General features: G+C 69.5%; 33 protein-coding genes. 25 read left to right on the top strand and 8 right to left on the bottom strand.

Translation table 11 applies throughout. The features are described from left to right. Nucleotides 1-199: 199 nt before the first annotated feature. From ACFXI3_RS16640 to ACFXI3_RS16605, 8 genes are all read left to right on the top strand, one after another. Nucleotides 200-997 carry a TIGR02569 family protein gene (locus ACFXI3_RS16640; RefSeq protein ID WP_378400204.1) on the top strand — a complete coding sequence of 266 codons (798 nt, stop codon included), beginning with the start codon at nt 200-202 and terminating at the stop codon, nt 995-997. A 115-nt stretch (nt 998-1,112) separates the two neighbouring features. Next, nucleotides 1,113-3,149 (top strand): molybdopterin oxidoreductase family protein, encoded by a 2,037-nt coding sequence (locus ACFXI3_RS16635; protein ID WP_378400203.1) that lies wholly within the window; start codon nt 1,113-1,115, stop codon nt 3,147-3,149. Further along, complete coding sequence (locus ACFXI3_RS16630; protein ID WP_378400202.1) at nt 3,146-4,570, top strand: FAD-dependent oxidoreductase; 1,425 nt, start codon at nt 3,146-3,148, stop codon at nt 4,568-4,570. Before ACFXI3_RS16635 ends, ACFXI3_RS16630 begins: the two co-directional genes overlap by 4 nt. Nucleotides 4,571-4,596: 26 nt before the next feature. Continuing rightward, complete coding sequence (locus ACFXI3_RS16625) at nt 4,597-5,934, top strand: nitrate/nitrite transporter (protein WP_378400201.1); 1,338 nt, start codon at nt 4,597-4,599, stop codon at nt 5,932-5,934. A 1-nt stretch (nt 5,935) separates the two neighbouring features. Beyond that, on the top strand, nt 5,936-8,440 hold the full coding sequence (gene nirB, locus ACFXI3_RS16620) for a nitrite reductase large subunit NirB (protein ID WP_378400200.1): 2,505 nt from the start codon (nt 5,936-5,938) through the stop codon (nt 8,438-8,440). Beyond that, complete coding sequence (gene nirD, locus ACFXI3_RS16615; RefSeq protein ID WP_378400199.1) at nt 8,437-8,769, top strand: nitrite reductase small subunit NirD; 333 nt, start codon at nt 8,437-8,439, stop codon at nt 8,767-8,769. The genes nirB and nirD overlap by 4 nt, the downstream gene beginning before the upstream one ends. Next, nucleotides 8,766-9,893, top strand: coding sequence for a uroporphyrinogen-III synthase (locus ACFXI3_RS16610; protein ID WP_344288543.1), 1,128 nt, complete (start codon nt 8,766-8,768; stop codon nt 9,891-9,893). The genes nirD and ACFXI3_RS16610 overlap by 4 nt, the downstream gene beginning before the upstream one ends. Nucleotides 9,894-9,909: 16 nt before the next feature. Next, on the top strand, nt 9,910-10,515 hold the full coding sequence (locus ACFXI3_RS16605) for a formylglycine-generating enzyme family protein (RefSeq protein WP_378400207.1): 606 nt from the start codon (nt 9,910-9,912) through the stop codon (nt 10,513-10,515). On the opposite strand, the gene ACFXI3_RS16600 is transcribed toward ACFXI3_RS16605, so the two are convergent. The 3 genes from ACFXI3_RS16600 to ACFXI3_RS16590 are packed head-to-tail and all read right to left on the bottom strand — an operon-like array spanning nt 10,512 to nt 13,009. Then, complete coding sequence (locus ACFXI3_RS16600; RefSeq protein WP_378400198.1) at nt 10,512-11,462, bottom strand: squalene cyclase; 951 nt, start codon at nt 11,460-11,462, stop codon at nt 10,512-10,514. The genes ACFXI3_RS16605 and ACFXI3_RS16600 overlap by 4 nt on opposite strands. A 21-nt stretch (nt 11,463-11,483) precedes the next feature. Beyond that, complete coding sequence (locus ACFXI3_RS16595) at nt 11,484-12,602, bottom strand: DNA glycosylase AlkZ-like family protein (protein ID WP_378400197.1); 1,119 nt, start codon at nt 12,600-12,602, stop codon at nt 11,484-11,486. 11 nt (nt 12,603-12,613) lie between these two features. After that, nucleotides 12,614-13,009 carry a DUF3224 domain-containing protein gene (locus tag ACFXI3_RS16590; RefSeq protein ID WP_344288535.1) on the bottom strand — a complete coding sequence of 132 codons (396 nt, stop codon included), beginning with the start codon at nt 13,007-13,009 and terminating at the stop codon, nt 12,614-12,616. A 62-nt stretch (nt 13,010-13,071) separates the two neighbouring features. Here ACFXI3_RS16590 and ACFXI3_RS16585 point away from each other — a divergent pair, with 62 nt between their 5' ends. Continuing rightward, a complete protein-coding gene (locus ACFXI3_RS16585) occupies nt 13,072-14,049 on the top strand; it encodes a YafY family protein (protein WP_344288534.1) in 978 nt (325 codons plus the stop codon). A 53-nt stretch (nt 14,050-14,102) separates the two neighbouring features. Continuing rightward, entirely contained in the window at nt 14,103-14,909 is an 807-nt protein-coding gene (locus tag ACFXI3_RS16580) for a uroporphyrinogen-III synthase (protein ID WP_378400196.1), read from the top strand. Here ACFXI3_RS16580 and ACFXI3_RS16575 read toward each other — a convergent pair. Both ACFXI3_RS16575 and ACFXI3_RS16570 read right to left on the bottom strand, forming a co-directional pair. Further along, nucleotides 14,906-15,727: a siderophore-interacting protein gene (locus ACFXI3_RS16575; protein ID WP_378400195.1), complete on the bottom strand. Its 822-nt coding sequence runs from the start codon at nt 15,725-15,727 to the stop codon at nt 14,906-14,908. The two genes, ACFXI3_RS16580 and ACFXI3_RS16575, sit on opposite strands and share 4 nt — an antisense overlap. Nucleotides 15,728-16,300: 573 nt before the next feature. Beyond that, on the bottom strand, nt 16,301-16,630 hold the full coding sequence (locus ACFXI3_RS16570) for an MGMT family protein (protein ID WP_067585909.1): 330 nt from the start codon (nt 16,628-16,630) through the stop codon (nt 16,301-16,303). 116 nt (nt 16,631-16,746) lie between these two features. Here ACFXI3_RS16570 and ACFXI3_RS16565 point away from each other — a divergent pair, with 116 nt between their 5' ends. Both ACFXI3_RS16565 and ACFXI3_RS16560 read left to right on the top strand, forming a co-directional pair. Then, nucleotides 16,747-19,920: an ATP-dependent helicase gene (locus tag ACFXI3_RS16565; protein WP_378400206.1), complete on the top strand. Its 3,174-nt coding sequence runs from the start codon at nt 16,747-16,749 to the stop codon at nt 19,918-19,920. Beyond that, nucleotides 19,917-23,303 carry an ATP-dependent helicase gene (locus ACFXI3_RS16560; RefSeq protein WP_378400194.1) on the top strand — a complete coding sequence of 1,129 codons (3,387 nt, stop codon included), beginning with the start codon at nt 19,917-19,919 and terminating at the stop codon, nt 23,301-23,303. The genes ACFXI3_RS16565 and ACFXI3_RS16560 overlap by 4 nt, the downstream gene beginning before the upstream one ends. A gap of 3 nt (nt 23,304-23,306) precedes the next feature. Here the strand turns inward: ACFXI3_RS16560 and ACFXI3_RS16555 are convergent, their stop codons facing one another. Next, complete coding sequence (locus tag ACFXI3_RS16555; protein WP_344288525.1) at nt 23,307-23,690, bottom strand: DoxX family protein; 384 nt, start codon at nt 23,688-23,690, stop codon at nt 23,307-23,309. Between the two features lie 106 nt (nt 23,691-23,796). Here ACFXI3_RS16555 and ACFXI3_RS16550 point away from each other — a divergent pair, with 106 nt between their 5' ends. Then, nucleotides 23,797-24,879: a potassium channel family protein gene (locus ACFXI3_RS16550; protein WP_344288523.1), complete on the top strand. Its 1,083-nt coding sequence runs from the start codon at nt 23,797-23,799 to the stop codon at nt 24,877-24,879. 547 nt (nt 24,880-25,426) lie between these two features. Continuing rightward, nucleotides 25,427-25,846, top strand: a complete 420-nt coding sequence (locus ACFXI3_RS16545) for a hypothetical protein (protein WP_344288521.1) — start codon at nt 25,427-25,429, stop codon at nt 25,844-25,846. A 282-nt stretch (nt 25,847-26,128) separates the two neighbouring features. Here ACFXI3_RS16545 and ACFXI3_RS16540 read toward each other — a convergent pair whose 3' ends face one another. Then, a complete protein-coding gene (locus tag ACFXI3_RS16540; RefSeq protein WP_378400193.1) occupies nt 26,129-27,331 on the bottom strand; it encodes a neutral zinc metallopeptidase in 1,203 nt (400 codons plus the stop codon). A gap of 198 nt (nt 27,332-27,529) precedes the next feature. Between ACFXI3_RS16540 and ACFXI3_RS16535 the strand changes: the two genes are divergently transcribed. From ACFXI3_RS16535 to ACFXI3_RS16515, 5 genes are read left to right on the top strand one after another with little or no spacing between them, the layout of a single operon-like run. Further along, nucleotides 27,530-28,978, top strand: coding sequence for a hypothetical protein (locus ACFXI3_RS16535; RefSeq protein WP_378400192.1), 1,449 nt, complete (start codon nt 27,530-27,532; stop codon nt 28,976-28,978). Next, complete coding sequence (locus tag ACFXI3_RS16530; protein ID WP_344288518.1) at nt 28,972-29,607, top strand: DUF4129 domain-containing protein; 636 nt, start codon at nt 28,972-28,974, stop codon at nt 29,605-29,607. Before ACFXI3_RS16535 ends, ACFXI3_RS16530 begins: the two co-directional genes overlap by 7 nt. Continuing rightward, nucleotides 29,604-30,743, top strand: a complete 1,140-nt coding sequence (locus ACFXI3_RS16525; RefSeq protein ID WP_378400191.1) for a DUF4350 domain-containing protein — start codon at nt 29,604-29,606, stop codon at nt 30,741-30,743. The genes ACFXI3_RS16530 and ACFXI3_RS16525 overlap by 4 nt, the downstream gene beginning before the upstream one ends. A gap of 11 nt (nt 30,744-30,754) precedes the next feature. Continuing rightward, nucleotides 30,755-31,705: a MoxR family ATPase gene (locus ACFXI3_RS16520; RefSeq protein ID WP_344288893.1), complete on the top strand. Its 951-nt coding sequence runs from the start codon at nt 30,755-30,757 to the stop codon at nt 31,703-31,705. Next, nucleotides 31,706-32,986, top strand: a complete 1,281-nt coding sequence (locus ACFXI3_RS16515) for a DUF58 domain-containing protein (RefSeq protein ID WP_378400190.1) — start codon at nt 31,706-31,708, stop codon at nt 32,984-32,986. A 72-nt stretch (nt 32,987-33,058) separates the two neighbouring features. Here the strand turns inward: ACFXI3_RS16515 and ACFXI3_RS16510 are convergent, their stop codons facing one another. Beyond that, on the bottom strand, nt 33,059-34,063 hold the full coding sequence (locus tag ACFXI3_RS16510; protein ID WP_378400189.1) for a stage II sporulation protein M: 1,005 nt from the start codon (nt 34,061-34,063) through the stop codon (nt 33,059-33,061). Between the two features lie 66 nt (nt 34,064-34,129). On the opposite strand from ACFXI3_RS16510, the gene ACFXI3_RS16505 reads away from it, so the two are divergent. From ACFXI3_RS16505 to nudC, 6 genes are read left to right on the top strand one after another with little or no spacing between them, the layout of a single operon-like run. After that, the gene (locus ACFXI3_RS16505) at nt 34,130-34,978 is read left to right on the top strand and encodes an RDD family protein (protein ID WP_378400188.1); all 849 of its coding nucleotides are present in this window, start codon (nt 34,130-34,132) and stop codon (nt 34,976-34,978) included. 4 nt (nt 34,979-34,982) lie between these two features. After that, entirely contained in the window at nt 34,983-36,089 is a 1,107-nt protein-coding gene (locus tag ACFXI3_RS16500) for a hypothetical protein (protein ID WP_378400187.1), read from the top strand. After that, nucleotides 36,086-37,606: a DUF2207 family protein gene (locus ACFXI3_RS16495; protein ID WP_378400186.1), complete on the top strand. Its 1,521-nt coding sequence runs from the start codon at nt 36,086-36,088 to the stop codon at nt 37,604-37,606. Before ACFXI3_RS16500 ends, ACFXI3_RS16495 begins: the two co-directional genes overlap by 4 nt. Nucleotides 37,607-37,615: 9 nt before the next feature. Beyond that, the gene (locus tag ACFXI3_RS16490) at nt 37,616-38,908 is read left to right on the top strand and encodes a pitrilysin family protein (protein WP_344288504.1); all 1,293 of its coding nucleotides are present in this window, start codon (nt 37,616-37,618) and stop codon (nt 38,906-38,908) included. Beyond that, the gene (locus ACFXI3_RS16485; RefSeq protein ID WP_344288502.1) at nt 38,905-40,296 is read left to right on the top strand and encodes a pitrilysin family protein; all 1,392 of its coding nucleotides are present in this window, start codon (nt 38,905-38,907) and stop codon (nt 40,294-40,296) included. Before ACFXI3_RS16490 ends, ACFXI3_RS16485 begins: the two co-directional genes overlap by 4 nt. Then, on the top strand, nt 40,296-41,303 hold the full coding sequence (nudC, locus tag ACFXI3_RS16480) for an NAD(+) diphosphatase (RefSeq protein ID WP_378400185.1): 1,008 nt from the start codon (nt 40,296-40,298) through the stop codon (nt 41,301-41,303). The genes ACFXI3_RS16485 and nudC overlap by 1 nt, the downstream gene beginning before the upstream one ends. Nucleotides 41,304-41,481 lie beyond the last annotated feature (178 nt).

Below are 41,481 nucleotides of genomic sequence, written 5' to 3'. Positions count from 1 at the left end.
TGTGGTGTGGGGGGGTTCTTGTAATGTCTTTTTCCCCGCCTTGACAAGCACCCCCGAACCGTCAGGACAATCAAGCTTCGGGGTGGTGGCCCCCCACCGCGCGCAATGTCGCCGCCAGGCGACGAGCCGAACCAAGAAGCCCCCACGACCAGCGAGTCTCCCCAGGATCCGCACGGACACCGGGGTAACCTCCCCCTTTGTGCGGTCAACCCTCGAACGTCCCTCCGAACGCGTCTGCTCCGCGTTCGGCAGCGACGCCGACGCCATCACCCTCCTCCCGGATTCCGAATCCTGGCAATGCGCCGACGTGGTCTTCAAACGCGTCCAAGACCGCTCCGAAGCCCTCTGGACCGCCCGAGCCCTCGATTTCGCCGACGACCCGGGCCTACGGATCGCGAAACCAGTCCGCTCGAGAGACGGCCGCTGGATAGTCGGCGACTGGTCAGCCTGGCGATACCTCCCAGGCACCACCGAACACCGCTGCGAAGAATCCATCCTGGCCGCCGTCCGCTTGCACCGAGCCACCGCGGACCTCCCCCGCCCTGACTTCCTTTCCTCCCGCGACGACCGGGACGCGATCGCCGACCGAATCGCCTGGGAAGAACAAGACCGCCCCCTCCCCGAGGAAAAAGGCGGCCGCTGGTTCGAAATCCTCGCCCCGGCCCGCCGCCCGATCAAACTCCCGCACCAGGTAGCCCACGGCGAACTCCTCGCCGGCCTCCTCTTCGACGGCGACGCGGCCCCCGGAGTGGTCGACTTCGTCCCGTATTACCGCCCAGGCGAATGGGGTGCGGCGATCGCCGCAGTCGACTCCCTGATCTGGGGCGGAGCCACCGGAGCCCTGCTCGAACGCTGGGCCCACCTCCCCGAATGGCCCCAGCTCCTCCTGCGCGCCATGCTGTTCCGCCTGGCCTCGCACGCACTGGACCCCCGCTCCACCAACGCCGCCCTGGACGGCCTGCGCGCAGCCGCCCGCGAGGTCAGCGCGATCCTCTGACTCACTGCGCGCCCCCGCCGTGACGGCGGGCAATGTCAACTCCCCGAAACATTCCGGCACATCGGGGTAACACGGCGTCCTTACCGTCGGGTCATCGCCGACCCGAGGAGCGCCTGTGCCGCACGTCGACACACATTGCCCGTACTGCGCCTTGCAGTGCGGGATGCGCCTGGCTGAGACCCGGGTCACCCCAAGGGATTTCCCGGTCAACGCGGGCGGTCTGTGCCAGAAAGGCTGGACCGCCGGTTCGCTGCTGGAATCCGGCGCCCGACTGACCTCGCCGCTGCTCCGCCGAGACGGCGAACTGCAGCCGGTTTCCTGGGGCGAGGCACTGGATTTCGTCGCGGCTCGCCTGCGATCCTCGCGACAGACCCACGGCGCGGACTCGGTCGCAGTGTTCGGCGGTGGCGGCCTCACCAACGAAAAGGCTTACCTGCTCGGGAAATTCGCCCGAATTGCGCTCGGAACGTCGCAAATCGACTACAACGGCCGATTCTGCATGTCCTCCGCCGCCGCAGCAGGGATCCGCGCGTTCGGCATTGACCGCGGACTTCCTTTCCCTGTCACCGATCTTGCGGGCGCGGACGTCGTCCTGCTCGCCGGAGCGAACCCGGCCGAGACGATGCCGCCGTTCATGCAGCACCTCGACAGCGCGGAACTGATCGTCATCGACCCGCGCCGCACTCCGACAGCCGAGCGCGCCGCACTGCACCTCGCGCCCGCGCCGGGAACGGATCTTGCTCTGGCGTTGGGGATTCTGCACGCGGTCGTCGCCGAGGGATACCTGGACAAGTCCTATGTGGATCTTCGGACCGCCGGGTTCGACGAGATGTGGCGGATCGCCGCGACCTGGTGGCCGGAGCGGGTCGAGCGGGTGACCGGCGTCTCGGCCGCGGATCAGCGCCGTGCGGCGGAAATGCTGGCCCGGGCGGGAAACGCGTATGTGCTCACCGGACGCGGGACGGAACAGCACGCGTCTGGCACCGCGACAGTCGGCGGGTGGATCAATCTCGCGCTGGCGTTGGGATTGCCCGGCCGTGCTGGTTCTGGGTTCGGTTGCCTGACCGGGCAGGGCAACGGTCAGGGCGGACGAGAGCACGGGCAGAAGGCGGATCAACTGCCGGGATATCGCAAGATCGACGACCCGGCGGCGCGTGCGTACGTGGCCGGAGTTTGGGGCGTACCGGCGGAAAGCTTGCCGGGGCCGGGAGGGTCGGCGGTCGAACTGCTCGAGGAATTGGGCGATTCGATCAAGGCGTTGCTGGTGTTCGGGAGCAACCCGGTGGTGTCCGCGCCGCGGTCGGCTCGTGTGCAGGACCGGTTGGCTGGGCTGGATCTTCTCGTGGTGGCGGACTTCGTCCTGTCGGAAACCGCGGAATTGGCCGACGTGGTTTTCCCGGTGCCGCAATGGGCCGAGGAGGAGGGCACGTTGACCAATCTCGAAGGCCGGGTCCTCCTGCGGCAGCGCTCGATCCAGCCACCGGACGGAGTGCGCAGCGATCTGACGCTCTTGCGGGAGCTCGCAGTCCGCATTGGACAGCCAGCTGAGCGATTTCCGGAAGACGCGGCGGAGGTTTTTGAGGAACTGCGTGCCGCGTCGAAGGGCGGAGCCGCGGACTACTCCGGCGTGACCTATCAACGGTTGCGTTCCGGGGAAGCGTTGCACTGGCCGATTCCGGACGAGACACACCCGGGCACGCCACGAATGTTTCTCGACGGATTCGCGCATCCGGACGGCCGGGCGCGCTTCGCGGAGGTTGACCACAGTGGACCCGCCGAGTTGCCGGACGAGATGTTTCCGTTGCAGGCCACGACCGGCCGAGTGCTGCAGCATTACCAATCCGGTGCGCAGACTCGCCGGATCGCGGAGCTGACGGCGGTCGTGCCGGAGGTGTTCGTCGAGGTGCACCCGGATACCGCGGCGCGTTCCGGGCTGGCCGACGGCGATCGTGCGGTGGTGCGGTCGCGGCGCGGGGAGACGGTCGCGCAGGTGCGGTGTGTTTCGTCGATGCGAGCCGACCTGGTCTTCCTGCCGTTTCACTTTCCCGGTGCGGCACGGGCGAATCTGGTGACCAACCCGGCGCTCGACCCGGTGAGCCGGATGCCGGAGTTCAAAGTGTGCGCCGTGTCGTTGGCGAGGGCGGAAGCATGAGCGCGCGGAACGTCGTCATCATCGGATACGGAATGGCCGGTGCCCGGCTCGCGGACGAGATCCGGCGACGCGATCCGGAAGCGGACCGAGTTCGGTTGACGGTGCTCGGCGAAGAGCAACACCCGGCGTACAACCGAGTGTTGCTGTCCACTGTGGTCGCTGGCGGGATGCATCCGGAAACGGTGCGCCTGCACGATTCGGAATGGGCGGCGCAGGCACAGGTCGACCTGCGGCTCGGAACGCGAGTGACGCGAATCGACCCGGCGCGGCGAGTGGTCCGCACTGAAACCGAGGATTTCCCTTACGACGCCGTGGTCCTCGCGACCGGTGCGGCACCATGGTTGCCGCCGGTCGAAGGGCTCGAACTCGGCCCAGAGGTCGTGACGTTCCGGACCTTGGACGACTGTGCGCGCATCGTCGACGCAGCACGCCCGGGAGCACCGGTCGCGGTACTCGGCGGCGGGCTGCTCGGCCTGGAAGCCGCACGCGGGCTGGCCGGTCGTGGCGCGAACGTGACCGTGGTGCACCCGCAGCCGCATGTGCTGGAACGGCAACTGGATTCCGGTGCCGGCCGAGTGCTGGCTCGCCGGTTGGCAGAGCTGGGTGTCACCTTCCGGTTCGAGGTGACAGCCGCCCGGCACCTGCCCGGCGACGGACTGAAACTCGACGACGGCAGCTTCGTTCCCGCCGACCTCGTGGTCGTCGCGGCCGGGGTGCGGCCGGAGACCTCGCTCGCCGAAGCCGCCGGACTCGCGGTGGATCGCGGCATCCTGGTCGACGATCTACTGAGGACTAGCGACGGCCGGATCCACGCACTGGGCGACTGCGCACGCCACCCAGGCGCGCCAGCGGGATTGGTCCAGCCGGCTTGGGAACAGGCCGCAGTGCTCGCGGACCTGCTCACCGGCGCGGACGCCACGGCGCGGTATCGCGGCACTCGCACGGTAACTCGGCTCAAGGCCCGCGACATCGACCTCGCCGCACTCGGCGAAACGCAGGTGACCAGCGAGGACGACGCAGCCGAGGTCGTGACCTTCGACGATCCGTCCGGCGGCCGGTACGGCAAGCTCGTCGTGCGCGGCGACCGAGTGACCGGCGCGATCCTGCTCGGCTTGCCGGACGCGGCGGCGACCGTGACGCAGCTGCACGACCGTGGGACGCCGGTCCCCGAAGATCGGCTCGCAGTTCTGCTCGGCCGCGCGTTGCCCGCGGGCGCGCCGACAGCGGCGAGCCCGGCCGATCTTCCTTCGTCCACAGTGATCTGCCGCTGCAACGCGGTGACCAAAGGCCGGCTGATCGAAGCCTGGCGGGGTGGCGCCACCGACGCTGCCGCACTCGCCCGAACCACCCGCGCCACCACGGGTTGCGGCAGCTGCCGCGACACGGTCGGCGCGGTCGCGGACTGGCTGGCCGCGCAATGACCGCCCCCGGTACCAAGGAGGACGCCATGACCCGCCGTTGGATCGAGCACTGGGATCCCGAGGACGACGAGTTCTGGGAGACCACCGGCAAGCGCGTCGCCCGGCGCAACCTGTGGTTTTCCGTGTTCTCCGAGCACATCGGCTTCTCGATCTGGACATTGTGGTCAGTCGTGGTGCTGTTCATGGGCCCGGCTTACGGCTTCAGCGCGGCGGACAAGTTCCTGCTCGTCTCCACGCCGACGGTGGTCGGCGCGATCATGCGGATCCCGTACACCTTCGCGGTCGCGCGATTCGGCGGTCGCAATTGGACAGTCATCAGTGCGCTGCTGCTGCTCATCCCGACGGTGCTGACCGCAGTCGTGCTACACCCGGGCACCTCGCTCGGAACGTTCGTGTTGATGGCGGCGCTCGGCGGTGTCGGCGGCGGCAACTTCGCGTCGTCGATGGCGAACATCAACACTTTCTACCCAGAACGGCATAAGGGCTGGGCGCTCGGGTTGAACGCCGGTGGCGGAAACCTTGGCGTCGCAGTGATTCAGCTTGTCGGATTGCTCGTGATCGGCACTGCAGGTGCGACAGCTCCGCGACTGGTGCTCTACATCTACCTTCCCCTGATCGTCATCGCCGCGACGTGCGCCGCGTTGTTCATGGACAACCTGGCCAGTGTTCGCGGTGACACCAAGGCAATGCGCGAAGTAGTCCGCTTTGGACATACCTGGGTCATGTCGCTGCTGTACGTCGGCACGTTCGGTTCCTTCATCGGTTACAGCTTCGCCTTCGGATTGGTGCTGCAGAACCAGTTCGGCCGGACGCCGTTGCAGGCGGCCGCGGTGACGTTCCTCGGTCCGCTGCTGGGTTCGCTGTCCCGGCCGATCGGCGGCTGGCTGTCGGATCGCATCGGTGGCGGCCGGGTCACCTTCGCGACCTTCGGCGCGATGGCGCTGGCGACCGTGGTGCTGGTGCTGGCTTCCTCGGCTGACTCGCTGGCGACGTTCACCGCCGCGTTCATCGTTTTGTTCGTGCTCACCGGAATCGGCAACGGTTCGACCTACAAGATGATCCCGGCGATCTTCCAGGTGAAGGCTCGGGCGGCGATTCAGGCCGGTGCGGACGAAGCGACGGAATTGCGGAACGCGCGTCGGCTGTCCGGAGCCTTGATCGGGTTGGCGGGCGCGATCGGCGCGCTGGGCGGATTGTTCATCAACCTCGCGTTCCGGCAGTCGTTCGCCACCGCGCACAGCGGTGTCCCGGCGTTCGTCGGATTCCTGGTCTTCTACGCGGTGTGCGTGGGTGTGACGTGGTTCGGCTATCTGCGCAAGCCAGCGGTGCGCGCGCAGGTGGCGTTGGCAGGAGCGGAGGTCTGAAATGCCTACAGTGGTGGTCGCCGGGCACGGAATGGTCGCGCACCGGTTCGTGGAGGCACTTCGCGCGGCAGACGCGGCGGGCGAGTGGCGGGTCGTCGTCTTCGGCGAGGAGAACCGTCCCGCTTACGACCGGGTCGCGCTGACCTCCTATGTGGACAGCTGGGATCCGGCGGCGCTGGCGTTGCCGGGATCGGACTACGCCGGAGACGACGCGGTCGACCTTCGCCTCGGCGAGGTCGTTGTTTCAGTGGATCGCGAAGCCAAGACAGTGACAACGGCGGCCGGACACGTGCAGCCGTATGACTCGCTTGTGCTGGCGACCGGTTCTCGTCCGTTCGTGCCGCCGGTGCCGGGCCGGGAGCTGCCCGGCGTTTTCGTGTACCGGACGATCGAAGACCTCGACGCCATTCGCGCGGCGGCCGAACGGCAAGGACGCGGCCGTCGGGCGGCGGTGGTCATCGGCGGTGGTCTGCTCGGCCTGGAAGCGGCGAAGGCGTTGCGGGACATGGGCTTGTCGCCACACGTCGTGGAAATGGCACCGCGATTGATGCCCTTGCAGGTCGACGATGGCGGCGGCGGGCTGCTGCGGCGGTTGATCGCGAATCTCGACGTGACCGTCCACACCGGAACTTCAACGGACGCGATCGAGGCCGACGGATCGCGACTGCTGGCCAAGCTGGGCAACGGCACCGAGCTGGATGTCGACCTGGTGGTCTTTTCAGCGGGTGTCCGCCCTCGTGACGACCTGGCCCGGGAGTCCGGTTTGGACGTTGGCGAGCGCGGCGGCGTGCTGGTCGACGCGACCTGCCGGACCAGCGATTCGGCGGTCTACGCGATCGGCGAGTGTGCGGCGGTCGAAGGCCGGGTGTACGGCATCGTCGCGCCGGGATACGCGATGGCGGAGGTGGTCGCGGCGCAGCTCACGGGTGCCGCGGCGAGCTTCCCCGAGCCGGACACCGCGACGAAGCTGAAGCTGATGGGCGTGGACGTCGCCAGTTTCGGCGACGCGCACGCGGCCACCGAAGGAGCGCTGGAAGTCGCGGTGAACGACGCCGTGGCCGGGACGTACAAGAAGCTCGTGGTGACCGACGACGGCCGGACGCTGCTCGGCGGGGTTCTGGTCGGCGACGCGGCGGAATACAACACGCTGCGGGCGTTGGTCGGCCGTCCGCTGCCTGCCGACCCGGGCGCGTTGCTCGCGCCGGCGGGCGGCGGCGCGGCGGTCGGCGTGGACGCCTTGCCGGACGAGGCACAGGTTTGTTCGTGCAACGGGGTTTCCAAGGGTGCGCTGACCCGGGCGATCACTGAGGACGGCTGCGATTCGGTCGGGAAGCTGAAGTCGTGCACGCGGGCGGGAACCTCGTGCGGTTCATGCGTGCCGATGCTGGCGAAGCTGCTGAACGCGTGCGGCGTCGAGCAGTCGAAGGCGCTGTGCGAACACTTCACGCAGTCGCGCGCGGAGCTGTTCGAGATCATCCGGGCGACTCGAATGACGACGTTCAGCGAGGTGGTGAGCCGCTACGGCACCGGGACCGGTTGTGCGGTCTGCAAGCCCGCGGTGGCGTCGATCCTGGCGACGCTGGGCAACGGGCACATCCTCGGCGGCGAGCAGGCCTCGCTGCAGGACACGAACGACCGGTTCCTCGCGAACATGCAGCGCAACGGCAGCTATTCCGTGGTGCCGCGGATTCCCGGCGGGGAGATCACGCCGGAGAAGCTGATGGTGATCGCGCAAGTCGCGCAGGATTTCGGGCTGTACACGAAGATCACCGGCGGACAGCGGATTGACCTGTTCGGGGCCACTGTGGACCAGCTGCCGGAGATCTGGCGGCGACTGGTCGACGCGGGCTTCGAGTCCGGGCACGCGTACGGAAAGTCGTTGCGCACAGTAAAATCCTGCGTTGGTTCGACCTGGTGCCGGTATGGTGTGCAGGACAGCGTGGGGCTGGCGATCGACCTGGAGTTGCGGTATCGAGGTCTGCGGTCGCCGCACAAGATCAAGGCCGGAGTGTCCGGGTGTGCGCGTGAATGTGCTGAAGCGCGTGGCAAGGATTTCGGCGTGATCGCCACCGAACACGGATGGAACCTTTACGTCGGCGGCAACGGCGGCGCGACACCTCGGCACGCTGAGCTTCTCGTGTCTGATGTGGACACCGAGACGCTGGTGCGCACGATCGACCGGTTCCTGATGTTCTACGTGCGCACGGCGGATCGGCTGCAGCGCACGGCACCGTGGATCGAGGAGCTGGACGGCGGACTGGACCACCTGCGCGCGGTGATCGTGGACGACAGCCTTGGTATCTGCGAGGACCTGGACGCGGCGATGGCGAAACACGTCGAGGGCTACACCGACGAATGGCGCGGGGTGCTGGAGGATCCGGACAAGCTGGCGCGCTTCAGTTCGTTCGTGAACGCACCAGGGACGCCCGACCCGTCGATCTCGTTCCGCGAGGAGCGGGAGCAGCGGATCCCGGTGTTGCTGGGAGTTCCGGAGGTGCGGCGATGACCATGACCTCGTCCTGGACCGCGGTGTGCGGGGCAGTGGACATTCCGGAGTTCTCCGGAGCCGCGGCACTGGTAGACGGCCAGCAGGTCGCGGTGTTCCACGCCGGCGACGGCTGGTACGCACTGTCTAATTGGGACCCGTGCAGCGGCGCGGCCGTGCTGTCGCGCGGGATTGTCGGCGACGCTGGGGGAGAGCCGGTGGTCGCGTCGCCGGTCTACAAAGAACGGTTTTCGCTCCGAAGCGGAAAGTGCCTGGACGCGGAAGGCGTTTCGGTGCCGGTGTATCCGGTTCGCGTACGGGACGGGGTGATCGAGGTGGGATCACCGTGACCGACGTCCGGCCGCTGGCCGGGTTCACGGTGGGAATCACGGCAGCGCGCCGAGCTGAAGAGCTGGGCGCGCTGCTCGTGCGCCAGGGCGCCGCGGTCCGCTATGGACCGGCGATCCGGATCGTGCCGCTGGCGGACGACACCGAGCTGCATTCGGCGACGATGCGATTGCTGGAGTCGCCAGTGGACCTTGTCGTGGCGACGACCGGGATCGGCTTTCGCGGCTGGATCGAGGCCGCGGAAGGGTGGGGCCTCGGGGATAAAGTGCTCGACCATCTGTCGAACGCCTCGCTGCTGGCTCGCGGCCCGAAAGCGGCTGGCGCGGTGCGGACGGCGGGGCTGGCGGAGGACTATTCGCCCGCTTCGGAGAGCAGCGCGGAACTGTTGCAGTACCTGACCAAGTCCGGAGTGGACGGACGGCGGATCGCGCTTCAGCTGCACGGCGAGCCGTTGCCGTTCTTCGCGGAGACCCTTCGGCAGGCAGGCGCCGAGGTGATCGAGATCCCGGTGTACCGCTGGGTGGCCCCGGCAGACCCGGGACCGCTCGACCGGCTGTTGGACGCGGTCCTGGAAGGCACGATCGACGCCTTGCCGTTCACGAGCGCGCCCGCTGCCGCGTCGACCGTCGCGATGGCGCGGCGGACTGGCCGGCTCGGCGCGCTGGTCGAGGTGTTGAGCAGCCGGGTGGCGGTGGCGTGCGTCGGTCCGATCACCGCTGCGCCACTTGCCTCGCTGGGTGTTCCGACTGTCCAACCGAGACGGTCGCGAATAGGGGCGCTGGCGCGAACGGTCGCCGAGACCTTGGTCGCGGCCTCGCCGACGCTGTACGCCGCAGGCCATGTGCTGCAGGTCCGCGGCACCGGCGCGCTGGTCGACGGCGAATGGCGCGAGATCGCCCCGGCTCCGATGGCGCTCCTGCGCGCCCTCGCCCGGCAACCTGGCCGGGTGGTCGCGCGCCGGGAACTGTCCGCCGAGCTTCCGTCCGGCGGCGAGGCGCACGCGGTGGAGACGGCGATCGGCCGGTTGCGCACGTCTCTTGGCGGCACCGGAGTGGTGCAGACTGTGGTCAAGCGCGGCTATCGGCTGGCGGTGAATCCCGGCGACACCCCGGTGCCGATCGGCTAATCTCGGCCTGGTGCGGATGGTCCCGATTCCGCCGGGAACGGTGACGCTCACCGACCGGCGGACAGAACGCAGCTGGACAGTCGACGTGCCCGCGTTCGAGCTAGGCGCGTTCCCGGTCACTCAAGAGGAATACAGCGGCGGCGGGGGGCTGCCCGCGGTCGAGGTGTCCTGGTTGGACGCGGTGCGGTTCTGCAACACACTGTCCGAACGCGACGGACTATCGCCCGCTTACGCGATTGGCGACGAGGTGGAGTGGGACCGGTCCGCTTCCGGCTACCGGCTGCCTACCGAAGCTGAGTGGGAACACGCCTGCCGCGCTGGCACCGAAGGCCCTCGGTACGGCGACCTGGACGAGATCGCCTGGTACGAAGGAAACTCCGGCGGTCGGCTGCATCCCTCCGGCGAGAAGCGTCCGAACGCCTGGGGTGCCTACGATCTGCTCGGCAACAGTTGGGATTGGTGCTGGGATCTCTACGATCCGGCCGTGTACGGCGAGTATCGGGTGCTCAAGGGCGGCGGCTGGGCGGACGAACACTGGAGCGTCCGGGTGTCCGTGCGCCGCCGGAGCCACCCGACCTTCCGGGTGGACGACGTCGGCTTTCGGGTCGCACGGTCCAGTTAGGACTGTGCGGAGTCCCACCAGGACAGAATCCGGGTTCCGTACAGCGTCAGCCACTTGGAGGGTTCTCCGGCCGGGACGTCGACCTCGAACCACATGTCGCCGTTGAGCCGGCCGTCCTGCAGCCAGGTTCCGTCCGGCTGCCGAGCGGCGCGAACCCGTTCCACCGCGTCGGAGAGCCGTGGGTCAGGCGGAAGGTCGTCCACGATCGCGGCCTCGCGGAAGTGCTCGACCGCGTTGATCGCGCTGTAATGCCACCGCACCGGATACGCGAAATGATCTACCCACGAGGCCACCTGCTCGCCGGTCGAGAGCCGGTACAGCAGACGGCGTTCCAGCAGATACTCCTCGCCGGCGCGGCGGGCAGCGTGCGTCTCGTCGGTGCCGCCGGTCGCGATGTCGTAGGCGAGGAGGCCCTTCACCGCGTTCAGCGTCGAGTGGAAGGACGAGCGTTTCGACCCGTCGACCCATTCGCAGTTCCAGCCGCCGTCGGCCAGCTGGTGCTCGGGGAACCAATGGGCGAGCTGGGAGACGTCCACGCCGAGCCAGCCGCCGTTCGCGAGGGTCCAGGCGTTGATGCAGACGTCGACCTCGCCGTCCCAGTACGGCAGATTGTGGTATTCCCAGCAGGAATTCTCGGCGATCAATTCCGCGGTCCGGCGAGCGCGCAGCACCGCCGAATCCAGGCCCCATTCCCGGAGCATGTTGAGCGACCAGGTGGTGGCCGTCCACGGCTGCCCGGTGTCCGGGCCGGGGGTGAATTGCGCCGGGAAGAACGCGCCGCCTGCCCATTGCCCGTCCGGGTCTTGGCGGGCGAGGAGTTGCGCGCCGAAGCCCTCGGTCGCGATCTTGTGCCGGGTGGCCGTCCAGACTTCGGGCGGCGCGTCCGCTAAGTCCCGTTCGACCTGCCAGCGCAGCGTCGGGTCTGAGTCGAGCAGCCATTTCAGCACGTCAGGACTTTATCCCGGCGGTCAACCCCACGTCACGGAGAAATCCTGGTAGCCGCGGGCGGACGCGGCCCGGGCCGCCTCGTCCTCGGCGGCTTGGCGGTCCGAGCGGCGGAGCGGATCGAATTCGGCCAACGTGAAGGCGAGGCGTTTGCCCGACGCTTTCATCCGCCAGGTACCCATGATCTCGCCGTCGACCAATAACGCACCAGGGCTGCCGAGAATCTTCCACACCTCTTTCGCCCGCGCTTTGTCCGGAACGAGGACGGCTTTGTCACGGCCCTGCGTGTACGGATCGAGCGGCGGCAACAGGCGTACTCCAGCAGCCGACGGCGGGTTCTCCAACGCGGGCAACCGATCCTTCGGGATGAAAGCCTGTCGACCGTCCACTTTGACCTCAGCGAGCGAGGAAGGCCAAGTCTCGCTTACGGAAGTCTTCGCGGTGCCGAGAAATCCCGCCGAGTCGCCTTGCGTCGCAGGCCCGTTGAAGCGCAAATACTGCTCGATCACTCGCGAAACCGCCGCCGGGACCGGGCGCGTGGACATCCGTCCGCGATCCTCCAGCGGGGCGAGCGTCGCCGGGGATTGTCCGGCTTCGAGCCGTGCGCCGCCGTGCAGGGAGGCGATTCGCATGAGCTGTTCGTGCACGTGAGTGGCGTTGCAGCCGCGGCACCAGCGGCTGAACGCGGGCGGGAGCAGCTTCGTGATCTCGCCGCTCACCGCGCCCTTGGTCATCGGCTTGGTGACCACTTTGCGGATTGCCCGCGCGGTGGTGAACACAATGTCCACAGGGGACACGTCAGCGGCCTGGATGTCTTTCTTCTGCCACAACATCCGGGCCAGCGCGTCCGGATCGTCGACCGGCACCAAGGCGGCGGTCAGCTCCGGAAGATCCGCGCGCCGGTGGAAATGCGGCGCGCCCCGGTGCGACCACACCAGGGCGAGCCGCTGATCGTCCACAAGCGACTCCGGCGTCACCTCATCCGGCATCCGGGCTGCTAGTGCGAGCAGAGCGGTGTCGCGCATGCTGTCCTGCAGACCGAGGTCCAGCAGCGGCAGGTCGTACGGATCGGCGACGGAGCGGTGCAGCCCCTGCTCGGCGATCCGGTACGCCAGCGCCTGTTCGCGCGACACCTCCAGCATCCCGGCCTCCTTCAGATCTTGTAGTCGAAGGTGTACGACACAGTCGGCTCGCCCAGCACGCCGTGCACCGTGCCGGAGCCGCTGATGCCGGCCAGTTCGCCGGTCCCGGAGCCGGGCACGACCTCGAACGTCGAGCGGATGCTCTTCGGGTCGAAGCCCCACTCCTGGCGGACCACGAACGTGCCGCGGCGGCCGTCGACAGTGCCCTCGAACCGGTCGTAGCCCGGCGACGTGGTCGCGCCGCCGTCGTAGCCTTCGCCCGGGTAGTACAGCAGGTAGTCGCCAGTGGCCGCACCCTGGATGACGCCCGAGTACTCCATCGCGGCGTGCACGTACGCGACGCGCGGGCTGCCCTCCTCGCCGCTCGCCACGTGCTCTTCCCACTTCGTCATGCCAAACGTGTTCATGCCGCTTACTCAATCACCCATACCTGCCATCTTGTGTCAGGTATTTCAGTCATACTTGCCGCATGCGTGCCGGCCGTTTGCTCACCGTGCTTCTCCTGCTGCAGAACCGCGGCCGGATGACCGCCGAGGAATTGGCCGCTGAGCTGGAGGTTTCGGTCCGGACGGTGTACCGGGACATCGACGCGCTGTCGGCCTCGGGGGTGCCGGTGTACGCCGACCGCGGCCGCAGCGGCGGCTACCAGCTCGTCGACGGCTACCGGACCCGGCTGACCGGCCTCAACGAGGACGAAGCCCAGTCGCTGGCGCTGGCCGGGCTGCCGGTGGCGGCCGCGGAGCTGGGGCTCGGCACGGTGCTGGCGGCCGCGCAGCTGAAGCTGTACGCGGCGTTGCCGCAGGAGCTGCGCAGCCGCGCCGGCCGCGTCGCGGAACGCTTCTACCTCGACGTTCCCGGCTGGCACCGAGGCATCGAAAGCCTGCCGACGCTGTCCGCGGTGGCCGACGCGGTGTGGTCCGCGCGGCGGATCCGCGTGCGGTACGAACGGTGGGGACAGCGCGAGGTCGAGCGGGTGCTGGAACCGCTGGGGCTGATCCTCAAAGCGGGCAACTGGTACCTGGCCGCCCGGTGCGAGGGGACCGATCGCACCTACCGGATTTCGCGCATCCACGAGCTGACCGACCTCGGCGAGGAGTTCGAGCGACCGGCGGAATTCGACCTCGCCGGTTACTGGCAGGAGTGGTCGGAGCAGTTCGAACGCCGGATGTACCCCCGAAAGGCGACAGTGCGCCTCTCGCCGCGCTCCCAGGCTCTCGTACCGTTCTACGCAGGCAGCGTCGGTGCCCGGGCGCTTCGCGAGGCAGTCGCCGCCGGAGCGGAACCGGACGGCGACGGATGGTTGACGATCGACCTGCCGGTCGAACCGGGCGAAGCGGCGATCGGCGAACTGCTGCGGTTCGGGCCGCATCTGGAGGTGCTGGCGCCGGAGGACCTGCGGACGGAACTGGCGGCGGCGGTCCGGGAGATGGGGCAGAGGTATGAATGACCTGATCAGGGCACTGCTGCCGGGCGCGACTTCACCGGAAACGAGGCAAACGGATGGGTGAGCTGGACGGCGTGCGGATCGGCGTCACGGCCGAGCGGCGCGCGGACGACCTGATCGGCGCGTTGCTCAGGCATGGCGCGGAAGTGCGGCACGCGCCGACGATCACGATCGTCCCGCTCCCCGACGATCCGGAATTGCGCCGAGGCACCGAAGCCGTCCTCGCCGCGCCGGTCGACCTCACCGCGGTCACCACCGGGGCGGGGTTCCGCGGCTGGCTCGACGCCGCCGAAGGCTGGGGCCTGCGCGACGCGCTGCTGGACTCGCTGGCCGGGTCGCGCATCTTCGCGCGCGGCCCGAAAGCGGTGGGTGCGGTGCGTGGCGTCGGTCTGCGCGAGCAGTACTCCGCGCCCGGCGAGACCAACGACGAGCTGTTCGGCGCGCTCACCGAAGCCGGTGTCAATGGCGCGCGCGTGGCGTTGCAACTGCACGGCGCACCGCTGCCGGAGTTCACCGATCCGCTCGAGGCGGCGGGGGCGTCCGTGCTCGCAGTGCAGCCCTACCGCTGGCACACGCCACCGAATCCGGAGCCGGTGTTCTCGTTGATCCGCGAAGTGCTGTCGGGAGAACTGGCCGCGTTGGTGTTCACCAGCGCCCCGGCCGCGACGAATTTCCTGACGCTCGCCGACGAATCCGGGCGTGGAGCGGAGCTGCGCGAGACCCTGCGCGGTGGCACGGTCGTCTGCGCGTGCGTTGGTCCGGTGACCGCTGCGCCGTTGGAGGCAGCAGGAATCCGCACGCTACAGCCGGAGCGTCAGCGGCTAGGCGCGTTGGTGAAGCTAGTAGTCGCGAAGCTCGGTTAAGACGCTTCGGCCTGCTGTCGTCCGGCTGCTTCTTCGCTGAGGCCTTGCCGCCAGTAACCGGTGAAGCAGATGGCGGTCTTGTCGAAGCCTCGCTCGCGGACAAGGTGTCGCCGAACGAGCTTCACGACACCTGCTTCGCCGGACACCCACGCATACGGCGTGCCGTTGGGCAACTCGGCCGCGCGTACGGCGTCTACGAGCGCTTCGCCGTGCGTACGCGCACCGCGGACCACCCAGTGCACTTCGACCGCACCGTTGGTCTCGAAGGTCTGTCGCTCTGCGCGGTCCGGAATCTCGACGTACACCGACGCGCGCGTCGATTGCGGCAGCCGCTCGAGAATCCCGCCGATCGCCGGCAGCGCTGTTTCGTCACCGACCAACAGTTGCCATGTCGTCCCGTCGGGCACGTCGTACAACCCGTGCGGCCCGAGGAACGCGACGCGCCCGCCGACCGCCGCCTGCCCGGCCCACGTCGACGCCGGGCCGCCGCTCTCCTCGTGCAGCACGAAGTCGACGTCCACCTCGCCGCTCTCCGGACGCGCCGCGCGCACCGTGTACGTCCGCATCGGCGGCCGGACGTCGTCGGGCATCGCGAGGTAGCGGCGGTACCACGACAGGACGTCGTCCTCGCCCATCTCAGCGGGCGGCAGATGCGGCTCCTCGTCGCCGGGGAGCGGGAAGAACACCTTCACGTACGCGTCCGGTGCCACCGGACCCGCCGCGGCGAGCCCCGGGCAGTCGAACGTGACCCGAGCCATGTGCGGGGTGACCCGCCGAACCGCGGTGACCTTGCCGGGGTGGTAAGTGAGGGTGCCCATGAGGTGAGGCTAACCTAAACCGTGCGGGCCGGGCTATGGCTGGGGAGGATGGCGGACGCCACGTTTGCCGGGATCGGGCGGGACCGGCCGCGAGATCAGGCCTAGAGGCGATGAGCAGGTCCGTGAAGGGCTCCTTGAGGGAATCTAGTTCCCTCAAGGAGCCCTTCACGGACCGCTGCGGGAGTGGAGAGCCGCCTCGGCCGCGTTTCGCCCCGGCCGCGCGACACCACTGCCAAACCCCAATGTGGCATTGGGTGCGCGCGACGCACCGAATGCCACATTGGGTGCGTCAGATGCACCCAATGTGGCATTGGGGCGGAGTCCTGCCGAGCAGCGGTGCCGTCTCGCACGCGCAGCAGCGCTGTCCGGAAGCCATGGCGCGGGAGTGGCTGTGCGGAGTCCATGGTGCGCGAGTGGTCGTGCGGAGGCCACGGCGCGGAAGTGGCCGTGCGGAGTTCATGGTGCGGGAGCGGCTGTGCGGAGGCCACAGCGCGGAAGTGGCTGTCCGGAGGCCGTGGTGCGGGAGTGGTCGTGCGGAGGCCGTGGTGCGGGGAAGTAGCCGTTGCGGAAGATCTAGAACAAGCCGGGCGGCTCGTCCTCGCCAGGCTCGTCCCCGTCCGGCCGCCAGCGGTACTTCCGCAGGTCCACCTTTTCGCCGTCCGCCAGCACGCCCTCGGCGCGCAGCCGTTCGAGCTGTTCGTGCAGCAGATGCGGCGCGGGAGTCCCGTTCGCGCGGAGGATGCGGTGCCAGGGCAGGTCGTGGCCGTCCTCGGCGAGGGCGCGGCCGACCATGCGCGGAGAGGGAGCACCGGAGAGCGCTGCGACGTCGCCGTACGTCGCGACTGTCCCCGCGGGTACGTCGGCGATGACTGCGCGTATCCGCTCGTGCAGTTCGTCGTTCATGACCCGGCAGATGATAGTCCCGCCGAGGGGTGTGCCGGTGCGCCACCCGGGTGAGCGGGCATGGTTCCATCGCTGATGTGCACGTGCGGAGAGCAGGGAACGGACAGGCGCGGCTGGTGCGCCCGCCGGTCCCCGCCGCACCCACGTTCACCTGGGACGAGGACGCTCGACGGCTGCTGTCGGCCCCCTCGGGATTCCGCCGGGTGCTCGGCGGGCCGGGCACCGGCAAGACCGCGTTGCTCGCCACCGCGGCCGCGCGCCGGATCGCGGAGGGGGCGGATCCGGAGAGCGTGCTGCTGCTCACGACGTCCCGCCGGGCGGCGGACGCGTTGCGGGCCGACCTCACGCGACGGCTCACGTCCGATCCGGACCAGGAGTCTCCGCTGCCGCGCACGGTGAGTGAACCGCTCGTGCGCACAGTGCATTCGTACGCGTTTTCGTTGCTGCGCCTGGAAGCTCGCGCGGAGGAGCTGCCGCCGCCGCGATTGCTGGCCGGAGCGGAGCAGGACGTGGTCGTGCGCGAGCTGCTGGAGGGCGACCTGGACGAGGGCGCGACCGGGTGGCCGGAGCAGTTGCGTCCGGCGCTGACCGTGCCCGGGTTCGCCGAGGAACTGCGCGACCTGCTGATGCGGGCTGCCGAGCGGGGGCTCGGGCCGGAGGATCTCACCGAACTCGGGCATCGCCAGGATCGCGAGGAGTGGGTCGCGGCGGGGGAGTTCTGGGCACAGTACGAGGAGGTCACCCAGCTGCAGGGGGCCGGAGGGAACGCGCTCGGCCTGCCTGCCGCGCCCGCGCTCGACGCCGCCGAATTGGTGACGTCGGCGTTGCTCGCGCTGGAGGACGACGAGGAGCTGCGCGAGCGTGAACGAGGCCGGGTGCGGCACCTGTTCGTCGACGACGCGCATCACCTGGATCCGTTGCAGGTCCAGCTGATCCGCACGATCGGGCACACCGCGGAGGAGTTCGTGGTGGCCGGCGATCCCGATCAGTCGGTGTTTTCTTTCCGTGGCGCGGACCCGAAACTGTTCGCCGATTCCGACAATGACGGCGACCGGACAGTCATGCTGACCACGTCGCACCGGCTCGCTCCGACTGTCCGGGCGGCGGTCGCGAAGCTCGGTGCGACGCTTCCGGGTGCCTCGGCGCATCGGAAGCTGGTTACCCCGCAAGGGAAACGCGGCGGCAAGGTGCGGGTGCGGCTGATGCCGACGCCGGCAGCGGAGGCGAGCTGGATCGCCGACCAGCTGCGTCGGGCTCATCTTGTCGACGGGGTGCCGTGGTCGGAGATGGCGGTGCTGGTGCGGTCTCCGGCGCGGACTTTCCTGGTGTTGCAACGCGCCTTGCGCGCGGCTGGGGTGCCGATCGGTTCGGCTACTGAGGAATTGCCGTTGGCGAAACACTCCGCGGTCCGGCCGTTGCTGGCGGTTTTGCGGATCGCGGCCGAACCGGAACTGCTGGACGTCGACATCGCGGAGATGCTGCTGTCCTCGTCGCTTGGTGGGGCTGATCCGTTGGCGTTGCGGCGGTTGCGACGCGGTCTGCGTCGGCTGGAGTTGGCTGGCGGTGGGCAGCGGTCGAGTGACGAACTGCTCGTGGAAGCATTGCGGGGCGGGGACATTCTCGTTGGTCTCGCTGACAACGAAGCGCTGCCGGTGCGTCGGGTCGGCAAGCTGTTGAGTGTCACGCACCAGGCGGTGAGCCGCGGTGACGGCGTCGAGCAGGTGTTGTGGGAGCTGTGGCAGGCGAGCGGGCTGCAGGAACGGTTGCTGCGGTTGGTGGATCGCGGCGGTTCGCTGGGCGCGCAGGCTGATCGTGACCTGGACGCTGTGGTGGCGTTGTTCGATTCGGCGGGCCGGTATGCCGACCGGTTGCCCAAGGCGAGTGTCGCGGCGTTCGCGGATTATCTGTCGTCGCAGAACATCGCGGGGGACACCCTTGCGCCCGCGGCTATTCCGGGTGAAGGGGTTTCGCTGCTTACCGCGCACGCGTCCGCGGGTCGCGAGTGGACAGTCGTCGCGGTCGCCGGGGTGCAGGAGGGTGCGTGGCCGGACATGCGGCTGCGCGGGTCGTTGCTGGGTGTGGAGCGGCTGGTCGACCTGCTGTCCGGAGTGGACGAACACGACAAGGTGTCCGCGATCGCGCCGATTCTCGCCGAGGAGCGGCGGCTGTTCTATCTCGCGGCGAGCCGGGCGCGCCGGACGTTATTGGTCACCGCGGTGGCCGGAGAAGACGAGCAGCCGTCCCGGTTCCTAGACGACCTTGAGGAGAACGGCGCCGACGACGGCATGCTCGACTCCCGGATGAAACCGCCGGGCCGATCGCTCGTGCTGGCCGAATTGGTCGGCGAGCTGCGCGAGGTCGTGTGCGACGACAAGACGGACCCGGAGCGGCGGAAGCGGGCGGCGAAACAGCTTGCCCGGCTCGCCGCAGCTGGGGTTCCGGGCGCGCATCCGGACACTTGGTACGGGTTGATGGAAGCGTCCACAGAGGACCCGGTGCACGGGCCAGGCGACCTCATGCGGATCTCTCCGTCCACTGTGGAGATCCTCGTGAAGTGCCCGCTGCGCTGGTTGATCGAACGGCACGGTGGCAGTGATCCGGCGCAACTGGCGGCGGTGACCGGAACTCTCGTGCACGGCCTGGCGCAGGCGATCGCGGGCGGGAGCACCGAGGAGCAGATCCAGGCCGCGCTGGACGAGGCGTGGGTGCGCGTGGACGCTGGCGCGCCGTGGTTTTCCCGGCGCGAGCGGTCCCGAGTGGAGCTCATGCTGCGCAACTTCGTGTCGTGGCTGGAAAAATCGCGGCAGGAGCTGATCGAGGCCGGGGTCGAGCAGGACATCGAGGTCGAGTTGCCGATGGGCGACGAAGAGGTCCGCGTGCTGCTGCGCGGGCGCGTCGACCGGGTCGAGATGGACAAGGACGGCCGCCCGGTGATCGTGGACATCAAGACCGGCAAGGTCCCGGTGTCCGGCGCGGACGCGGAGAAGCACCCGCAGCTCGCGGCGTATCAGCTGGCGGTGCTGCTGGGCGCGGTCGAGGGCAAGAACACGCCCGGCGGCGCGAAACTCGTCTACGTCGCGAAAGGGAACAATAAAACCGGGGCCACGCAACGGGATCAGCCGCCGATGGACGAGGACAGCGGGCGTGAGTGGCTGGAACTCGTGCGGTCCGCTGCGGCTGCCGCGGTCGGTCCGGACTACCAGGCGCACGAGAACGCCGACTGCGACCGGTGCCCGGCGCGCGGTTGCTGCCCGCTGCGTCCGGAAGGGCGTCAGGTGACCGGACCGTGAGCCCGGTGGTGATCGCCAACCCCGTCGGACCCGCGGAAATCGCCGACGCGCTGGGGTTGCACCGTCCGACGCCCGAGCAGGCGACCGTGATCGCGTCGCCGGTCGAGCCGTCGCTGGTCGTCGCGGGCGCGGGCGCGGGCAAGACAGAAACCATGGCCGCGCGCGTGGTCTGGTTGGTGGTCAACGGAATCGTGAGCCCGGAGCGGGTGCTCGGCCTGACCTTCACCCGTAAAGCCGCGCGTCAGCTCGGCGAGCGGGTGCGGGCGCGGCTTCGGCGGCTCGCTGGCTCGGGGCTGTTGGAGCGACTTGATCCGTCGGGCGCGTTGCGGTCCACTGTGGTCGCTGGCGAACCGACGGTGCTGACTTATCACGCGTATGCCGGGCGTTTGCTGTCGGAACACGGTTTGCGGCTTCCGGTACAGCCGGGTGTCCGGTTGCTGTCGGAGACTTCCTCTTGGCAGCTGGCGCACCGAGTGGTGTCCACTTGGGACAATGACCTGGACACCGACCGGGTGCCGCCGACGGTCACCGCGCAACTGCTTGCGCTGGCCGGTGAACTTGGCGAGCATTTGATTTCGACGGAGAAGCTCAGGCAGTACACCGAATGGCTGTGCGAGGTCATCGAAAACGCGCCGCGGGCTAAAGGGCAGCGCGCGTCGCTGCCGGTGAAGCTTCAGGATGTGCTGGCAGCACAACGGTTTCGGCTCGCGTTGCTGCCGCTGGTCGAGGATTACCACCGGCGCAAACGGGCGGAAGGCGCGCTCGACTTCGCGGACCAGATGTCGCTGGCCGCTCAGCTCGCGGACGGATATCCGGCGGTGGTCACGGGTGAGCGCGAGCGTTACGGGGCCGTGCTGCTGGACGAGTATCAGGACACTGGACACGCGCAGCGAGTGTTGCTGCGGTCGTTGTTCGGCGGGGTTGACCATCCGCCGATGCCGGTGACCGCGGTCGGCGACCCGGCGCAGGCGATTTACGGCTGGCGCGGCGCGAGTGCGGCGAACCTGCCCCGGTTCACCACGGATTTCCCGCGCCGCGGCGAGGAACGGCTCGAAACCGCGCACGAATTCGGGCTGCTCACGAGTTTCCGCAATCCGCCGGAAATTCTGGAGCTGGCCAACGCGATCTCGGAACCGTTGCGGCAGCGCGGACTTGGCGTCGAACGGCTGCGCGCGCGGGACGGCGCTGGACCGGCGGACATCGCGGTCGCGTTGCTGCCGGACGTGCGCGCGGAACGCGAGTGGGTCGCCGACGCGATGGCGCAGCGCTGGCATGCGGAGAAAGAGGAATCCGGCAAGCCGCCGACCGCCGCGGTGCTGGTGCGCCGCCGGGCGGACATGGCCCCGATCGCGGCGGAAATGCGCATGCGCGGGCTGCCGGTGGAGGTCGTGGGCCTCGGCGGATTGCTGGACGAACCGGAGGTCGCCGACCTCGTGTCCACGTTGCGGGTGCTCGCCGATCCGCTCGCGGGCAGCGCGGCCGCACGGCTGCTGACCGGTGCGCGCTGGCGGATCGCGGCGGCGGACGTCGCGGCGTTGTGGCGGCGGGCCAACGAACTCACCTCGCCCGAACCGCGCGCGCAGGAGGGCGAGGAGCCGGAGCTGGTCGCCGAACGCGCGGAACAGGCCGGCCTGATCGACGCCGTCGACGAACCCGGCGCGCCCGAGCGTTACTCCGCGGAGGGGTACCGCCGCATTCGTCGGCTCGGTGCGGAATTGACCGCGTTGCGGCGGCGGTTGGATCAATCGCTGCCGGAATTGGTCGCGGATGTCGAACGCACGATGCTGCTGGATGTCGAATCGCTCGCCCGTCCCGGGTCGGCTGGTCGCGCGCATTTGGACGCGTTCGCCGAAGTCGTTACTGATTACGCGGAAACCGCGCCGACCGCGACCCTGTTGTCCTTTGTGGACTACCTGAACACCGCGGCACACGCGGAGGACGGCCTCACGCCTGGTGAAGTGCAGGTGGTTCCGGACCGCGTGCAGGTGCTCACCGTGCATTCCGCCAAGGGGCTGGAGTGGGAAGTAGTGGCTGTTCCGCACCTGGTCGCTGAGGTGTTCCCGGGCAAACGTCGTTCGTCGTCATGGTTGCGCACTTCTACCGCGCTGCCTGCGCATTTGCGTGGTGACGCGGCGGATCTGCCGAAGCTGCAGGTCGCGGAAGGCTATGACCGCAAGGAAGTTCAGGAAGCACTGGAACTGCACGAGGAAGGGTTCGTCGCGCGCGAGGCCGACGAGGAGCGACGGTTGTGTTACGTCGCGCTGACCCGTTCCGAGCGCGCGCTGCTCGTTTCGGGGCATTGGTGGAACGAAAGCAGTACGCGCGCCAAGGGTCCGTCGATCTTCCTGTCCGAGATCGCCGAGGTGATGGGCGAGGCCGATCCGCCGCTGGGCGTTGTGGACGTCTGGGCTGACGAACCGGCCGAGGACGACGAGAACCCGCTGGTCGCGGACTCGCGAGCGGCGAAATGGCCGGTGGATCCGCTGGGCGACCGGCGGTCCGGCGTGGCCACCGGGGTGGATCTGCTGCTGGCGGAAATGGCGGCGCTGGAAGAAGAACCCGAGCCGGAACCCGAACCCGAACCCGAAGCCGAACCTCTTCCGGCGGCCGACGACGACGAAATCCCGCTGCCGCCGGAACCCGAGGACGAAGAGGAGTACCTGGCAGAAGACTTCGAAGACGACGAAGACGTCATCGACCCGGAAGATCCCGATGGCTGGGCCGCCGACACCGACGTCCTGCTCGCCGAACGCGCCCGCTCGCAGTCCACAGTGGATCGCGTCGCGCTGCCCGCGCAACTGAGCGTGAGCCAACTGGTGGACTTGGCGTCCGATGCGGACGCTCTGGCGCAACGCCTGCGTCGCCCACTTCCGTTGCCGCCCAACACCTTCGCCCGCCGCGGCACCGCGTTCCACAGCTGGCTGGAACAACGCTTCTCCGGCGACCGGCTGCTGGAGATCGACGACCTGCCCGGCGCGGCCGACGTCGGCGAGGCTCCGGACACTGATTTCGAAGCCCTGCAAGAAGCTTTCGAGAACAGCGAATGGTCCGACCGCGTCCCGGTGGCCGTGGAGGTGCCGTTCTCCGCGGACGTCGAAGGCATCACCCTGCGCGGCCGGATGGACGCGGTGTACGCCGATCCGGACGGTGGCTGGACTGTTGTGGACTGGAAAACCGGCTCGGTCCCGTCCGAAGAACGGTTGCCGGCACTGGCGGTTCAGCTCGGCGCGTACCGATTGGCGTGGGCGGCGCTGAAGAAAGTTCCGGTGGAACGGGTGCGCGCGGCCTTCCACTATGTCCGACCTGGACACACGTTGCGCCCAGCCGATCTCCTGGACGCGGAAGGCCTGCGTGCCTTGCTGCGCAACGTTCCGCGAGAGTAAGAGCTAGGCCCGATCGCGCACGGTCAACGCCCAGCTCACCAACGGCCACTGCATCGGCAACCGCAGCCACGCCACCGCACGATCCCGGGCCGGACGTCCGCGTCGCTGGTAGTCCAGCGCCATCTTCACGTTCCCCGGGAACACCCCGACGAACAGCAGCGCCGCCGCCAGCCCGCCCAGCCGACGCGTGCGCGGCAACGCGATCCCGGCGGCGACGGTCAACTCGGCGGCACCGGAGGCATAGGTCCAGGTGCGCCGGTCACCGGGCAACTCCTTCGGGACCAGCGCGTCGAACGGCTTCGGCCGGACGAAGTGCAGGACCCCGGCCCCGGCCAGGAGGGCGGCGAGAAAGTGGGCCGGACGTTGCGACGCGCGAGGCTCGGACATGCGGCAAGCCTGCCACAGCATGATCGCCGTGACGGGTGTGCGGGTGCTCCGATTGGGTTATCCTCCCGGCTGTGAGTGACGCCGAACGCGCGTTGGGGGCCGGTGCATGAAGGCCTTGAAACGGCTGCCCCTGAACGTCCGGTTGAACGACCGGCCCGACCACGAGCTCGTCGGCGTGATCCGGATGCCGGAGCTGACCGTCAGCCCGATGCGGGCGATCGTCAAGCGGATCATCGGCGCGCTGCTGGCGCTGCTCGCCACGGTGCTGATCGTCTATCTCGACCGGGACGGCTATCGCGACGCCAACGGCGACGGCCTCTCGCTCCTCGACTCGCTTTACTACGCGACAGTTTCCCTCTCGACCACCGGCTACGGCGACATCGCCCCGGCCACCGCGTCCGCGCGGCTGGTGAACGTCATCGTGATCACGCCGCTGCGGGTGCTCTTCCTCATCGTCCTCGTCGGGACCACCCTGGAAGTGCTCACCGAGCGCTCCCGGCAGGCGTTCAAAATCCAGAAGTGGAGGACGAAGGTGCGTGACCACACCGTCGTCGTCGGTTTCGGCACGAAGGGCCGCTCGGCGGTCAACGCGCTGCTCGGCGACGAGGAGGTGCAGGCCAACCGCGTAGTGGTCGTCGACACCGACCAGCAGGCGCTGGACGCGGCGAGCGCGCTCGGGCTTGTCACCGTGCACGGATCGGCGACCAGGGCGGACGTCCTGCGAGTCGCGGGCGTGCAGCACGCGCGGGCCGTAGTGGTCGCGCCGAACCGCGACGACACGGCCGTGCTGGTCACCCTCACCGCGCGCGAACTGGCCCCGAAGGCGCACATCGTGGCGTCGGTGCGCGAGGCGGAGAACGTGCACCTGCTGAAGCAGTCCGGGGCGAACCAGGTCGTGGTGTCGAGCGAGACGGCCGGGCGGCTGCTCGGGATGGCGACGTCCACTCCGCTTGTAGTGGACATGGTCGAGGACCTGCTGACCCCGGAATCCGGACTGGCGATCGCCGAACGCGCCATCGAACCGAGCGAGGAAGGCGGCTCGCCCCGGCACCTGCCGGACACGGTGCTCGGCGTGGTGCGCGACGGGGTGCTTTACCGGGTGGACGCTCCGCAGGCGGACGCGCTGGAACCGGGGGATCGGCTGCTGTACGTCAAGAAGGTCACGCAGGTCGACCACATCGAACGCTGAGGTTCGCCTGGTTTGGCTGGGGCGGGTCTGGCTGCGGCTGGACTGAGCTGGCATGGGGTGGCGTGAGGCGGCATGGGGAGCGCTGATGCACCGAATGCCGCATCTAGCGCGCCGGTGACCGAACGCCGCGTGGGGCACGCGGGGTGCGCGAACGCCGTGTTGAGTTCGCGGAGGCAGGGACCTCGGCGTGCGGTATGTGGGTGCGCAAATGCCGTGTTGAGTGCGCCGGTGACCGAACGCGGCGCGGGCCACGCGGGTGCGCAAATGCCGTGTTGAGTGCGCGGAGGTACCGAACGCGGCGTGGATGCGCGAATGCCACTCGGGCGCGCGGGATGCAGCGAAGGCGGCGTTGAGCGGCTGAGACGCACCCAAAGTGGCATTGGGGCTAAGCAGAGCCGGGGGCGGCGGGTGACGTCGCACTCGCGGCGGGTGCCGGGGTCCCCCGTGCGCGGGCACCTCACTGGGTTTTGCCCCCGCCATCTGGAAGCATGGTCTCGTGCAGGTTTCCGACCCCCCGCATAAGAGCCCCGTCAAGCGGTGGCTGCAGGTGGGCATCCCGATCGCGGCCGGGGTGCTCGTCGTGGTCTTGACGTGGCTCGCCGGCCCGGGGCTGCTCGGCATCCACGCGAAGTCCGCGGGCGCGCCGGTGGACGCGCAGATCACCAAGGCCGTCGACTGCTCGGTTCCCGGGGCGGCCGAATCGGTCTCGTTCCAGCTCGGCGGCAAACCGCGCCAGGGCACGCTCGACAGTTGCGGGCACGGCAAGGACGAGCATCTCCAGGTGCTGGTCCCGGACGACGCCCCGGACAGCGGCCTCGTCTCGGTGACCACTCCGGACACCTCGGCGGGCTCGCAGGACCTGCGCGCGCCGATCGCGCTGGCGCTGCTGGTGTTCGCCTGCTTCTGCGGCGGGATGTACGCCTACCTGGTGATCCGCGGTTCGGGCAAGCTCGCGCTGCTCAGCTGACGCTCCCGGATCACGGCCGCCGCTTGAAGCGGAAGGCGCGCTGGGCAAACCACTACGCCCGCAGCGCCAATCCTCGCTAAGACTCAGCCTCGATCATCAAACCACTACGCCCGTAGTGCTTGAATTGTGCCGAACGCGGCCACCGGAAGCGACCACTGCACCCGCAGCGCCAACCTTCCCCAAAACTCAGCTGCGCTCAGCGAACCACTGCACCCGTAGTGGTTGGATTGCCCCGAACGCAGCCACTGGAAGCGAACCGCTACGACCGCAGTAGCGACCGGTTCAGCTGACGTCCGAAGCAGACGCGGCGAAGGTGTTGCAGTCCGCGATCCGGTTGTCCTTCGCCCCGGCTCGCCACCACTGCGCGTAGTGCGCGTTGGTGCCGTGGTCGTGGCTGCGGGAAGTGTTGTCGCCGCGGGTTTCCTGGTCGTTCCAGGCCTTGTTGTACATGTCGCGGGTGATCGTGCCGCCGCGGTCGACGTGCGCTCCGAGGAACATCCCGGAGAAGCACTGCGCCTGTAGTTCTTTGCGGCGCGACATGTCGAGGCCCTCGGGGCTGTTCTGCCCGGCCGCGTAGATCTTCTGCCACGCGGCGTCCATGATGCCCGCGACTTCCTGCACGTGGTGGCCGTACTCGTGGGCGAACAGTGCCAGATAGACACCGGGATTGTTGCCGTACTGGTCGGTCTGCAGGCCCTTGAACGGCACGTACAGGTTGTTCTCGCAGTAGTACGCCGCGGTCGCGATGCCGACCTGGATGGTGCCGCATTCGGTGTCGAAGCTCGGCCCGGTCGGGAAGTGCAGCGCGGGCGGCGTGAACGGCAGGTTGTAGGACTCGAGGAACGGACCCCACGCGGCGTCGAGGCATTTGCTCGCCGCGGTGAAGAACGCTTCCGCGCCGTCCTGCGTGCTGGTCCACTGCGGGAGGTTGCAGACGAGGTTCTGGAGGCCGGCGTTGCGGTCCTGCAGGATCGGGTGATCGGCCAGCTTGAGGATTTTGTGCGGTCCCGCGCTGGCGGAGGTGCTCGGGCTTTCCGACGGACTGGTCGGCGCGCTCGAAGCGGTGGACGAACCGCTGGTGGGCGGCAGTTCGTAGGCGGAAGTCGGCGAGGGCGGCGCGGCCTGGTAGCCCGCGTTGCTCGGCCCCGACCCGCGGTTCAGCGAAACGATCGCCACGACGCCCAGTGCCAGCACCGCGACCGCGCCGAGGCACAGGCCGACAATCAGACCGGTCGGTTTGCGCGGCGGCACCGGGTAGGACGACGGCGGCTGCTGCCACGGGGGTCCCTGCGGCGGCGGCCCTTGCGGCGGCGGGCCCTGGTACTGCGGCTGCTGTCCCTGGTACGGCCCTTGTCCCGGCTGTGCCTGGTAGGGACCTTGCGCCTGGCCGGGGTACTGGCCCGGCGGCACCGGTCCTTGACCCGGCACCGGCGGCGGTTGAACGGTCCCGCGTGGCGGCACCTGGCCGTAGGGCGGTTGCGTCATCAGGGCAGTCCCGGTGGGTCTCGGCGCGGGCCGGGCGTCCCCCGGCTTGCCGTTCAGCATATCGGGGGACGCCCGGCCCGCCGCAGCACTTCGCCGGACTGCGTCCTCGCCCGGACGTCCCCCCAGGTCTGGCCGGGTGCGGACGGCTCTGGAAGAGTGACGGCAGCAACCGCAGGGCCGTGCAGACGAGGGGCTCCGATGACACATTCACCCGGTTCGCCCGGGCCGGGGGACGACACGCCTACGCCGAGCCGGGGCTTCGCGAGCCCCGACCCCGGCGCGTCCGCCGCCACTCCGCCGGAGACCGGCGAAACGGACACCTCGTCCTCGCCGTCCGGCTCTGGCGCCGGAATTTCGTCGTCCGCCAGCGAAAACTCCGCTTCGTCCGGGGAGCCGCAGGCCGCTTCGGACGGTCAGGCCGACGCGAATCCGTCGCCTGCCAGCGAAAACGTGGGTGGCGCTACGTCGCAGCCGGGCTGGGCAAGTCCGGCTGGCGCGGCTTCGCCTTCTGCTGGTGAGAATCCGGCATCCCCGCAGCCGGGCAGCGAGACCTCGGCTGGCGTGTCTTCGTCTTCCGACGGCGAGAACCCGACCGGCGCCTCTCCGGGACAGCCCGGCGCATTCCCGCCTCCTGGCGCGACTCCGCCGCCCGCGGGCGGCCAGTGGCAATCCCCGGGCCAGCAACCGCTTCCGCAGTACCCCGGCGGCGCCTACGGGCGTCCCGGCGCCGGCTGGAACCCGAACGGGCTGGGCAAACCGGGCGTGATCGCGTTGCGTCCGTTGAACGTCGGCGACATCCTCGACGGCGCGATCACCGCGATCCGCCGGTATCCGTTGCTGATCCTCGGGGTGGCCGCGATCGTCGCGGTGGTCTCGGCGGGGCTGAATCTCGCCGCGTCGCTGTGGCTGGTGCCCGATTTCAACCGGGTCGCCCAGCTCGGCCCGGCCGCGACGCAGCAACAGCAGCTCGACGCGGCTTACAGCCTGCTGGGCTCCGCGCTCACCGCGCTGCTGCCGACGCTCGTGATCTCGATGCTGGCGCAGACTTTCCTCACCGGCTTCCTCACCGTGGTGATGGGCAAGGCGGTGCTTGGCCGCCCGGTCGACTTCGGTTCGGCGATGCGCGAAGCCGCTCCGCGCCTGCTGCCGCTGCTCGCGGTCACCGTCCTTTACGCGCTGGCCACGATCGTCGCCGCGGCGTTCTGCCTGCTTCCCGCCGTGCTGCCGTATGTGTTCTGGTCGCTCACCGGTCCCGCGCTGGTGCTGGAACGCGGCACGATCGGGCAGGCGTTCACGCGGTCGCGGCAGCTCGTGTCGGGCATGTTCTGGCGGGTGTTCGGGATTCTGCTGCTGGCGGGCGTGATCGGCTGGATCATCTCGGCGATCATCAGCGTTCCGTTCAGCCTCGGCTCCGGCGCGTTCAGCGGCCTCTTCAACCCCCAGGCGACCCTGCCGAAGGTGACGACCGGCGGGTTGGTGCTGCAGTCGGTGGGCAAGGTGATCGCGGAGACGATCGTCATGCCGTTCACCGCGCTGGTCACTGTGGTGCTCTACATCGATCAGCGAATGCGCCGTGAGGGCATGGACATCGAACTGGCCAGGGCGGCGGGCCTCCAGCCGCCGCAACCGCCGCAGCAGGCGTGGTGATCGGTTTTCTCGCCGACGTCCCGGTCGACATCGACCGGGACCCCGCCCGGCTGCGGGCGGTCCAGGAACTGACCGATCCGGGTTACGCGGCTGCCCGGCCGGGCTTTCTCGAGCAGGTCTCGCAATGGCTCGGGCAGCGGATTTCCGAACTGTTCAACGCGTTGTCCGGCGTGCCCGGCGGTCCGCTGGGCCTGCTGCTGGTGCTGGCCTTGGTGATCGTGCTGATCGTGGTCGTGCGGCTGCGGGTGGGCAAGGTCGGCCGGTCGGCGAAAACGTCCGGCGAGGTGTTCAGCGGACGGCGCGAAACCGCGGACGAGTACCGGAAAGCCGCCGAGGAAGCCGCCGCTCGCGGCGATTTCGCGGACGCGGTGCGGGACCGGTTCCGCGCGCTCGTGCGCGGGATGGAGGAGCGCGCGCTGCTCGACGTCCGCTCCGGCCGGACCGCGGACGAAGCCGTCGCCGAAGCCGGAAGGTTCCTGCCGGACTTTGCTGTTGAGCTCACCGCTGCCGCGCGGCAGTTCGACGACGTCCACTACGGCGGGCGGCCGGGCACCGAAGCCGGCTACCGCACTTTGTCCGAATTGGACGAACGCGTCCGTCGCGCGCGACCGGTTTTGGCGGACGCATGAGCACAGCTGTTTCGCCGGATCTGCGCCGAATCTGGCGTGGCGCCCGGATTCCGCTCGCGATTCTCCTGCTGATCGTGATCGTCGCACTGGCCATTGTGCTCAGTCGCGGCAAACAGACCAGCGGCGAATTCGACCCCGGCTCCTACGAGCCACGCGGCAGCCACGCCCTCGCGCATTTGCTGGAGCAGGAAGGCGTTCAGATCCACGCCGTGCATTCGCTCGCCGAGGCGCGCGAGGCGGCCGACAGCGGAACACTGCTGATCACCAACCCGCAATTGGTGCCGACGAACGGATTGGCTGATCTGCGCCGCCGGGTCGCGCACCTCGTTCTCGTCGCGCCCGGATCGACCGCGCTCGGCATGGCCGCGCCGACAGTTTCCTCGATGGGAGCGGGAGATGTCCGGACACTGCAACCGGGTTGTACGGTCGGCGCGGCGGTCAGCGCGGGCTCGGTGACGCTCGGCGGACGCCATTACCGCACGGACGACAAGACGGCGCGCACCTGCTACAGCGACAACGGCGAACCGACTTTTGTGCAGCTCGCTGACCGAACCGGAACGGTGACCGTGCTCGGTTCCGCGGACGCGTTCACCAACGACCAGATCGCCAAAGAAGGCAATGCGGCTTTCGGCATGCGGTTGCTGGGCGATCACCGGCAGCTGACCTGGTACGTACCGTCCACAGAGGACCCCGCGCTGGCTGACGACAAGAAGCCGTTCGTCGACCTGATCCCGCCGGGCTGGCGCTACGGCGCGCTGACCGCGGGAATCGCGATCGTCCTTTTCGCACTGTGGCGGGCGCGGCGGCTCGGGCCGGTGGTGCGCGAACCGCTGCCGGTGGTCGTGCGGTCGGCGGAAACGGCGGAGGGCCGGGCCCGGCTGTACCGGCGCGGCGGCGCGACCGGGCACGCGGCGGAAACCTTGCGCGAGGCAGCCCGGACGCGGCTGCGGAAGAGACTGGGATTGCCGCGCGACGCCGGCCCGCCCGCGGTGGTGGAGACGGTGAGCGCGCGGACCGGCCGGGCGCCGAACGAGGTCGGGGCGGTGCTGTACGGCCCGTCGCCGTCCGACGAGACGGCGCTGGTGCGGCTGGCGGACGAACTGGACGCGGTGGAACGAGAGGTGGAGCGTTCTTGAGTGCCGAACAGATGCAGGACGCGCGGGCGGCCCTGATCGCGTTGCGCGCCGAGGTCGGGAAGGCCGTGGTCGGCAACGACGCGGCCGTCACCGGGCTCATCCTCGCGTTGCTCTGCCGGGGGCACGTGCTGCTGGAGGGTGTGCCGGGTGTCGCGAAAACGTTGCTGGTGCGGGCTTTGGCGGCGTCGCTGGACCTGAAGACGACGCGCGTGCAGTTCACGCCGGACCTGATGCCGGGCGACGTCACCGGGTCCATTGTGTACGACGCGCACAGCGGCGAGTTCTCCTTCCGCGAGGGCCCGGTCTTCACGAATCTGCTGCTGGCGGACGAAATCAACCGGACGCCGCCGAAGACGCAGTCGTCGCTGCTGGAAGCGATGGAAGAGCGGCAGGTCTCGATCGACGGCACTTCGCGGCCGTTGCCGGATCCGTTCGTGGTGATCGCGACGCAGAACCCGGTGGAGTACGAGGGCACCTACCCGCTGCCTGAGGCGCAGCTGGACCGGTTCCTGTTGAAGCTGACCATGCCGGCACCGTCACGTGAGGACGAAATCGGCATTCTTTGGCGGCACGCGCAGGGTTTCGACCCTCGTAACCTGGCTGCGGCAGGCGTGCGTCCGGTCGCGGGGGCGGCGGAGCTCGCTGCCGCGCGGGAGGCGGTCGCGAAGGTGACCGTCGGCCCGGAAGTGATCGGCTACGTCGTCGACTTGTGCCGCGCTACCCGGGAACTCCCGGCGGTGCGCATCGGCGTTTCTCCTCGTGGTGCAACGGCTTTGCTCGCCGTGACGCGTGCGTGGGCCTGGCTGTCCGGCCGGGATTACGCGACGCCTGACGACGTCAAGGCGCTCGCCCGTCCCGCGCTCCGGCACCGCCTCGACGTGCGGCCGGAAGCCGAACTCGAAGGCGTGACCGCGGACGGCGTCCTCGACCGGGTGCTGGCCTCCGTGCCGGTGCCGCGCTAAATGGCAGTCACCGGGCGGCTCGGGCTGCTGGCGCTCCTGGGGGCGCTGGTGGTCGGGCTGCTGTTCCCGTCCGGCACCGGCGTCGCGATCGTGGTCGCGGTGCTGCTGGTGCTGGTCGTCGTGGACCTCGCGCTGGCCGGGAGCGTGCGGGCGCTGCGGTTTTCGCGTAGCGGCACCACTTCCGTCCGGCTGGGGGAGCCCGCCGAGGTCACGCTGACCGTGACGAACCCCGGCGGACGCACCGTCCGCGGCTCCTTGCGCGACGCTTGGCCGCCGAGCGCCGGTGCCGACGACCGGCACGCTCTCGTCGTGCCTTCCGGCGAACGCCGTGCGTTGACGACCGCGCTGCTCCCGACCCGCCGCGGCGACCGCATCGCGGCCCGGGTGACTGTGCGCGCGGTAGGCCCGCTCGGGCTGGCCGCGCGGCAGGGTTCGCATGAGGTGCCGTGGGCGGTTCGGGTGCTGCCGCCGTTCCACAGCCGCAAGCATCTGCCTTCGCGACTGGCTCGCTTGCAGCAGCTGGACGGTCGCAATGCCGTGTTGATTCGGGGCCAGGGAACGGAATTCGATTCCCTGCGCGAATACGTGATCGGCGACGACGTCCGCTCGATCGACTGGCGCGCGACGGCCCGTGCTTCCGACGTGATGGTGCGAACGTGGCGTCCGGAGCGAGATCGGCAGGTGGTTTTGGTGCTGGACACCGGCCGCGTCTCGGCCGGTCGAGTCGGCGACGCACCGCGCTTGGACGCGGCGATGGACGCGGCGCTTTTGCTGGCCGCGCTGGCTTCCCGGGCGGGCGACCGGGTCGATCTGGTGGCTTATGACCGTCGGGTGCAGGCTTCGGTTCCGAATGCTTCGACGCCGTCTTTGGTGAATGCCCTTGCCACGATAGAACCGTCGCTGGTGGAGACGGACGCACGGGGGATGGCCGCGGAGGTGCTGCGCCGGACTCGGCGGCGGGCTTTGGTGGTGTTGTTGACGGGGCTGGAACCGGCTCCGTTGGAAGAGGGACTGTTCCCGGTGCTGGGGTCGCTGACGGCTCGGCATGAGGTGCTGGTGGCTTCGGTGGCGGACCCGCGGGTGGCGGAGATGGCGGCTTCGCGGGGGTCGGCGGAGGCGGTTTACGACGCTGCCGCGGCGGAACGCGCGTTGGCTGGCCGGGAGTCGTCGGTGGCTTGGCTGACCCGGCATGGGGTCGGGGTGGTGGACGCGGTGCCGGAGGAGTTGCCGCCCGCCCTCGCCGACCGCTACCTAGCCCTGAAAGCCGCGGGCCGGTTGTAGGTCCGTGAAGGGCTCCTTGAGGGAATTAGATTCCCTCAAGGAGCCCTTCACGGACTTCTCGCCAGGCAGGGGTCAGCCAGCTTCGGGCAGGGCGTCTCCGGCGGCGCGGCGGTCGACATCGCCGGTCTCCCCGTCTAGTGCCGCTCGTCGTCCCAGGGTGAAGACGTACGTCAGGAACAGCAGTTCCACCACCGCCCCGATGCCGATTCGCAGCCACGTCGGCCAGCCGGACGGTGTCACGAATGCCTCGATCACGCCGGACACCAGCAGCACGCACGCCAGCCCCAGCGCCATCACCACCACTGAGCGGCCCTGTTCGGCCAGTGCCGCGCTTCGCGAGCGGCGTCCTGGGTCCACCACGGTCCAGCCGAGCTTCAGCCCGGTCCCCGCCGCGATGAACACTGCCGTCAGTTCCAGCAAACCGTGCGGCAGCAGCAGGCCCAGCAGCACGTCGCCGCGTCCAGCAGACGACATCAAGCCGATCGCGACCCCGGCGTTCAGCGAGTTCATCCACAGTGCGGCGATCACCGGCAAGCCGAGCGCGACGCCCAGGAACAGGCACGTCGCCGCGACCCATGCGTTGTTCGTCCACACCTTCGCCGCGAAGGACGCCGCTGGCCCGGTCGAGTAGTACGTCTCGTACTGGCCGCCCGGTGCGGTCATCGCGTGCACCTCGTCCGGCGACACCAGCGACGCGCGCACCTCCGGATCGCCGGCGATCCACACGCCCAGCACTGCCATCACTGCGACCGACAGCAGCGCCGCCGGGATCCACCAGCGGCGGCTCAGGTACACCGCGGCCGGAAACCTCCGCGTGAAGAACAGGCCGACCTCGCGCCACGCCGGGCTGTGCGAGCCGGCCACCGCCGAACGGCCGCGGGCGACCAGCGCCGACAGCCTCGCCAGCAGGGCCGGGTCGGGTGCGGTCGAGCGGATCATCGACAGATGCGTCGCGGTGCGTTGATACAGCGTGACCAGCTCGTCTGCCTCCTGGCCGGTCAGCCTGCGCCGTCCGGCGAGCTCGCCGAGCCTGCTCCATTCGGCACTGTGCGCCGCGACGAACACATCGACGTCCACCGGCCACCTCCCTCGTGCGCCAGGATAGTGCCACCGGCGCTCGCGTCCGCGCTCTACGCTGGCCTCGTGCAGGAAGAGTCCGATCTCGTCACCGGTGAGGCCGTCGTCCTCGACCTGCGGGTGGCGAAGCTCGCCAGCCGCGCGGTCGCGATGCTGCTCGACGTCCTCGTCCAGGCCGCGTTGCTGCTGCTGGTGTTCGTCGCGCTGATGCTGACCGCGGGGTCGTTCGACTCGGCGCTCACCATCGCGCTGATGCTGACCACGTTCGTGCTCGTCGTGATCGGCTACCCGGTGCTGTTCGAAACGCTCAGCCGCGGCCGTTCGCTCGGCAAACTCGCGCTCGGCCTGCGCGTGGTGCGCCTCGACGGCGGCCCGATCAGCTTCCGGCACGCGCTGACCCGCGGGCTCGCCGGCTTCTTCGTCGACTTCTGGGCGCTCGGCTTCCTCGGCGCGGTGGCCGTCATCGTGTCGCTGACGTCGTCGAACGGCCGCCGTGTCGGCGACTACCTCGCGGGCACCCTGGTGATCCGCGAACGCGTGCCGCAGTCCGCGCAGGCGATCCTCATGGTGCCGCCGGGGCTGGAGGCGTGGGCCGCGCACTTCGACCTCAGCGGCCTCACCGACGACCTCGCCATGGCCTCCCGCCAGTACCTCGGCCGCTACCACGAACTGCGCCCGGAGGCGGCCGCGTCGCTCGGCTTCGGCCTGGCGCAGCAGGTTTCGGCGGCGATCGGCGTGCCGCTGCCGCACGGGATGCCGCCGTGGGTCTTCCTCACCGCGGTGCTGGCCGAACGCCGCAACCGCGACCACGCCCGGCTCGCGCCGACGCAGTACGGCCCGCCCGTCTACGCGCCGCCGCCGGTTCAGCCTCCGGCTCCGCCGAGGTCCGACAACCCCTTCACCCCGCCGAGCTGAGGACATGCTCGCCGACGACGTCACCGTCACCACCGCCCAGGACGGTCAGCTCACGGTCATCGAGCGCATCGTCACCGACGCCCCCGCCGTCCACCGCATCGCCGAACGCGTACCCGTCACGGACGACGAGGACCGGCTTTACTCGGTCACTGACCTGCATGTTTCCGGTGCCGCCAGCGCTGACGGCACGACGATCACGGTCACCGGGCCTGCCACCGTTTCGTACACAGTGGACGGTGCGGTCGCCGCTGGCGGACAGGTGCGGTTTCAGCTCACCGGCGGCTGGGATCGTGCGGTCGATCGGGTCACTGCCGCCTTCAGCGCGCCGGGAGTGTCCACGGCGGATTGCTACGCCGGTCAGCCGGGATCGTCTCGGCAGTGCACTTTCTCCGAACTGCGCAGCGGGGGAGCGCACGCCGAACAGAACGGTCTGCGCCTAGAGGAGCGGATCGATCTGGCCGCTCAGACCGGACCGTTGCCGGAGAACGCCCGGTTCGTCCCGACTGGACCGTTGGCCGCCTTCGCGCCGGGATTTCCTTCTGCCCTCAGTGGTCTCGCGTTAGTGCTCTACCTGCTCATCGGTGCCAGTGTGCTGCGGCGCCGCACCAGGCTGCGTGGTGAACTCGACCTCACCGGCACGGTCCTCGATCTCGTCGCCCGAGGGCATCTGCACATCGCCGACGGTCAGGTCAGCCATGGCGAAGCCGATCCGCTCACGCCGTTCGAACAAGCGGTCAAGACAGCCTTCCCGCCGGGTCCGCTCGCTGCCGCACGGCCGGATCCGGCGGAACTGCAAGCCCTTCTCGACGCCGAAGCGCATCGCCATGGCTGGCTGTCCACGAGACAACCGCACGTCCGCCGAGCCGGGCTCATCCTGGCCGCTGCGGGCGTCGTGACGACCGTCGTCCTCGCCCTCACCGTCGGCGAGGCGCTGATCGGCGTCGCGCTCCTGATCGCTGGAATCGCCACCTTCCTGGCCGCTCCGCTGGTTCACACCCGCCGTGGCCGCGCGTTGGGGACTCCGACGGGGTGGGCCGAATCTCCGTTGGCGGCAGAGATCGGCGCGATCCAGGCCATGGCCGAACGGCGCTCGGCGGTGGCCGCGCAATGAAACTTGCCGCCCTGCTGCTGATCCCGTTCGTCTGCGCGACACCCGCAGCAGCGCAAGACCAGCCGTCGCTGCCAGGCCTCCCGCAAAGCGTTGAAGTAGCGCTGAAAGTCCAGCGCGACGGCAGCCTGTCCGTCACCGAGGCGGTCTCAGTGCCGCGCGACACCTCGATGACCCGCACCATCGCGTTGCGCGCCAACGCCCGCGTGCTCGGTATCCGCGACATCAGCATCGAAGGCGCGGGCAACGCCGAATCCGGCAACGACCAGGTGACCTTCTACCTGCGCGGCGGAACGTCCGTCCTCCGGTACACAGTGGACGGTGCGGTCGGCACCAGCCTCGGCGTCGAGCACGTGACCTGGGACGTCGCCGGCGGCTGGGACACCCGCCTCGAACTGGTCCGCGCGACCTTCGCCGCACCCGCCATCCCCGATGCGCTCGACTGCCTCGCCGGTCCGCCCGATTCGACGTCCCGCTGCGGCGCCGCGCAAATCGACCACTCCGGCCTGACCCGCGTCTCGGTACCGAACCTCCAGCCCGGCTCGCGCGTACAGCTGACAGCCGAACTCCCTGGCGGCACAGTCGCCGCGACAGAGCACCTCATCCCCACCGGCCCCTTCGCCGCGACCGCGCCGGTCTGGTGGGCGTGGCTGGCCTTCGCCGTGCTGTCGCTCGCGGGTGCCGCCGCAGTCTTCGTACGCCGCCGTCGCGACGTACAGCCCGGCCGCGCCACTCCCGTACAGCTTCTCGACGACGGCCGCTTCTCGTCGCCCGACGGCGTGCTCCCTGGACACGTAGGACTGCTACTCACCGGACGCGTCAGTTCCGTCGACCTAGCCGCGACGGTGCTCGACCTATGCGTCCGTAACTACCTATGGGTCACCGAAGACGGCCCGAGCAGCTGGGTCCTCGTACGCCGCAACCCGCCCGACGAACACCTAACCTCCTTCGAGCGCGCGGTGTACGCAGCCGCTGTACCCGGCGAACCCGCGACGCTCGCCGAAGTCCGCGAAGCAGGCGTACGCGAGCTGGTCGCCGACACGGTCCGTCGCGGCTGGCGCTACCCGAAGCGACTGGCGAAGATCGGCCCTCGGCTATGTGGGTACGGCGTCTTCCTCACCGTCCTGCTGGCCTTCACCGTCGGTTACGCACAACTCGGGTTGGTGCTTCTCGCCGCCGGCCTCGCTGTGACAGCAGCAGCTCGTCTCCTGCCGGAGCGCACGAAGGCTGGCCTAGACCTCCGAGACCGCCTTCTCGGCCTCAACGCACAGCTGCGCGCGATGGAAGCGCCAGACGACGAACTGCTCGCCTCTCGCGCCCTCCCGTACGCGTACGCGCTGGGCGAAGCAGACGCTTGGCTAGTTAACGCTTGTTCGCTGTCGGCGTACTGGTACGGCGCCTCCGGTGAGGACGCTGTGCCGTTGGTGCGGACCAGGGGATTCGTGGCCGCACTGACGGTCGCGTTCGAGGGCGCGAGGCACCTCCGACCGGACGAGCCCAAGACGCCCGCGCCTGCGTAGGGTGGAGGCATGGCCGATCCCGAGCTCTTCCGTTTCACGATCGACAACGGTCTGCGCGTGGTGCTCGCTCCTGACCCGACCGCGCCGGTGGTCGGGGTCAGCGTGCACTACGACGTGGGCTTCCGTTCCGAGCCGGAGGGGTTGACCGGTTTCGCGCACCTCTTCGAGCACCTGATGTTCCAGGGCAGCGAAAGCCTGGAGAAACTGGCGCACTTCCGGCACGTGCAGTCCAGCGGCGGCACCTTCAACGGTTCCACGCACCCGGACTACACCGACTACTACGAGGTGCTGCCCGCGGCCGCGCTGGAACGCGCGCTGTTCCTCGAGGCCGACCGGATGCGCGCGCCGAAGCTGACCGCGGAGAACCTGGCGAACCAGATCGAGGTCGTCAAGGAGGAAATCCGGCTGAACGTGCGCAACCGGCCGTACGGCGGATTCCCGTGGATCCTGCTGCCGCCGGTGCTGTACTCCACCTTCGCCAACGCGCACGACGGCTACGGCGCCTTCGAAGACCTCGAAGGCGCGACGCTGGACGACTGCGCCGCCTTCTTCGACACCTTCTACTCGCCGGCCAACGCGGTGCTGACCGTCGCGGGCGACTTCGAGGTGGAAGACGCGAAGGCGCTCGTCCAGAAGCACTTCGGCGACGTCCCGCACCGGCCGGCTCCGGTCCGTCCGTCGTTCGCCGAGCCGCTGCCCACCACGGAGCTGCTGGGCGAGCACACCGACGCGCACGCGCCGCTGCCCGCGCTGGCCGTGGGCTACCGGATGCCGGACCCGATCAACGACCTCGACGGCTACCTCGCGTACCTGGTGCTGGCCGGAGTCCTCACCGACGGTGACGGTTCGCGGCTGCAGCAGCGGCTGGTGCACGTCGAGCCCCTGGTGGTCGACGTCGGCGCGGGCGCCGGGCTCTTCGGCCCGTTCGAGGCGCGCGATCCGGACACGTTCACCATCACCGCGATCCACCCGCCGGACGTGCCGCGCGAGCGCGTGCTCGCCGCGCTGGACGAGGAGCTGGAAAAGCTCGCGTCCACGCCGCCGGACGATCAGGAACTGAAGAAGGTCACCGCGCGCTGGGCGGCGAGCCTGCACGCGGAGCACGACCGGCTCGTGTCGCGCACGCTGGCGCTCGGCGCGTTCGAACTGCTTTACGGCGACGCGTCGCTGGTCTACCAGCTCGCCGACCGCCTGTCCGCGGTCTCCGGCGAGGCGGTGTCGGCGGCGGCGAAGGCGCTGCGCCCGGACGCGCGCGCCGTGCTCGTCGTGAAGCCCGCAAGCACCGAAGGGACGGAACAGTGACCTCGGCTGAACAGGTCAAAGCCGCACACCGCAGCGCCGAGGAGATCGGCCGCACCGCCGCCGGACCGCGGCCGCTGCCCGAACTGGGCCGCCAGCGCGCCGCCGCCGATCTGTCCCATGTGGACACGACGCTGTCCAATGGGCTGCGCGTGCTCGCGGTGCGCAAGGCGAGCGTCCCGATGGTCGAGCTGCGGCTGTGGATCCCGTTCGCGGGCGAGGACCGGATGCACGCGGCCACCGCGGAGGTGCTCGCGGAAACCGTGCTCACCGGCACCGCGCGGCGCGACCGGGTGGAAATCGACGCCGAGGTCGCGCTGATCGGCGGCGACCTCAACGCGGGCGTGGACCCGGAGCGGTTGTACTTCGGCGGCACCGCGCTGTCCGACGGCCTGCCGACGCTGCTGGACGTGCTCGGCGACGTGCTCACCGGCGCCACGTACGGCGACACGGAGGTCGAGCGCGAGCGGGAGCGGCTGATCGAGCGCATCGCGGTGTCTCGCACGCAGCCGCGCACCATCGCGCGCGAAGCGCTGCAGAAGCACCGCTACGGCGACCACCCGGCGACCCGCGAGGTTCCGCAGGCCGAGGACGTCGCCGAGGTGACCGCCGAGCAGGTGCGCGCGCTGCACAACGCCTCGGTGCTGCCGCGCGGCGCGGTGCTCGTGCTGGTCGGAGACCTTGACCCGCAAGAGGTTCCGGCCGAACTGGAGCGCGCGCTCGGCGGCTGGAAGTCGGACCGTTCGGCCGTGGTGCTGCCGCCGCTGCCCGCGCTGACCGGTGGCAACGTCCTGCTGGTGCCGCGGGCCGGTGCCGTGCAGTCGCAGATCCGGCTGTCCGCGCAGACGGTGCCGCGCACCGACCCGCGGTACCCGGCGCTGCAGCTGGCGAACCTGGCGTTCGGCGGGTACTTCTCCTCGCGGCTGGTCGAGAACATCCGCGAGGACAAGGGTTACACCTACGGCGCGCACTCGGGCTTCGAGTTCACCGGCGACAGCGCGGTGGTCAACGTGGACGCGGACACGGCCAACGAGGTCACCGCGGCGGCGTACCTGGAAACCCGGTACGAGCTGTTCCGGCTCGGCACCGTGGCGCCGACTGCCGAGGAAGTCGAATCGGTGCGGCAGTACGCGATGGGCTCGCTCGTCACCGGCACGTCGTCGCAGGGCGGCCTCGCCGGGCAGCTGATGGCGCTGGCGTCGAACGGCCTCGGCATCGAGTGGCTGCAGAGCCACCCGGAGCGGCTCGCGGCGGTCACTGAGGAGCAGGTCGCCGAAGCGGCGGCGGAGTTCTTCGCGCCCGGCCGGTTCACCGGCGTCGTGGTCGGGGACGCGGACCTGCTCGCGCCGAAGCTGGCCGCGCTCGGAGTTTCGGCAAACGAGAAGGACTGATGAGCGTTCCGTTCGAACTGGGGGCACTGCCGACGCTGTCGCGTTCCACAGTGGACCGTCAGGAAACCTTGCGCACCAACCCGGAGCGGCTCGCCGCGAAGTGGTCGGAAGCCCGCGTGGTGCTGCTCGACGACACCGGCCGCACGCCGGTCGTCGAGGGCAGCTCGGCGCTGGCCACCCGCAAGGCGATGAATTTCGGCACCGAGCCGCCCGCCGACGCGGTGTTCCTCGGCGAGTGGGAGGACGTCGACTACTGGTCGATGCCCGGCAGCATCGAGGGCGACGCCGACAGCGTGCGGCTCGCGGGCAGCTGGGGCGTGATCGAGGAAGTGCCGCGCGCCAACGGCGAGCTGTGGGTCGAGCTGCGCGGATACGGCGAGCAGCTCGACGACACGTCGGCCGGGCTGTTCACCACCGCGCAGGCATTGCGGCACTGGCGGCGGCAGTCGCGCTTCTGCGCCCGCGACGGCTCGCCGACGCAGCTGATCCAGTTCGGCTGGGCCAGCCGCTGCGAGGCCAAGGGACACGAGGAATACCCGCGCACCGACCCGGCGGTGATCTGCCTGGTGCACGACCTCGACGGGGTCAACGGCTCGCACGTGCTGCTCGCGCGGCAGCCGATCTGGCCGCCGGACCGCTACTCGGTGCTCGCCGGATTCGTGGAAGCGGGGGAGTCCCTGGAGGGCTGCGTCGTCCGCGAAATCCGCGAGGAGGCCGGGATCGAGGTGGGGGACGTGCGGTATCTCGGCAGCCAGCCGTGGCCGTTCCCGCGCTCGATCATGCTGGGCTTCACCGCACGGGCGGACCGCGAGGCGCCGCTGGTTCCGGCTGAGGGCGAGATCGAAGAGGCGCTGTGGGTGTCCCGGGAGGACGTCCGGGCCGCGTTCCGGAACGCCGGGACCGGGGTGCCGACGCCGATCGCTGGTGGTGCGTCGAATCTGTTGCTGCCGGGGAATTCGTCGATCGCCCGAGTGATGTTGAAGGCTTGGGCGGAAGCTGACGAATGACGGACGGGTGCGGGCCGCTTCGCAATCGGTGATGCGCGCCCGCCCGTTCGTCCGCCGCTAGTCCGCGCTCGTGAGTGGCGGTGGCCGGGTGGAACCGCCAAGGCCCCCGGGCCGTAAAAACAAAACACAAACCACCAACACAACATAAATAAACTATTAGGGGTGGTTGGTTGAAAAA

Origin of the sequence: Amycolatopsis sp. NPDC059235, from assembly GCF_042754125.1 — a bacterium.
GTDB lineage: Bacteria > Actinomycetota > Actinomycetes > Mycobacteriales > Pseudonocardiaceae > Amycolatopsis > Amycolatopsis albidoflava.
This window is presented reverse-complemented; position numbering and strand designations above follow the sequence as displayed.

Excerpts from the sequence above, each read along its gene's own strand:
- ACFXI3_RS16605 (WP_378400207.1), top strand. The coding sequence starts at position 9,910 with ATGGTCCCGATTCCGCCGGGAACGGTGACGCTCACCGACCGGCGGACA.
- ACFXI3_RS16625 (WP_378400201.1), top strand. The coding sequence starts at position 4,597 with ATGACCCGCCGTTGGATCGAGCACTGGGATCCCGAGGACGACGAGTTC.
- ACFXI3_RS16630 (WP_378400202.1), top strand. The coding sequence starts at position 3,146 with ATGAGCGCGCGGAACGTCGTCATCATCGGATACGGAATGGCCGGTGCC.
- ACFXI3_RS16515 (WP_378400190.1), top strand. The coding sequence starts at position 31,706 with ATGGCAGTCACCGGGCGGCTCGGGCTGCTGGCGCTCCTGGGGGCGCTG.
- ACFXI3_RS16550 (WP_344288523.1), top strand. The coding sequence starts at position 23,797 with ATGAAGGCCTTGAAACGGCTGCCCCTGAACGTCCGGTTGAACGACCGG.
- ACFXI3_RS16490 (WP_344288504.1), top strand. The coding sequence starts at position 37,616 with ATGGCCGATCCCGAGCTCTTCCGTTTCACGATCGACAACGGTCTGCGC.
- ACFXI3_RS16580 (WP_378400196.1), top strand. The coding sequence starts at position 14,103 with ATGGGTGAGCTGGACGGCGTGCGGATCGGCGTCACGGCCGAGCGGCGC.
- ACFXI3_RS16585 (WP_344288534.1), top strand. The coding sequence starts at position 13,072 with ATGCGTGCCGGCCGTTTGCTCACCGTGCTTCTCCTGCTGCAGAACCGC.
- ACFXI3_RS16595 (WP_378400197.1), bottom strand. The coding sequence starts at position 12,602 with ATGCTGGAGGTGTCGCGCGAACAGGCGCTGGCGTACCGGATCGCCGAG.
- nirB (WP_378400200.1), top strand. The coding sequence starts at position 5,936 with ATGCCTACAGTGGTGGTCGCCGGGCACGGAATGGTCGCGCACCGGTTC.
- ACFXI3_RS16590 (WP_344288535.1), bottom strand. The coding sequence starts at position 13,009 with ATGAACACGTTTGGCATGACGAAGTGGGAAGAGCACGTGGCGAGCGGC.
- ACFXI3_RS16495 (WP_378400186.1), top strand. The coding sequence starts at position 36,086 with ATGAAACTTGCCGCCCTGCTGCTGATCCCGTTCGTCTGCGCGACACCC.
- ACFXI3_RS16555 (WP_344288525.1), bottom strand. The coding sequence starts at position 23,690 with ATGTCCGAGCCTCGCGCGTCGCAACGTCCGGCCCACTTTCTCGCCGCC.
- ACFXI3_RS16520 (WP_344288893.1), top strand. The coding sequence starts at position 30,755 with ATGCAGGACGCGCGGGCGGCCCTGATCGCGTTGCGCGCCGAGGTCGGG.
- ACFXI3_RS16500 (WP_378400187.1), top strand. The coding sequence starts at position 34,983 with ATGCTCGCCGACGACGTCACCGTCACCACCGCCCAGGACGGTCAGCTC.
- ACFXI3_RS16535 (WP_378400192.1), top strand. The coding sequence starts at position 27,530 with ATGACACATTCACCCGGTTCGCCCGGGCCGGGGGACGACACGCCTACG.
- nirD (WP_378400199.1), top strand. The coding sequence starts at position 8,437 with ATGACCATGACCTCGTCCTGGACCGCGGTGTGCGGGGCAGTGGACATT.
- nudC (WP_378400185.1), top strand. The coding sequence starts at position 40,296 with ATGAGCGTTCCGTTCGAACTGGGGGCACTGCCGACGCTGTCGCGTTCC.
- ACFXI3_RS16540 (WP_378400193.1), bottom strand. The coding sequence starts at position 27,331 with ATGACGCAACCGCCCTACGGCCAGGTGCCGCCACGCGGGACCGTTCAA.
- ACFXI3_RS16570 (WP_067585909.1), bottom strand. The coding sequence starts at position 16,630 with ATGAACGACGAACTGCACGAGCGGATACGCGCAGTCATCGCCGACGTA.
- ACFXI3_RS16575 (WP_378400195.1), bottom strand. The coding sequence starts at position 15,727 with ATGGGCACCCTCACTTACCACCCCGGCAAGGTCACCGCGGTTCGGCGG.
- ACFXI3_RS16525 (WP_378400191.1), top strand. The coding sequence starts at position 29,604 with ATGAGCACAGCTGTTTCGCCGGATCTGCGCCGAATCTGGCGTGGCGCC.